Here is a 57671-nt window from a genome sequence, read left to right as displayed (position 1 = left end):
ATCGCCTGTGCGTCCTCGGTATCGCCCGCCATCACGGTGCGGGCCGGGGTCAGCCGCAGTGCGACCGGCACCCCGACCGTCTCATGCGCGGCGCGGGCGACTTCCTGGCCGCCCCTGTAGGCGATCGCCTCGATCCGGCCCGGCGCGTACGGCACGGTCCATTCATTGCCCATCAGACGGTCGACCGCCGCCTCGCCCACCGTCTTGCCGTTCAGGCGCAGGACGACGCGCTCGGCATTGGACAGGACCATGACCTTGATTGGCTTGCCCTCGCGCCCCGGCCAGCTCCAATGCGGCGCGATGGCGACCACCGGCTGGTCGTCGACCCAGGCGGCGCGGTGGATGTCGAAGGCGGTCTTGGGGAAGCCGCACAGATCCATGATGCCGAAGAAGCTGGCGATGGTCGGCCATTCATAAGGCGTCGGCTCGCCATGATAGTCGAAGCCGGTCCATACGAAGCCGCCCGCAACGAACGGCCGATCCGCGATCGCCTTCCACGCCGCCCGGTGGGTCGCGCCCCAGCTTGCTGCCTCATCATCATAGCTGGAGGCGATATGCCGCGCCGGATCGCTTTCGAACGCCCCGCGCGTCATGAAGGCGCTGGTGTCCTCGGAACTCGTCATCGGCTTGGTCGGGTTCAGTCGGTGATAGCGGTCGTAATCACCCTGATAATAGTTGAACCCGGTCACATCGACGACCTGTGCGACATTGACCGGATCGAAAAAGGCCCCGTTCATCGCCGCCGTCACCGGGCGGCTGTCGTCCAGCGCGCGGACCCAATGCGCCATGCGCTTGACCATCTCGACGCCCGAGGGCGTGCCCTGCATCGGCTCTTCGTTGAAGACCGACCACAGGATGACGCTCGGGTGGTTGCGGTCGCGGCGCACCAGCCATTCCAGCTGCGCGCGATATTCGGGCGCCGGATTGAACTGCCGGTTCTCGTCCATGACGACCAGACCCAGCCGGTCGCACCAGTCGAGCAATTCCGGCGTCGGCGCATTATGGCTGGACCGCACCGCGTTGCAGCCCATCGCCTTCAACCGCTCGAGCCGCCAGCCGATCAATGCATCGGGGATGGCCGTGCCGACGCCCGCATGATCCTGATGCAGGCAAACGCCCTTCAGCTTGACGGCCTTGTCGTTCAGGAAAAAGCCCTGGGCCGCGTCGAACCGGATGGTCCGGAAACCCACGGCCACGCGCCGCTCGTCCGCCACCTGCCCCTCGCGCAGCAGCCGCACCTGGACCGTGTAGAGCGTCGGCCGCTCGATCGACCAGAGCATGGGATCGGTGACGCGAAGGTCGAGGGTGGCGCTTGCCTCTTCCAGCGACGGGACGCTCGCCGTCACCTGTCCTTGCGCAACGACCTTGCCCTGCGGGTCGAGCAGCCGCGCCTCGACCGTGACGGCGCTGTCGACAGGCGCGATGCTGGTCAACGTGGCGGTGACGGGGATGTGCCAGCAATCGGCCGCTTTGCGCGGATCGCAGTGCACGCCGTCAGTCGCGATCGACACGGGCGCGTAATCGGCCAGCCAGACATGGCGGTAGAGGCCAGCGCCTTCATACCACCAGCCCTCCATAGCCTCGGCATCGACGCGCACCGCGACGATATTGGGCTCGTCGCCAAACCGCGCGAACGGCGTCAGGTCGATACGGATGGCGTTATAGCCGGAGAAATTATGGGCCACGACGCTGCCATTGACCCAGATGGTCGCAAAGGTCGCGACGCCGCCGAACTCCAGCTCGATCCGCCGCCCCTGAAGCGCCGGGTCCAGCCGGAAGCTGCGCCGATACCAGCCGATGCCGCGCGGCCTATAGCCTTGCGCGACATTGGCGGTCTTCACAAAGGGCTGGAAGGAAGCCCAGTCATGCGGCAGGTCGACGGCCTGCCAGTCGCTGTCGTCATAATCGACGGCCGCCGCGCCGCGCGCATTCCCGGCCTTGACCGAGATATAGGTCGCATTGTGGCTGTCGAGCGGGGCGGGTTCGATATCGCCCTCATGGAACAGCCAGCCGCGATCCATCAGCACGCGCGCGGCATCCTGCACCGGCAGGGCGGCGGGAAGCGCGTTCGTCGGAGCGGGCATGGGGAGTGCGCCCGCGCCATCCGCCGGGCTGCCCTTGGCGGCAAAGGCCCGGACAGGCGCGATGCCGCCCGCCAGCCCCACCACGGCACTGCCCAGCAGTAGGTCGCGGCGCGCGACCGTCATGCCGCGACCGGCTCCGCCGCCGCGATCCGCGCTTCGACCGGCTTAAGCGCGGCGTCGAGCACGACCCAATCGGCGCGCAGGCCGGGTGCCAGCGCCCCGCGCTCATGGGACAGCCCCAGGAACGCCGCCGGGTTGGTCGCGGCCAGCACCGCCGCCTGATCGACCGTGATACGCAGCTGCTCGACCGCATTGGCGACCGCCGCACCCATGTCGAGGTCCGAGCCCGCGAGCGTGCCGTCGACATTGACGCACTTGCCGCCCGACACCGAGATGGGGCGGCCGTGCAGCACGAAGTCCTTCTCCACCGCACCGACCGACGACATGGCATCGGTGACCAGCATCAGCTTGTCGAAAGGCCGCGCCTTCAGCGCCAGACGCAGCATCGGCGCCGAGACGTGGAAGCCGTCGATGATCAGCCCGGAATAGGGACGCGGATCGTCGAGCGTCGCGCCCGCCAGACCCGGCACCCGCTGCTGCATCGCAGGCATCGCGTTATAGAGGTGCGTGATGCCCGACAGGCCGACATCGAACGCCGCCATCGCCTGTTCATAGCTGGCTTCGCTATGACCGGCACTGACCAACACGCCCGCCGCGACCAGTCGCTTGATCGTGTCCAGCGGCACCCGCTCGGGCGCGATAGTCAGCATGACCTTGCCCTTGCGCGGGCGCGTCAGGACGGCGACCATGTCATCGTCCAGATCGCGGAAACGCACCGGATCGTGGATGCCCTTGCGCGCCGGATTCAGCACCGGCCCCTCGACATGGATGCCGACGATGCCGGGCACCTTCGCCTCGATCGCCTCGTCGATCGCATCGAGCGCGCGGGCAATCTTGTCGGGCGTTTCGCTGACCAGGGTCGGCAGCATCGCGGTGGTGCCATAGACGGCATGCGCCGCCGCCATGGTCGCGATGCCGTCCACATCCAGCCGATCGTTGAACAGCACGCCGCCGCCGCCATTGACCTGCGTGTCGATGTAGCCGGGGACGACCCAGCCGCCGTTCAGGTCGATCGTGTCAGTGGAACCCTCCACCGCGCCGATCGACGCGATTCGGTCGCCGTCCACGACGATCTCCGCACCCGGCAAAACGCCGCCCGGGGTCGCGACATGGCCGTTGACGAAACGGAAGCGGGTCATAGCGTGCGGGTCACTTTCTGCAGATGCGGCGGCGAGTCAGGGTCCATGCCACGGGCGAGCGCCAGCGCCTCGACCATGCGGTAGAAGCTGGCGAGCATCGAAATCGGCTCGAGCGCGGGGTGGCCCGCGACCATCGGCAGGCTACCCGCCTGCCCCGCCACGAACGGCTTGGCGCCGCGCGCGGCGAACTGGTCGGCGACCGCCTTCACATCCTCGCCCGCCACGTCGGAGGTAGCGAAGCCCAGCACCGAATAGCCGGGCTCGACGATGCGCATCGGACCGTGGCGCACTTCGGCGGCGCTGAACGGCTCGGCCTGGATCGAACAGGTTTCCTTGAGCTTCAGCGCGGCTTCCTGCGCCACGCCGTAACCGTAACCGCGACCCAGCACGAACATTTGGCTGACCTCACGAAGCCCCTCGACCGCCGAGGACCAGTCGAGGCCCAGCGCCTGTTCGACCTGGCCGGGCAGATCGTTAAGGGCGCCCTCCAGCGCCTCGTCTCCCGCCCAGACGGCGGCGAGCTGCGCCAACCCCGCCAGCGCGGTCAGGCAAGACTTGGTGGCGGCAACCGCCTTTTCGGGCCCCGCCGACAGCGGCAGGAAGGTGTCGGCACCGGTCGCCAGCGGCGACTCCTCGTCGTTCACGAGCGCGACGATATGTGCGCCGCCCGCGCGATAGGCTTCGACCGTCGCGAGCAGATCCGGGCTGCGCCCCGACTGCGAGATGGCGATGACCAGGGCGCCAGCCACCTTCATCGGCGTCTCGAAGATCGACGCGACCGAGGGCGCCGCCGAGGACACCGGCACGCCGGTCTTCGTCTCCAGGATATATTTGCCATAGGTCGCGGCATGATCCGACGACCCACGGGCGATGGTGATGATCACCGGCGGCGGGGCGGCACGCAGCCGCTCGGCCAGCGCCCGGACGGTCGGCGCATTGCGCGCGAGCAGCCGGGCGATCGCCGCCGGCGCCTCTCCCGCTTCCGCTCCCATCAGGGTGCCGGTTCCCGCTTTACCGGCGGTCATCACATCAGACATCAGTTAACTCCGCGACGAAATCATAGGCATCGCCGCGATAGAAGGACTGGGTATATTCCACCGCCCGTCCATCGCGTAGAAATCCGCGCCGTTCGATCAACAGGCCCGCATGGCCCGGATCGACGTTCAGCATCCGCGCGTGCTCCGCCCCGAACGGCACCGCGCGCAGGCGCTGCAGCGCGCGCACCGGCCGGTTGCCCGCGCGTTCCAGCGCGGCATAGAGCGAGCGGTCGACCGCCTCGATCGCGGGCAGCGCAAACCCGGCGATGGTCGAAATCTCGACCGCCATCGGCACGTCGTCGGCATAGCGCACACGCTGGAAACGATAGACCGGCGCGCCCGGCGACAGGCCCAGCGACAGTGCCTCTTCGGGCGTGACGGTGCCCGGTGCTCGGCTGACCCACTGGCTGCTTGGCGTGCGACCACGCGCAATCATGTCTTCCGAAAAGGACGACAGCTTGGAAAAGCTCTTCTCGACCCGCCCGGCGACGAAGGTGCCCGCACCGCGACGGCGAGTCAGCAAGCCCTCTTCGACCAGGCCGCCGATCGCCTTGCGCACCGTAATGCGCGACACGTCATATTCGATCGCCAGGTCGCGCTCGGCGGGAATCGCATCGTCTTCGGCCAGCACATTGTTGGTGATCGCATCGCGCAGCAACTGCTGAAGCTGGAGGTATAACGGCGCGGGATTGCCTTTCCGAAAGGAACCCACCTGCGCCGAGAATGTCATGGCCGCGCCATCCCCCTTTGCTCTGGCGTCGCTCATGCCACACCCCGCTTGATCCATAAGCCTAACCCAGCAAAACCAACGCGGCAATAGGTATTATATTTGGCATACATTGGGTTTTATTCCTCTCCGATTGCCTGCCGTATCGCAGCGATTTTTTCGACGCTCGTTCGCCGCCTTGGCCCCGTTGCGAAGCCCATATCGCCGATGCGGGGATCCCCCCACTCTTCGCGTATGCTGGCCGAGGCATGGACCGCATCGACACCGGTCCGTGCGATCAGCGACGCGACATTGTCCGCCGAAACGCCCGACCCCGCGATGATCGACAGCCGTCCACGCGCCGCGCCAACCATCCCGGCAATGACCGGCGCGCCCTGCTCTGCGGTCAACGCTCCGCCCGAGGTCAGGATATGGTCGTAACCCATCCCCGCCACTGCCTCGACCGCCGCGACCGGATCGGCGACCAGATCGACCGCGCGGTGGAGCACGATTGCGACATCCTTCGCCACATCACGCCAGCGCGCCAGCAGGTCTAGATCGAGTTGACGGTCATCCGCCATCGCGCCGACCACGATGCCCGCGACGCCATGCGCGATCATCCGGCGGATTTCCTCCGTGGCCAGGGCGACATCCGCCACGTCATAACGGAAATCGCCGTCGCGCGGTCGGACCATCGCATGGACCGGAATACCCGACGCCACCGCATGGGCGACCAACGCCTCGGACGGCGTGAGCCCACCCAGGCCCAGCGCCCCGCACAGTTCGATCCGGTCCGCCCCGGCCGCCACGACCGCATCAACCCCGGCGGCATCGTCGACACAGATTTCCAGCAACGGCGGCCTTGGCCGGGCCGGTGGTATCGCCATCCTCAGCACCCCCTGAATATCGTGCGAGCCAGTCCTCCGCCCCGCCGCAAAGGACTTCTCCAGTGCGGCATTTAAGCATCACCCATGGCAATATGCCAGCCAAATGGTCCCATGAACCAAAAGTCATATATTTCCAGTTTACGAACCAATGTCATTTTGGTTACAAGTTGGTAGCTGAAGAATACGTATAAGAATCTTTCGCGGGAGGACCCCACCCTGTCTTCCCCATGCAAAACGACAGACAGGCGCGGGGTGGCGCGATATGATTTTGGGGGGATTTCAGCATGTTGAGCTTTCGCGGCATGATCCTGACGGCGACCGCACTCGCCGGCATCCAGGGAACCGCCTTCGCCCAGACGGCCACGACGTCGACCGACGCGCCGTCGCAGACTGCTCCCGGCAGTGACCAGTCCGATGCCAGCGGCGACGTCGTCGTCACCGGCATTCGCGGCAGCCTGCGCAACGCCATCAACGTCAAGCGCGAGGCCAACGCCGTCGTCGATGTGATCACCGCCGAGGACGTGGGCAAATTCCCCGACCGCAACGTCGCGGAATCGCTGTCGCACATCCCGGGCGTCAGCATCGACCGCCGCTTCGGCGAAGGCGAGAAGGTCGCGATCCTCGGCACCGACCCGGCGCTGAACCGCATGCTGCTCGACGGCCATGCGTTGGCCTCGGCCGACTGGGGCGGCAACGACAACGACCCCTCCAGCCGCACCTTCAACTATTCGCTGCTCGCGCCCGAGCTGGTCGACCGTCTCGAAGTTTATAAGTCGCCGGAACCCCGCATCGAGGAAGGCAGCCTGGGCGGCACGGTCATCGTGCGCACCCGCCGTCCCCTCGACCTGAAGCCCAACTCGGTCTTCGCCTCGGGCGGCTATTCGTACAATGACCGTTCGGAAAAGGGCAACATCCGCGGGTCGGGCCTGTACAGCTGGCACAACGAAGCCGACAATTTCGGTTTCCTGGTCGCGGCGACCTATGACAAGCAGAAGCTGACCCGCGCGGGCGTCGAATTCTTCGGCTATCAGAGCGGCGCGGACTTCTTCCAGAAGAACGCCGACGGCTCTGTCCGTCGCGACGCGTCGGGCCAGGGCATCCTGCAGAACCCGAACGCCACCGTCACCGGCGGCACGAAGGAAGACCTGATCAACGCGGTCGCCCCCTTCGGCATCAACTATGCCTATTTCCAGCAGACTCGCGAGCGCGCCAGCGTGTCGGGCACGATCCAGTATCGCCCGGCCCCCAACCTGACGCTGACCCTGAACGGGCTGCATATCGACGGCAACTACAACAACTACAGCCAGTCGATGTACACCATCCCGGTCGCCTGGACCGGCAACGTGCTGCAGACCGCCAATGTCAGCAACGGCGTGGTGAACTCGGCCAGCTTCGGCGCCGCGACCAACCAGTCGTCGCAGCTCGACACGCTGGTCCGCAAGTCGAAGCTGAAGACCGACAACCTCAACTTCTTCGCCGACTGGGAAGGTGATGACGGATCGAAGGTCAGCTTCGCGGGCGGCTGGTCGCGTGCGACCGGCGGTCGCAACCCCGAATATCTGTTCAACGTGCAGACCAAGCTGCCGTTCAGCTATGCGTTCGGGCCGAAGTCGGCGACGGTCAACTATGTCGGCGATCCGACCAACCCCGCCAACTATTTCACCAACCCGAACAACAACCCCGCCACGATCGAGGGCCGGCCGGTCCTGATCAACGGACAGCAGTTGAACGGCGCGCAGATCGGCGGCCTGGACTATAGCGTCACCACCGACCGCGACATCTTCGGCGGCTATGACGCGACCATCCCGGTCGAGTTCGGCCCCTTCACCCAGATCCTGCTGGGCAGCCGCGTAACCGATCACGTCAACCGGCTCAACGCGCGTGGCATCAACACCTACATGACCACGTCGATGACCGCGAACCAGTTCGGCGTGCCGACGCTGGTCACCCCGGGTGGCGTGTTCGACGGCACCGGCGGTTCGGGCAATGCGACCCAGTATCTGAACCTGCCCGACCAGGCGGTGATCGACATCCTGTCCAAGGCGATCAACAGCCCGCTGGTCAATAAGGTCGGTGCCTCGACCCGCGTGCGCGAAACCGTCATGGCCTCGTACATCCAGGCGAATTTCGACCAGGGCGGCCTGCGCGGCAACATCGGTGGTCGTCTGGTCTATACCCGCGACGAGTCCAGCTATGCCGTGACGCAGAGCAACCTCGTCAATCCGGTGCCGGTGCCCACCACCACCACCACCGATTACCTGAAGTTCCTGCCCAGCGTGAACATCGCCTATTCGATCAGCCCCAAGGTGCTGGTGCGCGGCGCGGTGGCGCGGGTGATCTCGCGTCCGCGTTACGAGGATCTGGCGGCGTCGCTGTCGCTCAACAACGTCACCCTCGACGGCGGCGGCGGCAACCCGAACCTGAAGCCGTATGAATCGACCAACTACGAACTGACCGCGGAATGGTATCCGCGCGCCGGCTCGCTGGTCGCGGTCGAGCTGTTCCGTCGTGACATCTCGAACTACATCATCAACACCCGCACCAACGCCGTGTATTTCAACACGCTGGCGGGCGCGCTGACCACCTACAATGTCAACCAGCCGATCAACGGCGGCAAGGCGAAGGTGAATGGCGCGCTGATTTCGGGTCAGACCGAAATCTGGGGCGGCTTCGGCATCCAGGCGAACTATTCGTACCAGGACAGCTCGACCTCGTCGGTCGACACGACCGGCGCGGCGCTGAACCTGCCGTATCTGTCGCGTCACACGGTCAACGTGATCCCCTATTTCGAAAGCGGGATCTTCCAGGCGCGCCTGAGCTACAACTACCGCTCCAGCTATTTCCGCACGATCGGCCGTCTTGGCTCGCGCGAAATGGTGGCGCCGTACAGCCAGCTCGATTTCTCGGCGGGTGTGAACCTGACCAAGGAGATTACGCTGTCGGTCAACGCGCAGAACCTGCTCGACGAGACCTATTACCAGTATAACGCGACGCCCGACCGTCCGACCGCCTTCTACAAGAACGGCCGGACCTATGCGGCCTCGGTCGCGGTGCGTTTCTAAGCCATCCTCCCTCCGGGCTCCCTCTCCCATCGCGGATGAGGGACCGGATACCTTTCGACCCGCCGATCCTTTGGGATCGGCGGGTTTTTCTTTGGGCGGCACATGCGCTGACTTTAACGAGTCATTAAACTGCTTTGTCTCTGTCACCGATTTGCGACGCGCGCGTAACAGATGACAGGCATGACACGCATAACGCCAAGCGTGGGGTTATGCCGATGCCGATCACCAGCATTCCGATCGATGGTTCGTTGCACGAAGATGCCGCCATCCTCGACTTCATCCCCCGCGCGCCCGTAACGCCCGAACCGGAGGGCAACGAACGGCGTCGCTACCGCACCATCTGGATCTCCGACGTCCATCTCGGCACGCGCGGCTGCAATGCCGAGATGCTGATCGACTTTCTGGATCACGTCGACAGCGAGACCATGTATCTGGTTGGCGACATGATCGACGGCTGGCGGCTGAAGAAGAAATTCTACTGGCCCGCCGCGCACAACGACGTGGTGTGGCGGCTGCTGAAACGCGCCAAGCGCGGCACCCGTGTCGTCTATATCCCCGGCAATCACGACGAGATCTTCCGCCAGTTCACCGGCATGGATTTCGGCGGCATCGCCATCTGTCGCAAGGCGATCCACGAAACGGCGGACGGCCGCCGCCTGCTGATCCTGCACGGCGACGAGTTCGACGCGATCACGCTGGCGCATCGCTGGCTCGCCCATGTCGGCGACTTCGCCTATACCGCGCTGATGGAAGTGAACCGCTGGGTGAACATCGTCCGGCGGTGGATGAAGCGCCCTTACTGGTCGCTGTCCAAGCACGCCAAGGCCAAGGTCAAGAACGCGGTCGCCTTCATCTCGCATTTCGAGGAAGTCGTTGCCCATGCGGCGGGCGCGCGCGGCGTCGACGGCGTGGTGTGCGGCCATATCCACACCGCGGAAATTCGCGAGATCGGCGGCGTTACCTATTATAATGACGGCGACTGGGTGGAGGGCTGCACCGCGCTGGTCGAGCATTTCGACGGCACGATGGAAATCCTGCACTGGGGCGACGAGATGGAAGCGCGGCGTCAGCGTCCGGTCCCGGCCGTGGCCGCCCCGGCGACCATCGCTGCCTGAGGCACGAAGGGGGCCAAGACGGATGCGGATCGCGATCGTTACCGACGCCTGGTCACCCCAGGTCAATGGCGTGGTCCGTACCCTGCAATCGGTCTCGGCCGAGCTGCGCGCGATGGGGCATGAGCTGACGATCATCTCGCCCGATCTCTACGCCTCGGTGCCCTGCCCCACCTATCCCGAAATCCGCCTGGCGCTGCCGCGTCCGGGCCTGGTCGGGCGCACGCTGGCAGAGTTCCGGGCAGAGGCGGTGCATATCGCGACCGAGGGGCCGCTGGGCCTGCTCGCGCGGCGCTGGTGCCTATCGCACGGGCTGCCCTTCACCACCGCCTATCACACCCAGTTCCCGGAATATGTCGCGGCGCGGATCAAGGCGGTGAACCCGGAATTCGTCTGGCGTTACGTCCGCTGGTTCCACGCCCCCTCCGCCGCGATCCTGGCTTCGACGCCCAGCGTGGCACAAGCACTCGCCGCGCATGGCCTGCCGCAGAGCCGCCATTGGGGGCGCGGCGTCGATATCGCCCTGTTCCGCGCCGACGGCCCTCGCGACGCGTCCGTCCGCAGCCTGGCCAGTCCCGTACAGCTTTATGCGGGCCGCGTGGCAGTGGAGAAGAACATCGCCGCCTTCCTCGCCACCGACCTCCCCGGATCGAAGGTTGTGGTCGGCGATGGCCCGGCCCGCGCCGCGCTGGCGGCGGAGTATCCGCATGTCCATTTCCTGGGCGCGAAGTTCGGCGAGGATCTGGCCGCCATCTACCGCGCGGCGGATGTCTTCGTCTTCCCCAGCCGCACCGATACTTTCGGGCTCGTGATGATCGAGGCACTGGCCTGCGGCACCCCGGTCGCCGCGCTGCCGGTGCAGGGTCCGCTTGATGTGTTGAATCCGCAGGTCGGGGTCATGGACGACGCGCTCGACCGTGCGATTGCTGGCGCGCTGACCCTCGATCGCGAGACGTGCGCGCATTTCGGGCAAGGCTTTACCTGGCGTGCGAGTGCGGAACAGTTCCTGTCGGCACTGGCTCCGATAGACCAGGGGATGCGCGCGGCCGCGTAAATTCTCCCAGATACCTAAGGGGCAGGGCGAAGCGCCGACGGGGGCTTCAGAGGCTGTCCCTTGCCGCACGCCCCCTCCACCATGCTGCGCATGGTCCCCCTCCCCGTACCGGGGAGGATTGGTTTGCCGCCATCAACCCGTAAAACCCGTTTAACGGGTTGAACCACCCTTACCCCGCATGGCATTCATAGGCTTCGCGCGAATCGCCTTGGCGGTTCGCTGATCCTTCGGCCGTGCCGCACGCCGCCATGGTCGCTCCAACCGCTGCACCCGAAAGGTCCCCGATTGGACGTCGTCACGCTCAGCCTGTTCCTCATGTTCGCCGTCGTGTTGAGCGGGGTCCTGTCCCGCCTGCTGCCCTCCGCCCTGCCCCGACCGCTGGTCCAGATCGCGCTGGGCGCGGTGATCGGCGGGATCGCGCAGGTGCGGGTCGAGCTGAACCCCGAGATATTCTTCCTGCTGTTCGTGCCACCGCTGCTGTTCCTCGACGGCTGGCGCATTCCCAAGGACGAGCTGTTCCGCGACGCGGGCGCGGTGCTGGGACTGGCGCTGGGCCTCGTCTTTCTGACGGTGCTCGGCATGGGGCTGTTCATCCACTGGATGATCCCGGCCATCCCCTATGCGGTGGCCTTTGCGCTGGCGGCCGTCGTCTCGCCGACCGACCCGATCGCGGTGTCCGCCATTGCGCAAAAGGCCCCCATCCCGAAGCGGATGATGCACATCCTGGAGGGGGAGTCGCTGCTCAACGACGCCTCCGGTCTGGTGTGCCTGCGCTTCGCGGTTGCCGCCGCGCTGACCGGCACCTTCTCGCTGGCCGATGCGGGGCTGACCTTTTTGTGGATGGCGATCTCCGGCGTCGGGCTGGGTGTCGGCATCGCCTGGGGCACGGTGACCGCCAAAAACCGCTTCTCGCGCCATTTCGGCGACGACAGCGGATCGAACATTCTGGTCAGCCTGCTGATCCCCTTTGCGGCCTATCTGGTCGCCGAGCATGTCGAGAGTTCGGGCGTGCTTGCCTCGGCGGCGGCGGGGATCGCCATGTCCTTCACCAATGTCTCGTCGGGGGTGCGCGCCGCCATCCGCATCCGGCGGCAAGCGGTGTGGGACATGCTGCAATTCACGCTGAACGGCATCATCTTCGTGCTGCTGGGCGAGCAGTTGCCGCAGGTGTTCGCGGGCGCGCGCGCCACGGTGATGCTGACCGGGCATGACAGTCTCTGGTGGCTGGGCCTCTATGTCCTGGCGATCGTCGCCGGGCTGGCCGCGTTGCGCTTCGCCTGGACCTGGGTCGCGCTGCGCTTCACGCTGTTCCGCCAGCGGCACCTGCCCAATCCGACCAGCCCGCCGCGCCGGATCATCACCGCCATGTCGGTGGCGGGCGCGCGCGGCGCAATCACGCTGGCGGGTGCGCTGACCCTGCCGCTGACGCTGACCAACGGCACGCCCTTTCCGGCGCGCGATCTGGTCATCTTCCTGGCCTGCGGCGTCATTCTGTCCTCGCTGGTCATCGCCAGCCTGACCCTGCCGCTGCTGCTGCGGGGCCTTGCCCTGCCCAGCGAGGATGCGGCGAGCGAACTGGACCGCACCCGCCTGGCCGCCGCCAAGGCCGCCATCGCCGAGCTGGAGCGACTTCAGCATGAAATGGCCGAGGGGCGCGACGATGCCGACCAATATGTCGACATCGCCGCGCGCCTGATGGACACCTATCGCACCCGGATCGACACGCTGGAGGGCGATGCCGATCCCGATGCCCGCCGGTTCGAGGAGGTGGAACGCAAGATGCGCCTCGCCGCCATCCGCGCCGAACGGCGGGTGGTGTTCGAGCTGCTGAACGCGCGGGCGATCGGCTCCGAAACCGCGCAGAAGCTCGGCCGCGAGCTGGATCTGGTCGACACCCGCCTGTCCGCGCAGAACTGACCCTCGCGCCATCTTTGCGCTTGCGCAGGCCTGCAAATTATCGTGTCTCGCAGGCCGGGGTTCGCGACAAACGGGGGGTGGAATGCACGCACAGGCCGGGAATCATTGCCTGAATTGCGGAACGGCGCTGGTCGGCGATTACTGCCATGCCTGTGGTCAATCGACCCATATCCACCGCACGCTGGGCGCGTGGTGGCATGATTTCAGCCATGGCGTGCTGCATATCGAGGGGCAGGTCTGGCGGACCATGGCGATGCTGGTCACCCGCCCCGGCGAACTGACCCGCCGCTACATCGCGGGCGAGCGGCGGCGTTTCCTGTCGCCGCTGGCGCTGTATCTGTTCAGCGTCTTCCTGCTCTATGTCGCCTATTCGGTGCTGGGCGGCTTTGCGACCTTCCACGCGCCCGACACCAAGCAGGCCGTCGCGCAAATCCACACCAAGGCCGAGAAGACCGAACAGCGCATCGCCGCCATCGACCGGAAGCGCGTCGAGGAACTGGCCGCACGCCACAACGTCGCCGCGCTCGACCGCGAACGCGCGCAACTCGTCGACCGCCGGCAGGAGCTGGAGATGGCCAGCATGGCGCTCGGTGGCGGAGCGACCGCGGCCGAAGGACATGGCGGCGAGCATGAGACGCAGATCATCACCGGCTGGAAGGCGCTGGACGAAAAGATCGACCATGCCATTCGCGATCCCGATTTCCTGATCTTCAAGATGGAAGCCAATGGCTATAAATTCTCCTGGGCGCTGATCCTGCTGTCCATGCCGTTCATGGGGTTGATCTTCCTTTGGAAACGCGGGGTCGCCATGTTCGACCATGCGGTGTTCGTCACCTATTCGCTCAGCTTCGTCAGCCTGTTGATGGTGGTGATGATCCTGTGGGTGAAGCTGGCACATCTGCCGGGTGAGGCGCTGTGGCTGCTCGCCTTTCCCGCCCATCTCTTCCTGCAATTGCGCGGAGCTTACGGCCTAGGTCCGCTGCTCGGGCTGTTGATGACGCTGGTCGTGACGGTAATGGCCGGGGCGGTGCTGCTGATCTGGATCACAGGGTTGCTGGCACTCGGCATGGCCCATTGACGCTTCAATCGATGGCAGCGGGTCGCCGATAGCCCCGACCCCCAGAAAATGGGTGGACGCCCCCGCCTCGCGCCGCCATGATACCAAAACATATCATGAGAATACCGGCACACGACAAGCCGGTGGATGACGGGGGTGCCGGATGGCGAGGAAAGGCCTGATGCAAGGGGGGATGCGTCCCCTGGCGCACGCGCGTCCCCGCCGCGTGGCCCGCTTTGTCCGATACCATGTCATCGCATCCTGCGCTGCGGACCTGTGGGGCCCGTCCATGATGCCGCTTTCGGGGAAATCGCTGTGAAACATCGCCTCGGCCTGATCCTGGCCGCGCTCGCCCTGCCCTTCCCCGCCCTGGCCGCCCCGAAGACGGTGGCGACGCTCGACCGCTGGCAGGTGCGGATCGACCCGAAGGATACCGCCGCGGCCAGCGCACATCCGCAGGCGGCGAACTGGCTGGCCGCGACCGTGCCGGGCAGTGTGCAGCAGGATCTGATCGCCGCCAACATCGTGCCCGATCCCTATAAGGCCGCAAGCGAGGCCCCGATCCAATGGGCGGGCCTGACCGGGTGGCAGTATCGCACCAATCTGGAGGTCACGCCGGAGATGCTGCGCCGCGATCACCTGGACTTGGTGTTCGACGGGCTCGACACCTTCGCGACCGTCACGGTCAACGGGCAGCGCCTGTTGTCGGCGGACAATGCGCATCGTCGCTGGCGCGCGGATGCCAAGCCGCTGCTGAAGGCGGGCGCGAACGAGATCGTCGTCACCTTCGCCTCGCCGATTAAGATGCTCCAGCCGATGGTGCTGGCCGAAAAGCATCCGCTGCCCGGCGAATATGACTCGCCTTATGGTGACGAGCCGAAGGGCGTTCAGACCTCGCCCTATATCCGCAAGCCGAAATACCAATATGGCTGGGACTGGGCACCTCGTATCGTCGATATCGGTATCTGGCGTCCCGCCCGCCTGGAGGCATGGGATGCCGCGCGGATCGACAATCTCCGCATCGAGCAAGAGGCGTTGACCGATGCCGAGGCGCGCATCCTCGCCCGTGCCTCGGTCGTCGCGGACCGCGCGCAGACGGGGCGGATGGACGTGACCGTCACCGGCCCCGACGGCAAGCGCATCCGGGTGCGCCGCGACGTCGCGCTCCAGCCGGGCGAGAATGACGTGGTCGTCCCCGTCGCGATCACCAAACCGCAGCGCTGGCAGCCGGTCGGCTTCGGCGCGCATCCGCTCTACACCGTGAACGCCGCGCTCGCCGGGGCCGATGCGGTCGAGAAGCGCACCGGCCTGCGCACCGTCGAGCTGGTCCGCAAGGACGGCAGCTTCGGGCTGAAGATCAACGGCAACGTCATCTTCGCCAAGGGCAGCAACGTCATCCCCTTCGACGCCTTCCCCGCGCGCGTCGCCGCCGCCACCGAGCGCGCACTGCTGGAAAAGGCGGTTGCTGCGAACATGAACATCGTCCGCATCTGGGGCGGTGGCTATTATCCCGAGGACCGCTTCTACGACGCCGCCGACGAACTGGGCCTGATGGTCTGGCAGGACTTCATGTTCGGCGGCGCAGTCACGCCCCCCGACGCCAAGTTCCGCGAGAATGTCCGGGTCGAGGCCGAGGAGCAGGTCGCGCGCCTGCAATCGCATCCCTCGCTGGTCATCTGGGCGGGCAACAATGAAGTGCTGTCGGGCTGGGAAAACTGGTCGGATCGCAAGGCGTTCAAAAAGGCGGTCGGCCCCGATGAGCAGGAGCGGATCGGCACCGGCATGGCCGTGCTGTTCGACCGCGTTCTGCGCGATGCGGTCGTCAAATATTCGCCCGGCATCCCTTATTGGCCGGGCTCGCCCTCGACCGATTATGAGGGGCCGACCGACACCGACAAGGATGGCGACCGCCATTTCTGGGACGTCTGGTCCGGCTCCAAGCCGGTCGAGCGCTATACCGACAACTGCCCGCGCTTCATGTCCGAATATGGCTTCCAGGCCTTTCCCGATCTGTCGACCATCGCGACCTTCGCCGACCCGGCGGACTTCCGCATCGACAGTCCGGTGATGAAGGCGCACCAGAAGTTCCTGAGCGGCGAAGGCAATGACCGCATCACCTTCTACCTGAAGCAGAATTTGCGTGACCCGCGCGACTTCGCCGATCTGGTCTATCTGTCCCAGGCGATGCAGGCGCGCGCCATCGGTCTGGCCGCACGGCACCACCGCGCCTGCCGCCCGGTGACGCTGGGTTCGCTCTACTGGCAGCTCAACGACAGCTGGCCCGCCATCAGCTGGTCGAGCATCGACTGGACCGGGCATGACAAGATGCTCCAGCACGAGGTCCGCCGCTTCTTCGCGCCCCAGACCATCGTCGCGGAGACCAAGCCCGGCGCGACGCGGATCGCTCTGGTGTCCGACGCCACGACGCCAAAGCCGCTCGGCTGGCGCGTCACCGGCTATGGCATGGACGGTCGCAAGCTGGGTTCGCAAAGCGGCAGCGTGACCATGGCCGCCGCCTCGGCCAGCGATGTCGCGATGATCCCCGATGCGACACTGTTCGCGGGTGCCGTGCCGGAGAGCAGCTATGCCGTGGCCGAGCTGTTCGATGGCGAAAAGGTGATCGCCCGCCAGATCGTCGAGCGGAAGGTGCCGCGCGATATGCTCTACCCCGCGCCGGGCATCACTGCGCGCTGGGCGGGCAAGCAGCTGACGCTGACCGCGCGCAACCTCGCGCGGCAGGTGCAGGTCAATTTCGGCACCACCGCCGCCGAACCGTCCGACGACGGCTTCGACCTGTTGCCTGGCGAGAGCATCACGCTCACCATCCAGAGCGACGCGGACGCCGCCACCCTGGCGCGCGAGCTCAAAATCTACACCCTCGGTCCGAAGGACGCCCAGTGATCCCGTTCCTCCTCCTCGCCGCCGCCGGTCAGGCCGCCACCCCCGCCCTTCCCCCCGAGGCGCAGAAGCTGACCGTCGCGCAAAAGGCGGCGCAGCTGGTCAACGAAGCCCCTGCCGAACCCGCGCTGAACCTGCCCGCCTATGACTGGTGGAGCGAGGGGCTGCACGGCATCGCGCGCAACGGGCCGTCGACCGTGTTCCCGCAGGCGATGGGCATGGCCGCGACCTGGGACACGGCGCTGATCCAGAAGGTCGGCGATGTCGTCGCCACCGAGGCACGGGCGAAGTTCAACTCGCAGCCGCTGAACACCGATCGCGGGCTGTATCAGGGGCTGACCATCTGGTCGCCCAACATCAACATCTTCCGCGATCCGCGCTGGGGCCGGGGCCAGGAAACCTATGGCGAGGACCCCTTTCTCACCAGCCGGATCGGCATCGCCTTCGTGCGCGGTCTGCAAGGGCCGGACCTGAAGCATCCCAAGGTCATTGCGACCGTCAAGCATATGGCGGTCCATTCCGGCCCCGAGGGCGGGCGTGACAGCTTCGACGTGATGGTGTCCCCACGCGATCTGGAGGCGACCTACCTCCCCGCTTTCCGCGCGACCGTGACCGAGGGCAAGGCGCTGTCGCTGATGTGCGCGTACAATGCGATCCATGGCACGCCGGTCTGCGCCAATCCGATGCTGCTGACCCAGCGGCTGCGCACCGACTGGGGTTTCAACGGGCTGGTCGTGTCGGACTGCGACGCGGTCGGCAATATCTGGATGTTCCACCATGCCCAGCCGGATGCGCCCGCAGCGGCGGCGGCGGCTTTGCGCGCGGGCACCGACCTGAACTGCGGCAAGGCCTATCTATCGCTGCCCCAGGCGGTGGAGCGCGGCCTGATTACCGAGGGCGAGATCGACACCGCGCTGGCGCGCGCGCTGGCGGTGCGGCGGATGCTGACCGTGGACAGCCCCTGGAACCGGATCAAGGCGAGCGAAGTCGGCACCCCCGCCCACCGCGCGCTGGCGCTGGAGACGGCGCGCAAGGGCATCATCCTGCTCGACAATCCGAACGACATGTTGCCGCTGAAGGACAAAAAGGTCGCCGTGTTCGGCGCCGACGCCGATGATCTGGGCGTGCTGGAGGGCAATTATCACGGCACCGCGATCAACCCCGTCACCCCGCTCGACGGCATCCGCGCGAAGTTCGGCCGCGATGTTCGTTATGCGCAGGGCTCGGTGCTGGCCGAGGGGGCGTTCGTCGGCGTGCCCGAGACTGCGCTGTCGGCGAACGGCAAGACCGGCCTGACGGTCGAGACGATGGGTGCGAACGGCCAGTGGTCGGTCGCGGGTCAGGATCGCCGCATCGACTTCAACTATACCAAGACCGCGCCCTTCCAGCGCCGCTGGACCGGCACGCTGACCCCGCCGGGGCCGGGCCAGTACAAGCTCCGTCTCGACGGCCCCGCCTGCTGGCACGCCTGCCCCGCGCATGACGCGGTGAAGCTCTATATCGACGACCAGCTGGTTGTGGACGATGTGATCGGCGGCAAGAAACTGGAGACCATGATCGACGGTTCGGCCCCGCGTCTTATCCGGGTCGAGATCGACCATAAGGGCGGTGACGAAGGCCTGCGCCTGCAATGGCTGCCACCCGCCGAGGCGCTGACCGCCGAGGCACTGAAGGTCGCCGGGACCGCCGATGTGCTGATCGCGGTCGTCGGCCTTTCGCCGGATCTGGAGGGCGAGGCGCTGGGCGTCTCGGTCCCCGGTTTCGCAGGCGGCGACCGGACCGAGGTCGTCCTGCCCGAGCCGCAGCGCAAGCTGCTCGCCGCGCTCCAGGCGACCGGCAAGCCGGTGGTCGCGGTCGTCATGTCGGGTTCGGCGGTGTCGCTGGGCGACTTCAAGCCCGCCGCGACGCTGGCGGCCTTCTATCCGGGCACCGAGGGCGGCACCGCGCTGGCCGAGATCCTCAGCGGTGACGTGAACCCGTCGGGCCGCCTGCCCGTCACCATCTATCAGTCGACCGCCGACCTGCCCGCCTTTGCCGATTACGGCATGAAGGAGCGGACCTATCGCTACTTCACCGGCAAGCCCGCCTGGGGTTTCGGCCATGGCCTGAGCTACACCAAGTTCGACTATGGCCAACCGGTCGTCACCGCCAGCGTCGCGGTGGGCCAGCCGGTCGATGTCGCGGTGCAGCTGCGCAATATCGGCCAGCGGGCGGGCGAAGAGGTGACGCAGGCCTATCTGGTCCCGCCCGCGACCGACGAGAAGCTGGTGCTGACCGACCCTGTGCTGCAACGCCAGCTGGTCGGCTTCACCCGCGTCGCGCTCAAGCCCGGTCAGGCGGGCACGGCGCGCTTCACCATCGATCCGCGCCTGATGAGCCAGGTCTGGCGCGACGGCACCCGCCGCATCCTGCCGGGCACCTACAAGCTCTATATCGGCGGTGGTCAGCCGGGCGACGGCGCAGGCCAGTGGACCCAGTTCACCGTGACCGGCACCGCGCAGGATCTGCCCAAATGACCCCGAACCGTCGTGAACTGATCGTCGGAGGTGCGGCGCTCGCCGCCGCCCCGGCCTTCGCCACCGCGCCCGCCTTCCCCAGCAAGCGTCCGGCCGTCGCCGACCGCCGCTTTGTATCGAAGGCCGTCGAGGCGGAGATCACCCGCATCTCGAAGATGATCGCCGATCCCGAACTCCGCTGGATGTTCGGCAACTGCTATCCCAACACGCTCGACACCACGGTGCTGTCGCTGGCGCCAGTGAACGGCAAGGCGGATGCCTTCGTCATTACCGGCGACATCCCCTGCCTGTGGCTGCGGGATTCGGCGGCGCAGCTGCGGCCCTATCTGCATCTGGTGAAGCGCGATCCGGCGCTGGGGCGGCTGTTCCGCGGGCTGATCGGGCGGCAGGCGCGGTCGATCCTGATCGACCCTTACGCCAATGCCTTCATGCAGGACCCGACCGCCAGGACGAACCTCAGCTGGGCGTTGAAGGACGATACCGAGATGAAGCCCGGCGTCGCCGAGCGGAAGTGGGAGATCGACTCGCTCTGCTACGCGATCCGGCTGGCGCATGATTATTGGCGCGAGACGGGTGATACGACGCCGTTCGACGCCGAGTGGAAAGCCTCGGCGCGGGCCATCGTGAAGACGTTCCGTGAGCAGCAGCGGAAAGAAGGCCCTGGCCCCTATCGCTTCCGCCGCTCCGCACCCGAGCCGACCGAGACGCTCTATCGCGGCTATGGCCTGCCGACGCGTCCCAACGGCATGATCCATTCGGGCTTCCGCCCCTCGGACGATGCCTGTCTTTACGGCCAGTTCGTCCCCGCCAATCTGTTCGCGATGACGACGCTGCGCGAACTGGCCGCGCTGTCGAACGCGGTCGGCGAGCCCGCGCTGGCACAGGACGCTACCACGCTGGCCGCCGAGGTCGAGGCTGCGCTCAGGCAGTTCGGCACGATGACCCTGCCGAGCGGCGAGCGCGTCTGGGCCTATGAGGTCGATGGCTATGGCAATGCCGTCTTCATGGACGACGCCAATGTGCCGTCGCTGTCGGGCATGGCTTATCTCCGCTGTGTCGATGTGGCCGATCCGCTGTGGCAGCGCACCGTTGCGGCGTGCTGGAGCAAGGCCAATCCCTGGTATTTCGAGGGTCAGGCGCTGACCGGTATCGGCGGTCCGCATACCGGGCCGGGCCAGGTCTGGCCGATGTCGGTCATCACCCGCGCGCTGACCTCGACCGAACCTGCGATGCTGCGGTCGAGCCTGTCGATGATCCGTGGGTCGCATGGCGGTACGGGCTTCATTCACGAAGGGGTCGATATCGACGATCCCGCCAAGTTCACACGCGACTGGTTCGCCTGGGCCAATGGCCTGTTCGGCGAGCTGGTCGTCCATGTCGCGGCCACCCGGCCGGAAGTTTTGCGGGAGACGTTCGCATGATTTTGACCCGCCGCTCGCTCCTCGCCGGGACCGCGCTTGCCAGCCTGCCGATCGGAGGCCTCAGTGCCGCCGTACCGATGCCGGTCGCCCGTCCCAATCTGTTCGTCGGGACGGGCGGTGACGGCCATACCTATCCCGGTGCGGTCCTGCCCTTCGGCATGGTGCAGTTGAGCCCCGACACCGATGTCGAGCGCTGGGACACCTGTTCGGGTTATCATCACGGCGACGGCTCGATCATGGGGTTCAGCCATACCCATCTGTCGGGCACCGGCATCGGCGACATGCTGGACGTGCTGGTCGTGCCGACGCGCGGCGAGCTGAAGCTGGTGGCGGGGCCGCTTGCCAACCCCGATAAAGGCTATCGCCAGCGTTACTCGGACGAACAGGCTGAGCCGGGTTATTACCGGGTGAAGCTCGAATCCGGCGTGCTCGCCGAACTGACCGTGACCGAGCGGACGGGCTGGCACCGCTATACCTATCCCAAGGGGCCGGGTCATGTGCTGGTCGACCTGTCGCACCTCGTCCTCGACAAGAGCGACGCCAAGCCGCTCATCACCGATGCCGAACTGACCATCGAGCCCGACGGCACGATCACCGGCACCCGCCGCGTGTTCCGCTGGGCCAAGGGGCGGCGCATCTTCTTTGCGATGCAGCTGTCGAAGAAGCCCTCGCGCATCCAGCTTTACGGCGACGGCGACACGCCTGCGAACGGCACCGCCGTCAAGGGCAACCGCCTGAAGGCCGCCCTGTTCTTCGACGAACTGGGCGATGCGCCGCTGCTGATCCGCTGCGGCATCTCGGCCGTGGATGTCGCGGGCGCCAAGGCGAACCTGGCCGCCGAAGCGAAGCACTGGGACTTCGACCGCACCCGCCGGGCGGCCATGACCCGCTGGGCCGAGGCGCTGGGCGGTGTCCGCGTCGAGGGCGGAACGCTGGACCAACAGGCGATCATGGCCTCCGCCAATTACCACACGCTCGTCGCGCCGACGCTCTTCTCCGACGTGAACGGCCGCTATGTTGGGCTCGACGGAAAGGTGCACACCGCCCCCGCCGGGCAGTTCGCCTATAGCACCTTCTCCACCTGGGACACGTACCGGGCGCTGCACCCCTGGCTGATCCTGACCCAGCCCGCCCAAGCCAAGAAGCTGATCGACGACATCATCCGCCAGACGCAGCAAAGCGCCTATGGCCCGCCGGTGTGGACGCTGCAGGGCAAGGAGACGGGGATCATGATCGGCTGGCACGGCACGCCGATCATGGCCGAGGCGATGGTGAAGGGCATTCCCGCCGACTATGCCGCCGCCTGGCCGGGCATCGCCAAGCGCAGCTTCGACTTCACCGCGCCCGACATGGACAATAGCAAGGGCCGCGACCTCTACGACGCCAAGGGCTATGTCCCCGCGGACATCTGGTTCGAGAGTGTCAGCCGGACCCAGGAATATGCCTATGACGACTGGGCCGCGTCGCACATCGCGCGCCGGGTTGGCCAGACGGCGCAGGCCGACCGGCTGCTCAAGCGCTCGGGCAACTGGCGAAACGTCATCGACCCCTCGATCAATTTCGCCCGCCCCCGGTTCAGCAACGGCAGCTGGTGGAAGGATTACGACCCCGTCCAGCTCGGCCATATGCCCAAGCCCTGGTGGCGCGACTATACCGAGGCGAATGGCTGGCAGGCGACGTTCCTCAATCAGCACGACGTTTACGGCCTGATCCGCCACATGGGCGGCGATGCGAAGTTCGAGGCGAAGCTGGATGAGCTGTTCAGTGCACCCTCGACCCTGCCCAAAAACGCGCCGCCGGACATTTCGGGCCTGGTCGGCCAATATGCGCACGGCAATGAGCCGGACCAGCATGCGGCCTATCTCTACGCCTATGTCGGCGCGCCGTGGAAGACGCAGCGCATGGTCCGCCGCCTGCTGACCGAGATGTACAAGAACGCGCCCGACGGCATCATCGGCAATGACGATTGCGGCCAGATGAGCGCCTGGTTCCTGTTCTCCGCGCTCGGCTTCTATCCGGTCGATCCGGTCAGCGGTGCCTATGTCTTCGGCGGACCGCTGTTCGACAGGGCGCAGCTAACGGTCGGGGGCAACAAGACGCTGGTCGTCGAGGCGAAGGGCAACGGCCCGGAAACGCCCTATATCCAGTCGGTGACCTGGAACGGCCGCCCCTGGACCAAGAGCTGGATCGACCATGCCACCCTGTCCAAGGGCGGCACCCTGTCCTTCACCATGGGCTCCAAGCCGAACCCCGCCTTTGGCCGCGATCCCAAGGACCGTCCGCCGTCCTTCGACCACCTGCCCGCCTGATCCCTCCCGGAGCCGAATTGAAGATGACCGATTTCTCCCGCCGCGCCGTCCTCGCCTCCGGGCTGGTCGCCTCCGCCGCGCCCGCCTTCGCGCAAAAGGGGGCGGCTGCGCCTGCTCCCTACGGCGCGGTCCCCTCGGCGCGGCAGTGGCGCTGGCATCAGCGCGAGCAGTACGCCTTCATCCACTTCGCGATGAACACCTTCACCGACAAGGAATGGGGTTATGGCGACGAAGACCCCAAGATGTTCAATCCGAGCGATTTCAGCGCGGACCAGATCGTCGGGGCGGCCAAGGCGGGGAACCTGAAGGGCATCATCCTCACCGCCAAGCATCATGACGGCTTCTGCCTCTGGCCGACCAAGCTGACCGAGCATTGCATCCGCAACTCGCCCTATAAGAACGGCCAGGGCGATATCGTCCGCGAAATGTCGGACGCCTGCAAGCGCGCCGGGCTGGCCTTCGGCATCTATCTCTCGCCCTGGGACCGCAATCGCGCCGATTATGGCCGCCCCTCCTATGTCGAATATTTCCGCAAACAGGTGGTCGAACTCTGCACCGGTTACGGCGAGCTGTTCGAATTCTGGTTCGACGGGGCCAATGGCGGCGACGGCTATTATGGCGGCGCGCGCGAGACGCGACAGATCGACGCGCCCAAATATTATAACTGGCCCTCGATCATCGCGCTGGTTCACCAGCATCAGCCCATGGCCTGCACCTTCGATCCGCTGGGCGCGGATATCCGCTGGGTCGGCAATGAGGACGGGATCGCGGGCGACCCCTGCTGGCCGACCATGCCCAACCATCCTTATGTCCAGTCGGAGGGTAATTCGGGCGTGCGCGGCGGCGCACTGTGGTGGCCTGCCGAGACCAACACCTCGATCCGGCCCGGCTGGTTCTATCATGCGGACGAGGACTCGAAAGTCCGCTCGCCGGAAAACCTGGTCGGCTATTTCGACACGTCGGTGGCGCGCGGCACCAACATGAACCTGAACCTGCCGCCCGACCGGCGCGGGCGCATTCCCGATCAGGACGTGAAGATTCTGAAGAGCTTCGGCGATGCGATCCGCGCCAGCTTCGCGACCGATTTGGCGCAGGGCGCGGTGGCCAGCGCCAGCCATGTGCGCGGCAAGGGCTATGAAGCCGCGAAGGTGCTGGACGGCCAGCGCGACACCTATTGGTCCGCGCCGGACGGCGTGACCACGCCCAGCCTGACGCTCGACCTGCCGCCGGGACGCCGTTTCGACCTGATCCGCATCCGCGAATATCTGCCGCTCGGCGTGCGCGTCACGCGCTTCGCGGTCGATGCGGAAGTGAACGGCCGGTGGCAGCAGCTGGCCGAACATGAGTGCATCAGCGCGCAGCGGATCATCCGCCTGCCCCAGCCGATCACCGCACGCCGCGTCCGCCTGCGCATCGTCGACGCGCCGGTCTGCCCCGCGATCAGCGAGGTTTCGCTGTTCCAGAGCGTCGCGCCGGTCCCCGTCCCCGCCATCGTGTCGAGCGACCCGACCGTGCTGGCGACGACCGACTGGACGATCGTTTCCGCCACCGCGCCGGGGGCCGAGAAGCTGCTCGACAATGACGCCAAGACCATCTGGGTGCAGCCCGCGCCGACGCCCGGCAAGCCTGCCAGCGTCACGGTCGATATGGGCCAGATGCGCGACGTCGCGGGCTTCAGCCTGACCCCCTCGCGCCAGGTCATGATCGACGCCGCCCCGCCGCGCGGCTACGTCGCGGAGACGAGCGTCGACGGCAAGAGCTGGACCCCGGCGGGCGCGGGTGAGTTCTCTAACATCGCCTATGCGCTCTCCACCCAGCGCCTGCCCTTCACCAGCGTCCGGCCCGTCCGCTATCTGCGGTTGACCTTTGCGGAGATGTCCAAGCCTGCGGCCAAGCTGGCCATTGCGGGGATCGGCGGCTTCACCAAGCGGTAAATCCCTCTCCCGTCGCGGCACAAAAAATCGCCGCGACGGGGGTGGCATTCGATCTTTGTGCGTTGCAACATAATGCACCGCAGAAGGAGCTATGCCATGGCCGACCGTCTCGAACCCCCGTCACCGTCCCGCCCCCGCGTCGCGCTGGCGCTGCAAGGCGGCGGCGCGCACGGGGCCTATGGCTGGGGCGTCATCGAGCGCTTGCTGGAGGAGGATATCGAGCTGGTCGGCGTCAGCGGGGCCAGCGCCGGGGCGATCAACGGTGCCGCCTTGGTCGCTGGCTATGCCGCCGAGGGGCCTGCGGGGGCCCGCGCAACGCTGGAACGGCTGTGGCGGCACGTCGCCGACGCCTCGCCGCTCGCGCCGCTGGACGTCGGATCGCTGGGGGGCCCCTTTTTCGAGCCGCTGCTCCGCCGCTCGCTGGATATCGCCAAGCTCTCCAGCCGCTATGTCGCGCCCTTCCTGCCGAACGTGCGCGACATGAGCGCGCTGCGCCAGGCGGTGGAGAGCAGCATCGACCTGGACCTGCTCGCCCGCCAGACGCAAGTGCCGCTGCACGTCTCGGCCACCCATGTCATGAGCGGCTCGGCGCGGCTGTTCACCGGTCCGGCCGTGACGCTGGACGCGCTGATGGCTTCGGCCTGCCTTCCCGAACTGTTCGCGGCGGTGGAGATCGACGGCGAGGAATATTGGGACGGCGGCTTCGCCGCCAATCCCGCGCTGGAGCCACTCTTGGCCGATGCGATCGGCGCGACCGACATGCTGATCGTCCAGCTGACGCCCTTCACCGTCGAGGATGTCGGAGGCTCGGTGGGCGAGGTGATGCGCCGGGTCAGCGACATCAGCTTCAACGCCTGCCTGCGCCGCGACCTGCGCGCCCTGTCGGAAATTCAGGATATCGCGCGCGCCGAGTCCTCGCGCGATGCGCGGATGCGGGCGATTGCGCGGGTCAATCTGCACCTGCTCTCACCGCCGCCCGAACTCGCCGGGCGGTCGGGGACCAGCAAGGTCGATACCCGTTGGTCGGTGCTTCAGGACCTGCGCGAGAAGGGCCATGCGCAGGCGGAGCATTGGCTGGCCGCGCATCGTGACATGCTAGGCCGCGCCTCTTCGTTCGCCGGACTGCCCGAGAAAGAGTGGCGCGACGGCCACGCGCTCAAAAGTCCGCGCTGAACCGCAAAGCGAAGGTTCTCGGCCGCACTGGAGTCGAGACGTTACGCCGCCCCAGCAGGAAGGGATTGCCATAGGCGAAGCGGTTGCCCCGCTCGTCGAGCAGATTGTCGAGCGTCGCCGCCAGCGTGTAGCGGCCATGCCGCGCGGTCAGCCCCAGATCGGCCAGGCCATAGCCGCCCTGCCGCACGTCGAGCATATCACCCACGCCCAGCACCGAAGGGCCGACAAAGGCCGCCTCCGCCTTCGCCGAAAGCAGCCATTGCGCGCCGATAGGAATGTCGCGCACCACGCCCAGCCGCGCCGAGACGCTGGGCGTTTCCGGCAGGCGGCGGTTGTTCGCCCGGCTGAGCGCCGCGGTCCTTCCCAGGACTTCGTTATCGGTCATGAACAGCGCACCGGTCAGGTGCCAGTTCCGCTGCGGCACCCAGTCCGCCCAGCCCTCCAACGCCGATATACGCGCATCGCCGATATTGCTGGTCACAGGCTGTCCGCCGCGATTGATCAGGTCGGCCTGGATCGCGGTCCACTTCGCGCGCGACAGGCTGAGCGAGGCCGACAGGCCCGTGTCCGTCCGGCGCAGATGGCGCAGCCCGACCTCGGTCATCTGGATCGAATCGGACTCGAAATTGGCGACCCGCCCGATGCCCGCCGCGACGGCCAGACCACCGGTGCGGAAGCCCGACTGGTAGCGACCGAAGAGCGTCCAATTGCCGCCCAGCAGCCAGGACACGCCCAGGGTCGGATCGACCCGTACGGTCGAGCGCCCCCGCACGAAGTTGCTCGAACGCGGCCGGATCGAGGGTTCGCCATCGACCCGCGCCGCCGTCACGCGTCCACCCAGCGTCAGCCAGAGCCGGTGGGTCAAGGGGTGCGTCGCCTCGGCAAAAATCGCGCCGCTGCGGGTGACGTTGGTCACGCCGATCACCGGCCGCACGCCTTGGCGGACGGTTAGCGACCGGCCCATGACCGACTGGTCCGAAACCACGTTGAGCCCGATCACCCAGGAGCCGCCGCCGGGCAGTCGCCGTGACAGGCGGCTCTCGTGCGAGAACAGAGTCTTGCGGCCATCGAGCTGATAGCTGAGCTGCGCGCCCAGGGTGCTGGCATCGAACTGCTCGAACGATGTGCCATGGACATAGCCGGTGGCGGAGACGAATTGCAGGCCACTGGCCCAGTTCTTGGACAGCAGCAGCCGCCCAAAGGCCATGTCGCTCCACGACGGCTGAGGAATCGCGGCACGGCTGGCGAGCACATCCTCGCTCATCACATATTGCGCGTCGCGCGCGACGATCGACTGGCTGCCGCCACCGACCTCGGCGCGCCAGCCGTCACCGACCTCCCAGCGCAGGGTGCCGCGCAAACCGCCGGTCAGCACCCGATTGATGTCGCGTGCATGGGTGCGGACATTGTCGATATAGCCGCCATCGACTCCGTGATAACCGACCAGCCGCACGCCCAGCGTGCCGGGCACCAGCACCTTGTTCGCCACGGCGGCCACATCGGTGCTGGGCGACCCGCCCTGGGTCAGGCCACCGCCCCATTCCAGGCGTCCACCATCGCGATCGAGCGACACCGGGTTGGAGGTCAGTCGGATGATCCCGCCGATCGCACCCGACCCGTGGAGCGCGCCCTGCGGTCCCTCGGCGATCTCGACCTCGCCGATGTCATACAGCTTCAGCCCCGGATCGGGACCGGCAAAGGCGATCTGCACATCGTCGAGATAGAGGCTGGCGGTCGACTCGGTCGCGCCGTTGAAGCTGCTGTCGGCGATGCCGCGAATGAACAGCTTGTTGCGCCCCGGCCCCAGCGCCGTCGTCTGGAGAATGGGCGTATGCGCCGCCACGTCGCTGAGGTCGACCGAGCCGCCAGGTACGGTCACACCGCGCCCGACCACCGATACGCTGCCCGGATAGCGCGCCAGTTCGGTACCCTGTTTGCTGGCGGTGACGATGATGTCCTGCGCATTGCCCGAGGGCGGCGGCGGGGCGGCCGGGCGCGGCGCGGCGCGTGATATCCTTACGGGTCGAGGCAAGGGTGTGATGCGAAAGCTCGTCGCATCGATCGCGATGGCGCGGTATCCGGTGCCGCGCAGCAACTGTGTCAAGGCGCGGGCGGGCGGTGCCGTGGTGGACAGCGCGCGGGTGCGGACCCGGCCCAGTCCGCCATCGGTCGCCACGACGGTGACCCCACCCTGCCGCGCCAGTTCGCGCAGCGCCATGTCGAGCGTGGTAGGAGCAAGGGCGATGCGGCGCGGTGATACGGCCGCCCGACCTTGGGCCAGTCCAGCGGCAGGCGCGATGAGGGAAAGGGTCAGCAGAACGGGCGCGACCCACCGGCCGCGTTCAACGATCCTCGTTCGACGCCCGCAAAATCCAGTCCCCACCGCTCTGGCGCCACCCCGCTCCGATCAGTTTCGCGAGACGCGGAACGTCCTTGTCGGCATCGCCCGTCATCCGCACGACGCCGGTGACAGGGCGATCGACCAATGGCCCCTCCACCGCGATGCGCATGCCATAGGCGGATTGCAATCGAGCGGCAATCGTCCCCACAGTCTCGCCGTCCAGATCGAGCAGCCCCTCACGCCAGCCCCCAACCATCGCCGGATCGACCGTGACGCGGTTGAGCCGATGACCGCCTTCGTCCAGCCGAATGCCCTGCCCGGCGGTCAGCGCGATGCGCTCGCCCAGCGGCGCCAGCGACACGGCCCCCTCGGCGACCGACACGTCCAGCCGATCCCCCTGTCGCCGGACGTCGAACACGGTGCCCATGTCGCGGATGGCGACATCGCCCGCCTGCAGCTCGAACGGCGCAGACGGATCGTGGCGAACACGGAACAGCGCCTGCCCCTGCTCCAACGTCGCGCTCCGCGTGTCATGGCTGTCGTAACGCAGGCGCGAACCACCCGACAATTCGATCCGGGTGCCGTCGTTCAGCGCGATCTGTCGTGTCTCGCCCGGCCGGGTCTGTTCGATGCGAATGTCGGCCCGCGAGCGCAACGCGACCGGCCCGGCGACCAGCGCGACCGCCGCCGCGACGCCGCCCATCAGCCACCAGCGCCCCCAGCCCGCATTGTCATTCGCGGCCACGGGTTCGGGCACGACATCGGCCATGTGTTCCGGTGGGGTCAGCTGCGCATCGGCCATGGCGACCGCATCATAGGCGCGCGCATGGGCCGGGCTGTCCTCCAGCCACGTCGCAAAGGCATCCCATTCGGCCGCGCTCATGTCGCGTTGCCGGATGTGCCAATCGATCGCCTGTTCCTCCAGCGTCACGCGCCTTCGCTCCCTTCATCGTCATGACGACGCCGACACAGCCGATCCGCACCCCCGGCTTCACGATTTTCCTGCAAAAATTGATAGGCGCGGCGCAGCAGCTTCTCGACCGCGCTCACCGTGATCCCCATCCGCTCGGCGATGACGCGTTGCGGCTGCTCCTCGAAGCGGAACAGGGTGAAGGCCTCGCGCATCCGGTCGGGCATCTCGGCGATCAGCCGGTGCGCGCGGGCCAGTTCGCTGCGGCCCAGCGCCACGCGTTCGGGATCGGCATATTCGCCCGATTGCGGCTGCACCTCTTCCCAGGCCCCGTCGCGCGCGCCTCGCCTAGCGGCGGCGATACGGCGATCGGTCGCCAAATTGGTCGCCATGCGACAGAGAAAGGGAATGGGCTGATCAATCTGGCTCGCGTCCAGATCGCCCACGCGCAACCACAGGTCCTGCAGCGCATCCTCGGCATCCTCGACCGAGCCGAGCCGGGCGGCCAGCAGGCGACGCAGCAACGGCCGCGCCTCCATGAACCGGCCCTCCAGACCCCCGCTACCCAATCACTCGCCCTCGCGTCAGGCGGCGAAGGCCAGCCCCTTTTGCGCCGCCATGTCAGACACCGAAACCGCGCGCAAGACATCCGCCTCGTCCCGCCGCGCCGCCGCGATCGCATCGCCCGCACGCCCCCCCGCTCCCGGATGGCACATCACCAGATGAAAGGGCCCGGCCCTGTCGAAGAAACGCGGTAGAGCTTCAGAAAAGCGGCCGTCAAAGCCGTAATGCCCGGCAAAACCCTGGTTGCAGCGCAGCCCCACCGCCTCCGCCGCGCGGGTCAGACCGCGCGAATGATAAGCGCTGCCGATCGCCTTGCCGCGCCACGGTCGGCCCAGCAACGCGCTCACCCGATCCTCGCAGGTGCGCAGCCACGCCCCCGGTGCACGGCGGCGGGTGATCTCCAGCACGATGGGGCGGATACCGGGCAGCGCATGGGAATGCTGATGCCCGTCGACGAACGCGGGCGGGCGGCCCATCGCATCCTCGAACCGCTCGAACTGCGCCTCCACCTCGCGCCGGATCTCGCCCGCGTCGAGCTGCCCGCGCGCCGCCATGCGGGTCAGCGGGTCGATGCCGGGCATCACGCCATCTTGCGTAAAGCCGTTGGGATGGATCGGCGCTTCCTCGGTCAGCGTCAGATGCAGGCCGATCTGCGCCGTATCGGGCATGTCGCGCAGCATCGCACTGTCGTCCTTCCAGTTCGGACGAAGGGTCATGCAGCTTGTCGCGTTCAGTTTTCCCGAGCGGAGCAGCTCGGCGATGACCAGACTGTCTTCGGTGGAAAAGGCGAAATCGTCAGCGCAGAGAATAAGCTGGTTCACCCACGACTCCCGCCAGATGCTGATAGGCCGTCTCGCGCATCCGCTCGGTCGTCAGACGCCGGGCCTTCAGCCGCCGCGCCAGAAAATCGTAGAAGAACCAATCCCCCGCGAACGGCGCCGCCACGCTGTAGACCAGCCGCTCGGTCAGCGTCCAGCGGATCGACTCGCGGTCGCGCTCGCGGTCCGAGGGCACGCACCAGAAACCGTCGGCATAGGTCATGCGGCCATGGCGCATCACGCGGTGGATGACCTCATGATCCTCCAGCACATAGTTCCAGTGACGCGGGTCGAAGCCGCCCGCCGCCTTCAGCGCCTCGGTCCGAAACGCCTGGCCCGCGCCGCCCGCATGGCACTGGCGCGGCAGGAACCGCGCAGCCAGACGGATGGCGGCGGACTCGCGGCGACGTTGATCCTCGCCGTCCCCCGGCGCGATGAAATAAGCCCCCGCCACGACGCAGCCGGGCTTTTCCAGCAGCGCTTGCGCCTGCGCCAGATACTCGTCCGGATAATAGGTGTCGGCGTCGCAGGTCGCGACGAAGCGGGTGTGGACGTGATCGAGCCCCAGCCGCAGCGCGTTGATCTTACCCGGCAATCCCTGATGCAGCAGGATATGGTCGAGGCCCAGCCGCTCGCAGGCCTCGGTCGCGACGCGCACGCTGGCGTCCAGCGAGCCATTGTCGACCAGCACCAGCCGGAACCGCACCGTCTGTGCCGCCAGCCCCGCCAGCGTCGCGGCCAGATGCGTTTCTTCGTTGAAGAAGGGCACTATCACGGTCCAGCACGGCGCGACATAGGCGCTCGCCGGATCGGTCTTCCCCGCCTCGGCACAGGCTTTGGCATTGCGCCAGGCCGCACCTTCCGCATCGAGCAGCATTACCGTTCCCCGCCCACTGGACTCTCCACAACCCCCGTTGCCGAACCCCCCGGAATGGCGGTGCCAAATCGCCCGATCCCGGAGGTTCCATGGCTAGGACGCCGCCGCCCGCACCCAACCGGACATCACGGTAAAAATTTTTTAACGAGCCATGGAACCGTGCCGATTTCCTTTGCGGAGGGGGATCGGTCGATGGCACGGGGGCGCGCGTGACGGACATGACACCCGCCCGCCCTGCCTCGCCGTTTCGCCGATGGTCATGGCCGATCCCGGACCGGCCGATGGCCGTTGCCCTGATGCTGCTCGCCTTTACGGTGCTGACCCGGATGCGCGACTTCGGCAATCCGGTCGCGCATGTCGACGAGCAATATTATCTGCTGGTCGGCGACCGCCTGCTGCACGGCGCGCGCCTCTATATCGACTTATGGGATCGCAAGCCGCCCGGGCTGTTCCTGCTGTTCGCCGGGTTTCGCCTGCTGCCGGGTGACGACTTCCTCGCCTATCAGCTGGTCGGCACCGCCTGCACCGCCGCCACAGCCTGGCTGATCTGGTTCGCCGCGCGGCGCATGGCGCTCGTCCCGCCCGCCGGACTGGCGGCGGGCGTGGCCTATATCCTCTGGCTGCCGCTGCTCAGCGGGGGGAGCGGCCAGTCGCCGGTCTTCTATAATCTGGCGATGATGGCCGCCGCCGTCCTGACGCTGGAGCTGCCCCGCTGGACCGAGCGGCGCGCGGTGGGGCCGATCATCCTCAGCGGCACGGTGGCATGCCTGCTGGCGGGCATCGCGATCCAGATCAAATATACCCCGCTGGTCGAGGGCGCGTTCTTCGGCCTGGCGCATCTCTGGTATCTCTGGCGCGCGCGGGCACGGGTCGGCGCGATCCTGCTGGCGGCGCTCGCTTGGATGGCGATGGGCCTACTGCCGACGTTGCTCGTCATCGGCTATTTCTGGATGAGCGCACCGGCGGCCTTCGATGCCTTCTGGTTCGCCAATTTTACCTCGATCACGCTGCGGCGCGGTTATCCGGCGGCCAAAATCATCGGGCGGCTGGCCGGGATCGGCGGGCAGTTGCTACCGCTGATCGCCTGCGCGGTCTTCGCCTGGGCCAAGGGGCCGAAGCGCGAGGGCCTGACCCTAACCCGCATCTGGCTGGCCTTCGCGCTGGTCGCCTTTGCCATGATCGGGGCCTTTTTCGACCATTACGCTTTGCCGCTGGTCGCCCCACTGGCGCTCGCCGCCGCGCCCGCCTTTGCGATGCGCCGCCGGGCGGTGGTCGCGGTCTTCGTAATCGGTGCGGGACTATTCGTCTTTCACGCGGCGACCAACGACCCGAGCGAGGGCGACGGTATCCGCCGCATGGCGCGGGTGATGGCGGCGGTCGACGGGCGCGAATGCCCGTACGTCTTTGCGGGCGATTCCAGCCTCTATCACCTGTCGGGCGGGTGCGTGCCGACCCCTTACGCCTTTCCCTCCTCGCTCGCCTATGAGGCCGAGCGTGGGGCGATCGGCGTCGACGAGGCGGCCGAGGTCGCCCGCATCCTGGCCCGCCGTCCGCCCGCCATCGTCACGCTGGACGATCCCTTCTCGCCCTGGAACGAGGCCACGCAAGGCCAGATGCGTCGCGCACTGGCCAGCGACTATCGCTTGGTCCTGTCGGTCCCGCGCGAGGGGCGGCATGAGTTGCTCTATGTCCGGCGCGATCTGGCCGTTCCGCCTGTGAAATAAAAGCACGGTCGCGGTTGTTTTAGCATCCCCTGCGCCCCATCTGCGCCGCCGAACCGTGATGGAGCGACAAGCCATGAGTGACGACGCCTATACTCCCCCCGCCATCTGGACCTGGGACAAGGACAATGGCGGCCAGTTCGCCTCCATCAACCGGCCGATCGCCGGGCCGACCCATGACAAGGACCTGCCGGTCGGCCAGCATCCGTTCCAGCTCTATTCGATGGGCACGCCCAATGGCGTGAAGGTCACCATCCTGCTCGAAGAGCTGCTGGCGGCAGGACACAAGGACGCCGAATATGATGCCTGGCTGATCCGCATTGCGGACGGCGATCAGTTCGGCAGCGGCTTCGTCGCGGTCAATCCCAACTCCAAGATCCCGGCGCTGGTCGACCACCGGGGCAGCGAGCCGCTCGCCATCTTCGAGTCCGGTGCGATCATGACCCATCTGGCCGAGAGCTTCGGCGCATTCCTGCCGACCGAGCCCGCCGCCCGCGCGCGCGTGATGTCGTGGCTGTTCTGGCAGATGGGCAGCGCGCCCTTCCTGGGCGGCGGCTTCGGCCATTTCTACAATTATGCGCCGGTGAAGATCGAATACGCCATCAACCGCTATGCCATGGAGGCCAAGCGCCAACTGGACGTGCTCGATCGCCAGCTGGCCCAGAATGCCTATGTTGCGGGCGAGGAATACAGCATCGCCGACATGGCGATCTGGCCCTGGTATGGGCAGCTGGTGCTGGGCCGCCTCTATAATGCCGCCGAGTTCCTGCAGGTGCAGGACTACACCCACGTCCTGCGCTGGGCGCGCGAGCTGGACGAGCGTCCGGCGGTGAAGCGTGGACGGATGGTCAACCGGACCTTCGGCGATCCTGCCGAGCAGCTGCCCGAGCGGCACGACGCCAGCGACTTCGCGCTGCGTACGGCCGACAAGCTCTGATCCATCGATCCTCCCCGAGCCGGGGAGGATTTGATGACGCCCCGATGTCATCTACCGCGAGAGGGTTGATCCCCGCCGCGGTATGGGCCTTAGTCGCCGCCATGCTCCCCCGCTTCCTCCTGTCCCGCCCGGTCATGGCGCTCGCGCTGGCCGCCGCCACCCTGGTCGAGAGCCCGCTTTGCGCCGCCGACCCCGCCCCGTTCGACCTGCCGGGGCCTTCGCTGCGCATTGCGGTGACGCGCGGCGACCGGACACTGCCCATCGCCGAGGTTCCCAATCTCGCCACCGGCGACAAGCTGGTGATCGAGGCGGACCTGCCCAACGACCAGCGCGCCCGCTACATCCTGTTCTCGGCCTTTCTCAGCGGCGCGACCAACCCGCCGCCCAAGAACTGGGTGCAGTCGGCCGAGACCTGGAAGCCCAAGGACAAGGATCGTCGCCTGACCCTGACCGTGCCCAAGGGCGCGCGGCAGATGGCGCTGTTCCTGGTGCCCGAGACCGGCGGCGCGTCGGGCACCATCGTCGATGCGGTGCGCGACCGGCCCGGTGAGTTCGTCCGTGCGGTGCAGGACCTGAACCAGGCCTCGCTCGACCGCTCGCGGCTGAACGCCTTCGTCGCGGCGATCCGCGCGCAAGAGAACAGCCATCCCGAATTCCTGCGTACCCTGGCCCCGGCTCTGTCGAACAGCCTGGCGATCAAGCTGAACCCCGATTGCCTGGCGCGGGTGATCGAGCTGCAGGCGGCCTGTCTGCTCGAAAATCGCGACTCGCTGGTGCTGGCGGATATTCACAGCAGTTCGATGACCGATACGCTGGTCGGCGCACCGACCGACCTGGCGCTCCAGCTCAGCTACACGCGCGAAGCGGGGCTGGGCTATTACAGCCCCTATATCGGCGTCATCCGCGACATCGCCCGCGTATTCGGCGCCTTCGGCAATCCGCAATTCGGCTATCTGCCTACCCTCGCCACGCGCGATGGCGAAAAGCTGTCGCTGCTGCTCAACGCCGCGCCGTCCTTCGCCAAGCCCAAATCGGTGCTGGTCGCCGCCATGCCCGCGATCGACGCGCCCAGCCCGCCGCGCCTGCGCGTGACCGCCGATGCGCCGCTGTGCGGAGCCAGGCCGGGCCTGGTCCTGCCCGTCGAGGGCGCGCCGCTGATCTATTCGACCGGTTTTGCGCGCAACATGATGGTGTCGATCAAAGGCCCAGACGGCAAGACCATCGACCTGCCCGTCCGCGCGCGCGCCGATCGCGGCGGCTATGTCCTGACCGAACCACTGCCCGCGGGTGTGCTGTCGGGCAAGGTTTCGGCCAAGCTACATGGCCAATGGGGCTTCGACAGTTTCGAGGGGCCGAGCTTCACGCTGCAATTCCCCGGCGGCGGCGACTGGCGTGCGGTCGATGCGGGGCAGAGCTTGGTGGTCGGGCGCGACAACAGCGTTGCGTTGAACGGACCGGCGGCGGCCTGCGTCACCGGTGTCACGATGCGGATGGGCGGCGGCGCGCCGCAGCCTGTGCCCTTCACCCTGCGCGGTGCGGACGGCATCACGGCTACCCTGCCGCTAAAGGGTGCGCGGGCGGGCGAGATCACGCTGGAAATCCAGCAGGTCGGCGATGCCGCCCCCCGCACCACGACCCTGCGCGCCTATTCGCCCGCCAGCCGGATCGACACGGTGACGCTGGCCAAGGGCGACCGCTTCGTCACGCTGACCGGGCAGCGGCTGGACGAGATTGCCGGGGTCGAGATCGGCGATGTCCGCCTCTCCCCTGGTGACCTGACCCGAGATGGCGATACCGACCGGCTGCTTGCGACCGCCGCCGACAATCGCGTGCCTGACGGGACGAGCGCCCGGATCAGACTGACCGACGGACGCAGCCTGTCGGTGCCGATCACCGCCGCCCCGCCGCGCCCGTCCGCCACGCTGATCGCGCGCAGCCTGTCGCCCAAAAGCGGTGCGGCCGCCGTCGCGCTGGCGACACGGGACGAGACGGTGCTGCCCGACAATGCCCGTCTGACCTTCTCGGTCCGCGCGGCCGATGGCACGCGGCTGGCCCCGACCGACGCGATCGAGGTCGCGACCGCCGACGGCAGTGCCACCGTTACCCTAGAGGGCGGGCGCGATGTCCGGCTGTCGTCGCCCGAGATCGCGGTGGCGACGCTCGATCCCGCCAGGCTGGGCCCGGCGGCGGCGGGCGGGTTGCGCTACCGGATCGTGCGCGGGAGCATCAAGGGCGACTGGAGCCCGCTTGCGACGCTGGTCCGCTTGCCCCGGATCGACGGCGGCGGATGCGAGGCGGGCGGATGCTGGATCGAGGGACGCGACCTGTTCCTGATCGACCGGGTGGCCGCGACGGCCGATATGGCGGGCGCGGTCAGCGTCCCGGCAGGCTTCACCGCCGCGCGGCTGACCGTGCCCGAACCCAAGGACGGGATGCTCTATCTGGCGCTGCGCGATGCGCCGGGGGTGGTGTTCACCATGGCAGAGAAGCGCTAGGCCGTCCTCATCCCAGGCAGAAACAGCGCCTCAATCCGCCGAACCGGCGATCGTGGCGCGCCCGCCATCCTCCTCGCTCCGCTCCAGTTCGCGGCGCAGGGCGCGCATGTCCTCGCGGAAACCGATCAGCCGCTCGACGCTCATGCCCGACCGCGCCGTGATCTCCTCGCCCAGGCAGCCGCACTGGTCGCGCAGCGCCGATCCCGCCGGTGTCAGCCTGACCCGGACCTGACGCTCGTCCTGCGGATCGCGCTCGCGCGCGACCAAGCCACTGGCCTCCAGCCGCTTGACCAGTGGCGTCACCGTGCTGGACTCCAGCCCCAGACGCTGGGCGATGGCGCCGATCGTCCGGCCATCCTCCTCCCACAGCACCAGCATCGCCAGATATTGCGGATAGGTCAGGCCCAACTCGTCCAGCATGGGCTTGTAGGTGCGCTGCATCGCCATGTTCGCCGCATAGAGCGCAAAACACAGCTGTTCATCGAGCGGCCAAGGGGCCGACATCCGGTATCTCCCGTTACAGGGAAAAACATATCGCGATAAAAGAAGCGCTGGACAAGAGCCATCGGACCTCCCATAAATGTATCACGATAAACATTATCGGAGAAACGATGTGACGATCGATGTAAAATACGAAACCCAGGCGCGTGCCACCGGTGGTCGAGACGGCCATGCGCGCACGGCGGACGGGACGCTGGACGTCACCTTGTCGACCCCTAAGGAACTCGGCGGCGCAGGCGGTGACGGCACCAACCCGGAACAGCTGTTCGCGGCGGGTTACTCGGCCTGCTTCATCGGCGCGCTGAAGGTCGCGGGCCAGCAGCTGAAGGTGAAGATTCCCGATGACGTCGCCGTGTCGGCCAAGGTCGGCATCGGTCCGCGCGCGGCGGGTGGTTTCGGCATCACCACCGCCCTGACCGTCGAATTGCCGGGCATCGATCGCGCCGAGGCCGAAAAGCTGGTCGAGGCGGCGCATCAGATCTGCCCCTACTCGAACGCGACGCGCGGCAATGTGGATGTCGGCCTGACGCTGGCCTGACCTCCCTCCGTACTCCCTGAGCCTTCCCGGCGCGGTCTGATCTCCCTGAAGACCGCGCCGTTTTTGTGTCAGGCGGAGTCGCGCAGAATCAGGCCCGGCGGCATCTCCAGCCCGGGTGCGGCTCGTCCTTCGATCCGCTCGAACAGGGCGGCGACCATCGCCTTGGCCCCTGCCTCCAGATCCTGTCGGATCGTCGTCAGCCGGGGGATAGCCCGCTCGGCCAATGGCAGGTCGTCAAAGCCCGTGACCGCGACATCGCCCGGCACCGACCGACCGCTGGCGGCCAGCTCCGCCATCGTCGCCAGCGCGATCATGTCGGAGGCCGCTACGATGCCGTCGATTGCCTGCCCCTCCCCCTGCAAGCGCGCCAGATTGGCGGCGATCTGATCGGGCATCAGTTCGGGCGCGAGCGCCACGTCGAGTTGCTGCGGTGGCTTCAGCCCGGCATCGGTCATCGCGTCGCACAGCCCCGCATGGCGCTGTGCCAGTTCCAGCGTACGGATCTCACCCATGAAGGCGATGCGCCGCCGCCCGGTCGCGATCAGATGCTCGCCCGCCATGCGCCCACCTAGCCGGTTGTCGACGCCCACCGCGCAATGATGCTGGCCGGGCAACGTGCTGCCCCAAACGACCAGCGGCAAGTAGGTCTCGGCCACCGCATCGATCACCGCCAACTGGTCCGACTGACCGATCAGCAGCACGCCGTCGACCATGCCCGACCGGGTGATCCGCGACAGCCAGTCGTCGTCGTCGGGAATGATGCGCGACAGCATCACGTCATGGTCGCGCGCCGCCAGTTCGTCGGCCAGATGACCGAGCAGCGTCATGAAGAAAGGGTCGGACAGCCGCTGCCGCCGCTCATGGCCCAGCGGTATGGCGACGCCGATCACGCCGGTCCGCTGCGCGCGCAGGCGGCGGGCCATCTGGTTGATCTGGAAATTATGCTCGGCGGCCAGCGCCTCGATCCGCGCCCGCGTCTCGGCATTGACGACGCTCTTGCCCGCCAGCGCGCGGCTGACGGTGCCGGGCGACACGCCCGCCAGCCGGGCAATGTCCTTCAGGGTGCGGGCGGGTGGGGACGCATCGGTCATGGCCAGCCTCCTGAAACGAAAATGAGGCGGATGCCAAGTGGCACCCGCCCCAAGGGGAGTGGATCAGAAGCGGTAGCGGACCGAGGCCGTCACCGTGCGCCCGTAAAGCGCGGTATTGTTGAACACGCCCTGCGTCGACGACAGGACCGGGAAGATGCCGCCGCCGCCACGGAAGCCCAGCTTGTCGAAGATGTTGTTGGCGTTCAGGCCCAGCTCCAGCTTGTCCATCGGCCGCACGGTGATGAAGCCGTTGAAGAAGGTCGACCCCTTGATCGTGTAGAGGTTGAAGTCGTCCGACTTGGTGCTGGTCTGGCCGTTCATGCTGACGCCGAACGCGATCGGGCCGGCGTCATAGGACGGCGACACCACGAACAGGAAGTCGGGCAGGCCGCCGGGCTTCTTGCCGACCAGCCCCGGCGTCGCGCTGCTGGTGATCTTCGAGTTCGCATAGGTCGCGTCGACCGCCAGATGGAAGTCACCATAGGTCACGCGGCTGGTGAACTCGATACCGTAGGAGCGATAGCCGTTCGAGATGTTCGGATTGTTGTTCGGCGCCGGGTTGTTGATCCGGGTGAAGTCGTAGTTGTTCTCGGTCAGGGTCGAGTGGAAACCGGTGACTTCGACCGAATAGGACGCGCCGCCCAGACCGCCGCGCTGCTTCAGGCCGATTTCCTGCTGGTTGAGGAAGTTGACCGAGGTCGCCTGCCCCTGCGCATTCAGCGAACCGTCCGCGTTGAAGTTGCCCGACAGGACACGACGGTCGGCGTTGAAGCGACCGCCACGGCTGGCGCGGGCAAAGACGCTGGTCTTGCTGTCAAAGGCATAAAGCGCACCCACCGACCAGCTGACATAGCCATCGGTATAGTTGATCTTCTCCGCCGTCGGGCTGAGCACCAGCGACGGAATCAGCGCCGAGCCCAGTGCGTCCGCCACGCGGGTCGTCGGACCTGCGACGCCGCCCTGCGCGGTGCCTTCGCCATGCACGCTGTCATAGCGGATCGAAGCGTCGAGGTTCAGCCCACCGACCTCGTAACCGGCCTGCAGGAAGGGCGCGACATCGGTATAGGTCAGGTCGACGCGGCGCGCGCAGCAGCTGCCCCAATTGTCGTTGAACCCGGCCTGACCCGCCGCGGTCAGCTGCGTACCGGTGGTCGAGAACAGGTCAAGCGGCGCGGCGTTATTCCCGTTCAGCTCGCTATACTGGCGGTTGACATGCCAGTCCTGGACGATGTTCTGCCGCATCACGAACAGACCGGCGGTCAGTCGCGCCTTGCCCGGCCCGACATCGAACTTGCCGTTCAGTGTCAGGTTGTTGGCGAAATTGTCCATGTTCTTCATGAACACGTTGATGTTCGGGTTGTTGTTCACATAGGGACCGGTGAACAGCTGCCCCAGCTTCGGCCCCGCCGCATAGCGGACCGAGCCCACCGTCTGGCCGTTGACGGTCGAACCGATCAACCCGCCCGTCCCGGTCAGCGTCTGGACGTTGATGAACTGGGTGGTGAAATTCCCGCTGATCCACTGATAGCGCATCGTATCGTCGAGCGAGATGTTGTCGTTAAAATCATAATGGATCTGGCCGCTGATGCCGGTGACGCGCGGGTGGATACCCTGCACCTCGGCCGTCTTCACGCCGCCATTGTCATAGTCCAGATACTGGAAGTTACGGTTGTAGATCGTATAGGCCGAACCCGACCGCCCGTCGAAATTGGGCAGCGGCGTGAAGCCGGTCACCTTGTTGCCGTCCAGCGTGGCCAGCGTCGGGGTGGTGGTGTTGGTCGGCGCCTGTTCGTCCAGCCGCTTGAAATACAGGCGGATGAAGCCGCGATTGTCGGGCAGATCCTTGGTGATGTTCGCCTTGATCTGATAGCCGCGCAGGATGTTGAAATTCTCGTTGGTGTAGCCGCCGCCGTCGCGCGCATAGCCGCCGACATGGAAACGAGTCGTCTCGTCGATCGGGCCGCCATAGTCGAAGTCGACGCGGTGCTCGCGGAAGCCCAGGCCGTTGGAATAGGCAATCTGGCCGCCCTTCACGTCACCGGTCTTGCTGATGAAGTTGATGACCGCGCCCGGCGCCTGGCTGGCGAAGGTCGAGGCCGAACCGCCGCGCACCGCCTCGACCGTCTTGATGTTCTGGTCGAAGCGCAGCCAATAGTCGTTGTTGCCGAAGTTGATGTCACCGAACAGGACGTCGGGCAGGCCGTCTTCCTGCAGCGAGACATATTCCGAACCGCCGGTCGACACCGGGATGCCGCGCACGCCGATATTGGCGTTGCCGCCCGGACCCGCCGTATCGCTGGGCTGGAGACCGGGGATGTTGCGCAGGATTTCGGCGGTCGAGCGAGGGGTGAAGTTCTGGATCGCCTCCTGGCTGACCTGCGACACCGAGATCGAGCTGCGGAAACGCGACCGCTCGCCGCTGGTCGCGGTGACGACGATGTCTTCGCTGGACGCACCGGCATCGGGGGTGGCCCCTTCCTGGGTGGCCGGGGTCGGAGCCTGGGCCGTCTGTGCAAAGGCCGGTGCACTCACCAGCGCCATCGCCAAGGCCGCCATCGATCCGCAGGAACGCAGAACGTTCGTCGTCATAACCCTCTCCTGATTCGCCCCGGTGTCCGGGATGTCGTGCATCCTGGATAACACACGCGCAATCGTTTGCAACGGATCATTGCAAACCATTGCAAAGAAATTTACCTATCTGTGATCGAGAAAGCACAGCGGCGCGCGTGCCGCCGACCGGCTAAGAGAGTGGAGGGCCATAAGCGCCCTAAGGAGAGATGGCGATGACGACCCCTTCCCCCGATGCGATCCGGTCGGTCGTGATCGTCGGCGGCGGCACGGCAGGCTGGATGGCGGCGGCCGCCTTCGCCCGCCTTCTCAACAACGGCTATACGCAAGTCACGCTGGTCGAATCCGAGGAGATCGGCACCGTCGGCGTCGGCGAGGCGACGATCCCGCCGATCATCACCTTCAACCAGATGCTGGGGCTGGACGAGAACGACTTCCTCGCCAAGACGGCGGGCACGTTCAAGCTGGGCATCGAATTCGTCGACTGGGGCGACAAGGGCGAACGCTATTTCCACCCGTTCGGTCGCCATGGCCAGGATCTGCAGGGCGTGCATTTCCACCAGCTATGGTTGCGCGAGCGCAGCCGCCGCGCGCTGCCGGACATCGCCGAATGGTCGATGAGCGCGATGGCGGCGCGTTCGGGCAAGTTCGGGCGCGCCAAGCCGGACGCCCGCTCGCCGATCCGCGAGTTGTTCTACGCCTTTCATTTCGATGCCTCGCTCTATGCCCGCTACCTGCGCGGCTATGCCGAACGCGGCGGGGTGACGCGGATCGAGGGGCGGATCGACGCGGTGAACCTGCGGCCCGAGGACGGCTATGTCGAGGCGGTGACACTGGCCGACGGGCGGCGGATCGAGGGCGACCTGTTCATCGACTGCTCGGGCTTTCGTGGTCTGCTGATCGAAGAGGCGCTGGAAACCGGCTATGACAGCTATGCCCAGTGGCTGCCCTGCGACCGCGCGGTCGCGGCCCCTTGCGCCCTGCCCAACCCGGCCGAGCCCGATCCCTTCACCCGCGCCACCGCGCGCGAGGCGGGGTGGCAGTGGCGCATTCCGCTCCAGCACCGGATGGGCAATGGTCTGGTCTATTGCAGCGAGTATCTGGAGGCGGACGCCGCCGAGGCACAGCTGCTCGCCAGCCTGGAGGGCGAGTTGCTGGGCGATCCCCGGCACCTGCGCTTCACCGCCGGGCGTCGACGCGAGAGCTGGAACCGCAACGTCGTGGCGCTCGGCCTGTCGAGCGGGTTCCTCGAGCCGCTGGAGTCGACCAGCATCCATCTGGTCCAGGCGGCGATCCAGCGACTGATTGCGCTGTTCCCCGACAAGCGCTTCGATCCTGCCGAGCGGACCGAATTCAACCGCCAGATGCGCGACCTGTATGAGGATGTGCGCGACTTCATCATCCTGCACTATAAGGCGACGCGGCGCAGCGACACGCCCTTCTGGGACCGCGTCCGCACCATGGACGTGCCCGACAGCCTGGCGCGCAAGATGGCGCTGTGGTCGGGCAAGGGGCGGCTGTTCCGCGAAGGCTATGACCTGTTCAGCAACCCCAGCTGGGTTGCCGTATCGCTGGGCCAGGGGATCGTGCCGCAAAGCTGGGAGCCCGCCGCCGATGCGCTGGACGAGGATCTGGTCGCGCAGGCACTGGAGCAGTTGCGGGTGGGTTATGCCGACACCGCCGCACGGATGCCCAGCCATGGCGACTTCCTGCGGATGACCGCGCCCTCACCGCTCGCCCCCGCGCTGGCACCGGGCCGCCTGGCCGATGGCGGGTTCGATTTCGCGCGCACGCCGAGCGGCGGCGGCAAGGCCCCGCTGTTGTGAAGCGTATCGTCCTCCCCCTCCTGGCCCTGGCCGGCATCGGCGCCACCGACGCGCCGGGTCCACATCTCAACCAGATCGGTTTCCGCCCCGACACCGCCAAGCGCGCGATCCTGGCGGCCAGCGGCACGCGGCCCCTGCCCTGGGAGGTGCTGGACGAAGCGGGGCAGATCGTCGCCCGTGGCCAGACCACACCGTTCGGCGCGGATGCCGCGTCGGGCGACAGGGTGCATCAGATCGACTTCGGCTCCTTCGCCACGCCCGGCCGCTATCGCCTGCGCGTCGACGGGCGGACCAGCCACGACTTCATGATCGGCACGGACGTATACCGTCCGCTCGCCCGCGCCTCGCTCAACTTCTTCTACCAGCAGCGCGCCGGGATCGCGATCGACGCACGCTATGCCGGGGGGACGCAATGGTCGCGCGCGGCGGGTCATACGAAGGAGGTCGTGACCTGCTTCAAGGGCACCGATCTGGCAGGCACGATCTGGCCGGGCTGCCCCTATCAGCTCGACGTGACCGGCGGCTGGTATGATGCGGGCGACCAGGGCAAATATGTCGTCAATGGCGGCATCGCGCTGTGGATGCTGCAAAATCTCTATGAGGTCGATGCGGGCTCGCTCCCCTTCCCCGACGGCTCGGCCGCGCTGCCCGAGGCGGGGAACGGCATCAACGACCTACTGGACGAAACGCGCTGGGAAATGCGGTTCCTGCTGTCTATGCAGGTGCCGGAGGGACAGATGCTGGCGCTGCCGGTTGGGCGACAGGGGCGCGGGCCGTATAGGCTAACGCCAGTCGATGCCGGGGGCATGGCGCATCATAAGGTCGCCGACCGCAACTGGACTCGATTGCCCACCGCGCCCGCCGACGATCATGAGGAGCGGCTGCTCTATCCGCCCAGCACCGCCGCGACGCTGAACCTCGCCGCGACCGCCGCGCAATGTTCGCGTATCTGGCGGGGCGTCGACAATGCCTTCGCCAAACGCTGTCTGGCGGCGGCGGGCAAGGCCTATCAGGCAGCGCTGCGCAACCCGGATATCTATGCTGCACAAGCCTTTACCGGCAGCGGCGGCTATGGCGACAATGATCTGTCGGACGAACTCTACTGGGCGACCGCCGAGCTCTACGCCGCGACCGGCATGCCCGAGCTGGCCGAGGCGCTGCACAAGATGCCGCTCCATGCCGCCCCGCTGTCGGGCGAGCCCGGATGGGGCTCGACCGCTGCGCTGGGCACGATCACATTGGCCACCGCGCCCGGCGTCGCGCCGTCCGAACGGGCGGCGGCGCGGGCCAAGCTGGTCGCGCTGGCCGACCGCTTCCTCGCCGAGGAAGCCCAGTCCGGCTATCACATTCCCTATGCCTCGACCGCCTATCACTGGGGATCGAACAGCGCCATTCTGGGCCGGGGCATGATCCTGGCGCTGGCCGCGCGGTTCACGGGACAGGCGCGCTACCGCGACGGCGCGGTCGATGCGATGGACTATGTGCTTGGGCGCAATCCGCTCGACCGGAGCTATGTCAGCGGCTTCGGCTGGAACCCGATGCGTAACCCGCACCATCGTTTCTGGGCGCACCAGTTCGACGCGAAGATGCCCGGCCCGCCGCCCGGCGTGCTGAGCGGCGGCGCGAACAGCACTGTTTTCCCCGAGGCGTCGGCCTCGCTGCAAGGGCATTGCGTGGCCATGCGCTGCTGGATCGACGATGCTCGCGCCTATGCGCATAACGAGGTCGCGATCAACTGGAACGCGCCGCTCGTCTGGCTGGCCAGCGACCTGGCCGCACCGGCCCGTTGAATTCCCACCATTCTCAAGATCTTCGGAGAGGATTAATTATGGATCGTCGTAATTTCATGAAGACCGGCATGGCGATGGGCGGTGCCGCGCTCGCCACCGGCGGCGGCACGCTGGCCGCCACGCGCGCGGCCGCCGCCACGGCGTCGGACCTGAGCTTTCCCAAGGACTTCCTGTGGGGATGCGCCACCGCCTCGTACCAGATCGAAGGTGCCGTGAAGGAGGACGGGCGCGGCCTGACCAACTGGGACGTGTTCTCCCACACGCCGGGCAAGATCGCCAATGGCGACAATGGCGACGTCGCCTGCGACAGCTATCACCGCTATAACGAGGACATCGCGCTCCTGAAGAATCTGGGCGTGAAGGCGTATCGCATGTCGATCGCCTGGTCGCGCATCTTCCCGGAGGGGCGCGGCAAGTTCAACCAGAAGGGCCTCGACTATTATAACCGCGTGATCGACGGGCTGCTGGCGGCGGGCATCCAGCCCAACGTCACCATGTTCCACTGGGACCTGCCCCAGGCGCTGCCCGGCGGCTGGCAGAATCGCGACACAGCCAAGGCCTTCGCCGACTATGCGGGCTTCATGGCGGGCAAGCTGTCCGATCGCGTCCACCGCTTCATGACGGTCAACGAACTGCGGTGCTTCACCGACCTTGGCCATATGGTCGGCATCCATGCGCCGGGCCTGAAGCTGCCCCAGGGTCAGGTCAACCAAGTCCGCCACCATGGCTGTCTGGCGCACGGGCTGGGCGTGCAGGCTATCCGCGCCAACGCCAAGGCGGGCACCGAAGTCGGCATCGCCGACAATGCCAGCATCTTCGTCCCCGTCATCGAGACGCCCGAGCATATCGAGGCGACCAAGAAGGCGATGCGCGAAGAGAACGCGATGTTCCTGACCGCCGTGATGGAGGGCAAATATACCGACGCCTATCTGAAGAGCGCCGGGGCCGATGCGCCCAAGGTGCAGGCGGGCGACATGGCGGCGATCGGCGCCCCGCTCGATTTCGTCGCGCTGAATATCTACACGCCGACCTTCGTCAAGGCGAACCCGGAGGACCCGCGCGGCTATACCCCGCTACCGCATTTGGACCATTCGCCGCGCATGGCCTCGCCCTGGCTCTATGTCGGGCCCGAGGCCGCCTATTGGGGCGTGCGCGCGGTCAGCGAGATGTGGAACCCCAAGGCGATCTACATCTCGGAGAACGGCACCTCGGCCGACGACAAGCTGAACGACAAGGGGCTGGTCGATGACGGCGACCGGATTATGTATCTGCGCAACTATCTGGGCCAGTTCCGCCGCGCCGCCGTCGAAGGCTATCCGCTCAAGGGCTATTTCCTGTGGAGCCTGATGGACAATTTCGAATGGGCCGACGGCTATGGCCTACGCTTCGGCCTGCACCATGTCGACTATGCGACCCAGAAGCGCACGCCCAAGTTGAGCGCGCAGTGGTATAAGGAACTGATCCGCCGCAACGCGCTGGTCTGATCCTGCCCATAGCGAAGAACGAACCCCGTCGGTCGAAGGGTCGGCGGGGTTTTTCCTGTGCGGTCGCGGCCCCCAAGAAAAGGGCAAGAACGGCGATCTGCCATCCTTGCCCTGAAAGTTTCCCTTGGAGAATTGGAGGGCGGGCCGAAGCCCGCCCGATCGGGTCAGAAGCGGAAGCGCAGACCTGCGCCGTAATAGCGGCCTTCGTCCCTCACGTCGCGCGGATAGGACAAGCCATTGTCATAGGCACGATAGTTATTGAAGGGCTTCGCCAGAATATTGGCGACGTCGAAAGCGACCGTGATTTCCTTGGTGATGTTGTAGTTGAAGCCAAAGTCGAGCCGCTGGATGCGCGTCACGCCCTCGCCATTGTAGAAACCGGCGGCGTTGATGAAATTACTGTTCAGATACGCATCGCGATTGTTGAACGACAGGCGGGTCGACACATCGCCCTTCTCATAGAAGAGTGCGATATTGTAGGTCCACTTCGACAGGCCGGGGATCGGCACGAACGGCGGCGCGGTGGTGCCGCCGGTCGAGGCGAACAGATTGGCCGGGTATTGCTGCTTCCCCTCCAGATAGGTGACGTTCGCCTGCACGCCGATACCGCTCCACAGCCCCGGCAGAAAATCGAAGAAGGTCTGGCCACCGACTTCGATACCCTTGATACGGCCCTTACCCGCATTTTCCGGTCGGCTGATTTCGATCAGGCCATAAAAGGGATCGATGGTGCGATTGACATAATTTCCGATGAACCCGTCGAGATCGCGGTAGAACACGGCGGCCGTCAGCGAGGCGGTCGGCGAGAAATAATATTCGACCGTCGCATCATAATTATTCGAGATCAGCGGTCGCAGATCCGGATTACCGCCGCCACCATACGCGTTGGGCCGGGTGTTCAGACCCGCCGGGAAGCGCGGGTCGAGCGGCTGGTCGGGCACGACCTGCTGCGTGTTCTGGGTGATGTTCAGGGCCGGGTTCAGCTGGCCGAACTGAGGCTTGGTCCGCGTCTTGGTGACACCGAAGCGAATCTGCAGCTTGTCGTTGGGCCGAATGCGCAGCGAGAAGTTGGGCAGGATATCCACATAGTTGGCGCGCGTGCGACGCACTTCGCTGCGGCGAACATTGTCGAACAGCACCGTCGAGATACCGCTATATTCACCCACCGTATTGACGACGCGAGTGCCGATCATACCGTCGAAGCGCACCGAGCCGATGTTGAACTCGTACTTCGCCTGCCCGTAAAAGGCATAGGTCTGTTCGGTCGCATAGAAGGCGGCCAGCGGATCGAGCTGAACCTCGGGCGTCGAGAAACGGTTCAGCGCGTCGCGATAGCCCTGATCGGCCGGATTGCCCGCGACCAGACGCTGCAGCGCGTCAAAGGCATATTGGCGAAGCTGCGGCGCATTGCCCGCGATCCCGTCACGCGACGGCATCAGCCAGCTGGTGAAGCCCTGGTTGCCGCGGAACGCGTTCTGAGTCAGCGCCAGGTCGCCGACCGGCACCTGCGCCAGCGGGATACCCAACGGCTCGGTATAGGCATAGCGATTGCCGCGCTTCAGCGACGCATCGCGATCGGTCCAGCGGATACCGAATTGCAGCTTGGGCAGCAGCGACAGATCGGTTTCTAGGTCCAGGTCGGTGCGCCACTGCCACCCCTTGCCCTGTACGCGGTAGGTCGCCTCGAAATAACCGCGCCAGAGATAATTGGCCGGGTTGGTATTGTCGAAGCCGGGTAGGTCGAACGACACGCCATCCTTGACGAAGAAATTGACGTTCGCGACCGGCGCCTTGGTGAAGGCCGTGTCGAAGCTCCACTCGTCCGAGCCATATTGCGAGAAGGTATAGGCGAGATCGGTCGACAGATGCGCACGACCGATATCCCATTTGGCGCCACCCGCCGCCTGATACGTATCCGTGTAACCCTTTACGGTGCTGCGATACGCTTCGGGACGATAGCCGCCGGTCTTGGTCAGGCTCTCGACCTGAAGCGGCTCGTTCGGGCGCAGCACGACATTGCTCAGCGTCGGATTGTTGTCGAGCAGCGGAACGCGGAACCAGTCGTTCGCAACTTCGCCGCGATAGCTCTGGTAGAGGAAGTCGTAATAGAGTTCGAGATTGTGGGCCGGACGCCACTGGACACTGGCGTTGACCGCCGGACGCCAGCGCTTGCCGCTGTCATTGTAGACGCCGACGGCGGTCGGAATCTGGAAGTCGCGACCCACCGAGGCTGGCAGGATCGTCGTCCCGGTCGTCGGCTTGTTCGTATTGCCCTCGCCCCAGCGGACCGCGTTGCGATACTGCGCCTGGGTATAGACGGCGTTGATCAGCCAGCCGACCTCACCGATGGGGGTATCGGCGCGCTGGCTGAGAAGCAGGTTGCCCAGCGGGTCGAACTTCTTCGACTGGTCGTTATAGGTGCCACGAACGCCGCCCGCGATCGTGAAGCCCTTTTCGAAATCGAAAGGCCGACGCGAACGCACGTTGATGAGGCCCGCCAGACCCGGCTCCAGCAGGTCGGCCGTGCCCGACTTGTAAACCTCGAGACCAGCCAGCGCGCCTGCCGGGAAATCCTGAAGCGCCACGCCCCGGCCCTCGGCAGTGAAGATGTCGCGACCGTTGAAGGTCGTCGCCACGTCCGGGAGACCACGGACCAGCACCTGCGTCACTTCGTCGCTGTACCGGCTGACCTGAATACCGGTCACGCGTGCCAGCGACTCGGCCGCCGTATTGTCGGGCAGCTTGCCGATATCCTGCGCCACGATCGCGTCGAGGATCGCGTCCGAGTTGCGCTTGATCGACTGGGCGCTGCCCAGGCTGGCGCGGAAGCCGGTCACGACGATGTCGCGCGGATCGACCTCCGCCTGGGGCAGGCCAGTGGTCGAGGCCTGGACCGGGCTGCGGTCCGGAACTTCGGCGATATCCTGCCGGATTCCGGCTTTTGTCTGCGCTTCGGTCTGGCTGGTGGTGTCGTCGGCTTGGTTCTGCTGTCCCGGTGCAGCGGCCTGCGCCATGGCGGGCGTGGCGAGCAACGCGAACGGCGCAACCGACAGCAACAAGGCATGATGCTTCATCAGGAATCCCCTCAAACTGGCCCGAGCTTTCGGTGCCCACGGGATTATTTGTCTGACTATCATCCCTTTGGTCAAGACTAGCATGACAAAATAATGAAGCGAACGTCACGCCGTGGATTCTAGGCCACACCTCAGAAATCCGCAGAAGCCCGAGCGTTAGCGCCAACATGGAATTTTACGCAGCGTAATCAGATAGTAGGCAGAGCCGCTTTGGCATGAGGCCCGACTTTCTCTTGTCTGCTTATTGCTAATGAGACGGCACCGAGCCGATTTTGCAGTTGACTCGGATGACGAGGCTTCTTCCGCTAGCGCGTCTCCCGCTCTACCAGCGGCCAGCCTGCCGCGTCCCAGTGCAGCGGTTCGATGCGCAGCGTGGGGGCGCCCCCCGCCTCCGAATCGTACGCATGGTGGACCAGATAATCCCGCCCATCACGGTCCCGGAGCACGGCGGCATGGCCAGGCCCACGGAAGCGGTCGCGCCCCTCGGCATCGGCCCGAAGCAGCACCGTGCCGCCGCCATCGCGCATCGCGCGGCCGGCACGGTCGACATAGGGCCCCTCAATCGAACGCGCTCGACCTACGCGAAGGTGATAGCTGCTTTTCACGCCCCGGCAGCAATAGTCGAACGAGACGATCAGCCAGTACCAGCCGCCATGATCGATGATGAACGGTGCCTCGATTGCGTCCTCTCGCTCGGTCGTCGCACGCCGGGCGATCATCGTCGGCTTGGCGCCGTCGGCGGGCTTTCCGCTGCGCGGATCGAGCCGGACCAACTGGATACCGCCCCAGAAACTGCCAAAGGTCAGCCATTGACCGCCTTGTCGATCCTGCACGAAATTGGGATCGATCGCATTGAAATCATCCCCCGTGCGCGATGCGATGACCAGCCCCTCGTCGCGCCACCCGTAATGCGGGCTACCGGGGTCGAGCGTGGCCGCCGTCGCCAACCCGATGACCGAGCGCTGCTGGCCGAAGCTGGAAATCGAGTAATAGAGGCGATAGCGGCCGCCGACCCAAGATATGTCGGGTGCCCACATCTCCCGCGCCGCCGGAATGATCGTTTGCGCCCATCCGGGTATTGCCGCCAGCGGCGATGGCAACGGCGTCCAGTGCCGCAAATCGCGTGACATGCGGGCGACGAGCGGTCGTCGGTCACCCTGCCCGGTCGCATAGGCGTAATAGCGATCGCCCTGGCGGATCAGAACCGGATCATGCGCGGGCACGATATCGCCCGACAACCGAAGCGACGGCGACCGAGCGCTCGGCGCCGATCGCAGCGCCTGCATCCCGACCAGCATCGTTCCCGCCACCAACAGCAGACGCAGGACCTTCAGGCTGTGCGATCGCCCCAGATGGCGCATCGTCGGCAAATCCCCCTTGATGACCGACGCACGGCTGGCGTGATCTTATAGAAGCTGCGAACTATAGTCGGACATTTCAACACGCAAGCACGCTTTGCGCACTCCTCCCCTCTCCGCCTCTTGTCGAGCGGGGAGGGACACGGCATCAAGCCGCCATGCGGATCGCCATCATCGATACCAGCAGCACGCGCGCGGCAATCATCTCCGACGGCCTGCGCGATGCCGGGCTGACCGATCTGGTGGTGATCGACCCCAGTGGCCCGCTTGCCGCCCAGGTCGAGCGAGCCGCGCCCGAGGTCGTACTGATCAATCTGGAAAATCCCAGCCGCGACGTGCTGGAGGATTTCTTCGCCATGTCGCGCGCACTCGACCGGCCGATCGCGATGTTCGTCGACCAGTCCGAACCCGAGTCGACGATGGCGGCGGTCGACGCGGGCGTCTCGGCCTATGTCGTCGATGGCCTCGCAAAGCAGCGGATCAAGCCGATCCTGGATCTGGCCGTCCGGCGCTTTCAGGCTTTTTCCAGACTTCAGACGGAATTGGCCGAGGCGAAGACGGCGCTCGCCGACCGGCAGGTGATCGACCGGGCCAAGGCGATCCTGATGCGCCGCCGCGGGGTGGACGAGCCCAACGCCTATGCCTTGCTGCGCAGCCACGCCATGACCACCAACCGTCGTATCGCCGAAGTGGCCGAAGCGATCGTGACCAGCGAGCAGTTGATGGGAGACCTGCCATGAGCCTTGAGCGCTTCCGCATCGGTTTCCTGCCGCTGGTGGACGCCGCGCTGCCGATCCTGGCGCATGAATTGGGCTTTGCCGAGACCGAAGGTGTCGTCATCGAACTGGTGCGCGACGTCACCTGGGCGGCGGTGCGCGATCGGCTGCTTTATGGGCATACCGATGCCGCGCATCTGGTCGCACCACTCGCCATCGCCACCGCGCTGGGCCGGGATCGTCCGGCGGTGCCGATGGCGGTGCCCTTCGTCCTGGGGCTGAACGGCAATGCGATCACCGTCTCGACCGCGCTGGGTGAGGCGCTGGCGCTCGACGAGACGCTGGGTGATCCGGTGGCGATCGGAGAAAGCCTTCGCTGCGTGGCGGGGGAACGGCGTGCGGCCGGTCGCCGCTTGCGCTTCGGCGTCGTGCATCGCCATTCGAGCCATAATTACATGCTCCGCTATTGGCTGGCGGGAGTCGGCATCCGTCCCGAGAGCGATATCGAGATCGTCGTGACCAGCCCGCCCTTCGCCGCCGACGCCCTGGCCGCCGGAGAGGTGGACGGCATCTGCGTCGGCGAACCGTGGAATTCGATCGCCGTCGATCGTGGCGTGGGTCGCATCGCCCTGGCCACCGCGCAAATCTGGCGGCGCGGGGTGGAGAAGGTGCTGGCGATGCGTGCCGACCGGGCGGAGGAGCGGCGCGATGGCGTTCTGCGGCTGATCCGTGCGCTGCATGCCGCAGCGGCGCATTTCATCGATCCCGAGACGGTCGAGCAAAGCGCCGCAATCCTGTCGCGCGCGCATTATCTCGATGCACCGGTCGATGCGATCCTGCGCGCGATCACCGATCGCATCCGCGTGGTGCCCGGCGGCGAGCCGGTCCATTATCCCGACTTCATGTTCCAGTATCGCGAGGCGGCGAACTTTCCGTGGCGCAGCCAGGCGGGCTGGCTTTATGCGCAGATGGTGCGTTGGGAAGGCCTGTCCTTCTCGCCTGAAGACGCCGCGACCGCGCAGGGCGTGTTTCGCCCAGACCTGTACCGCGCCGCGCTCGCGGGTTCGGGCGCCCCCCTGCCCGGCGCCAGCTCCAAGCTGGAGGGCGCATTGGTCGAGCCGATCGGGGCGGGATCGACGCAAGGGCGATTGGTGCTGGGCAGCGACCGGTTCTTCGACGGGCGGGCCTTCGATCCCGACGATATTCCCGGATATCTGGCGAGACTGCCTTAAAATTCCTTCCCGTGGTGGGAAGGATGATTTTGCTGCATTTGCGAAAGCCTCTTGCGTACGGCCAGCGAATCAGGCAACTTTCGATTCGTCCGGCAATGGCGTCGGGCACGAGATAGCAGCGAATGCCGCTCCAACGGCGGGGTGGCACGCTGGCGGAGGCGGGCCCGGCCCGTTCCCCGCTTGGAGGCAATGAAGCCGCCAGGATGCGACCCGTAAAGGGCCCCGCGTCCTGGCGGCTTTTTTCGTTTTGGGCTCGGGAGCCCACGGAGGCGGCACGATGGCAACGGCGTTCTGGGACGACACCAAAAGCGAGACGGCGGCAGAGGACAGCGGTTTCTGGTCGAGCGGCCATACGCCGACACTGATCGCGGCATTCCTCTATTTCGACCTGGCCTTCATGGTCTGGGTCCTGCTGGGCCCCCTCGCCCCGCAGATCGCGACCAGCCTGGCGCTGACGCCCGCGCAAAAGGGCGTGATGGTCGCGGTGCCGACATTGGCAGGCGCGATCCTGCGCGTGGTCAATGGGTTGCTGGTCGATCGGATCGGTCCGAAGCGCGCGGGCGCGATCAGCCAGATTATCGTGATCGCGGGCCTTTTCTCGGCCTGGATGCTGGGCGTAAGCAGCTTCGGCGGCACGCTGGCGCTGGGTGTCATCCTGGGCTTCGCAGGGGCGAGCTTCGCGATCGCGCTGCCGCTCGCCAGCCGCTGGTATCCGCCCGAGCATCAGGGCAAGGCGATGGGGCTCGCCGGCATGGGCAATTCGGGCACGGTGCTGGCAGCACTGTTCGCACCGGCGCTGGCCAAGCTGTTCGGCTGGAACGCCGTCCTCGGCCTGGCCTGCCTGCCGCTGACCCTCGTCTTCTTCGCCTATGTGGTGATGGCCAAGGACGCACCCGGCGCGCCGAGCCCACGCCGTCTGGTCGAGTATCTCGCGCCGCTGAAACAGGCCGATGCGTGGTGGTTGATGGGCTTCTATGCCGTCACGTTCGGCGGGTTCGTCGGCCTCGCCGCCAGCCTGCCCATCTATTTCACCGACCGCTTCGGGCTGACGCCGGTCCAGGCGGGTTACGCCACCGCCGCGTGCGTCTTTGCCGGGTCGCTGGTACGACCAATGGGCGGGGCGCTGGCCGATGCGGTCGGCGGGGTAAAGGCATTGATGGCCGTGTTCGCCGCCGCCGCGGTCACGCTGACGGGCGTGGCGATGGTCGACGGGTTCGCTGCCTCGCTGGCGCTGTTCGTCCTCTCCATGCTGGCACTGGGCGTCGGCAACGGCTCGGTGTTCCAGCTGGTGCCGCAGCGCTTCGCGGCCGAGATCGGCGTGATGACTGGGCTGGTCGGCATGGCAGGCGGGATCGGCGGCTTCTACCTCGCCTCGTCGCTCGGTTTAGCCAAGCAGTGGACGGGCAGCTTTTCGGGCGGGTTCCTGATCTTCGCCGCGCTGGCCCTGGTCGCGCTGGCGGGCCTGATGCTGGTGAAGACCCGCTGGCGCCGCAGCTGGGGCGCAGCCGAGGGCGTGCGGATCTGATGCTTTTCCTCTTCGACGGATCGAACCGATGAAACATGAAGTCGTCACACCTGCGAAGGTCGATAACCGCGAGCATCTCATCGTGGTCGGCAACGGCATGGCCGGATGCCGCGCGGTAGAGGAACTGCTGGCCCGCGATCCCGCCGGTTACCGCATCACCATCTTTGGTGCCGAACCGCTGGTGAACTACAACCGGATCATGCTGTCGCCGGTGCTGGCAGGCGAGAAGACGTTCGACGAGATCGTCATCAACGGCCTCGACTGGTACGCGGATAACGGCATCACCCTGGTCAGCGGCGATCCCGTCACCGCAATCGACCGGGCGGCGCGGACGGTCACGGCGAAAAGCGGCACGGTGTTGGACTATGACCGGCTGCTGATCGCGACCGGCTCCGACCCGTTCATCATCCCGGTGCCCGGCCACGACCTGCCCGGCGTCATCAGCTTTCGCGACATGAAGGATGTCGAGCATATGCTCGCCGCCGCCGAGCGAGGCGGCAGCGCGGTGGTGATCGGCGGCGGCCTGCTCGGGCTGGAGGCGGCGCATGGCCTGTCGCTTCGGGGCATGAGCGTCACCGTCCTCCACCTGATGCCCACGCTGATGGAGCGGCAGCTCGACGAGGCGGCGGGCTGGCTGCTGAAACAGGCGCTGGAGGCGCGTGGCCAGACCGTGCTGACCGGCGCCGACACCGCCGAGATCGTCGGCGACGGCAAGGTGGAGGCGATCCGCCTGAAGGACGGGCGCGAAATAGCCGCGGATCTGGTGGTGATGGCGGTCGGCATCCGCCCCTCGGTCGCGCTGGCCCGCGCCGCCGGGCTGGAGGTCGGGCGCGGGATCAAGGTGGACGACCATATGGTCACCTCCGACCCGCGCATCCTGGCGGTCGGCGAGTGTGTCGAGCATGACGGACAGGTGTACGGCCTGGTCGCGCCGCTCTGGGACATGTGCCGCAGCCTCGCCGATGCGCTGACCGGCGCGCCTTCCGGCTACCGCCCCACCGCCACCGCGACCAAGCTGAAGGTCGCCGGGCTCGACGTTTTCTCGGCGGGCGATTTCGGCGGCGGCGACGGTGCGGAGGACATCGTGCTGCGCGATGCCAGCCGCGGCATCTACAAGCGCGTCGTGGTCAGGGAAGACCGCATCGTCGGCGCTGTGCTGTACGGCGACACCGCCGACGGCAACTGGTATTTCGATCTGCTCAAAAAGGGCGAGAGCGTCGGCGACATTCGCGACGCGTTGATCTTCGGCCAGGCCTTCGCCTCGGGAGGGGGGCAGGCGGACCCTAAGGCGGCCGTTGCGGCGCTTTCCGACGATGCGGAAATTTGCGGCTGCAACGGCGTGACCAAGGGCAAGGTCTTCGCGTGCATCGACGGGGGCGCGCACAGCCTGGACGCGGTGCGGTCGGGTTGCAAGGCGTCGGCCAGCTGCGGCTCGTGCACCGGCATCGTCGAGAGCCTGCTCGCCCTTCGCTTGGGCGGCGAGGTCGAGGCGGGGCCCAAGACGATGTGCAAATGCACCAGCTTCGGCCATGACGATGTCCGCCGCGAGATCGTCGCGCAGGACATGAAGTCGATCCCCGAGGTGATGCAGAAGCTACACTGGTCGACGCCGGACGGCTGTTCCTCCTGCCGCCCCGCGCTCAACTATTATCTGCTCTGCGCGCTGCCCGGCGAATATCAGGACGACCAGCAGAGCCGCTTCGTCAACGAACGCATGCACGCCAACATCCAGAAGGACGGCACCTATTCGGTCGTGCCGCGCATGTGGGGCGGGATCACCAGTCCCAAGGAACTTCGCGCGATCGCCGATGTGGTCGAGAAGTTCAACGCGCCGATGGTCAAGGTCACCGGCGGCCAGCGGCTCGACATCTTCGGCATCAAGAAGGAGGATCTGCCTGCCGTCTGGGCCGATCTGAACGCGGCCGGGATGGTCAGCGGCCATGCTTATGGCAAGTCGCTTCGCACCGTGAAGACCTGTGTCGGCTCCGAATGGTGCCGCTTCGGCACGCAGGATTCGACCGGGCTGGGCGTCAAGCTGGAGCGGGCGACCTGGGGCTCGTGGATGCCGCACAAGTTCAAGATCGCGGTGTCGGGCTGCCCGCGCAACTGTGCCGAGGCGACCATCAAGGACTTCGGCGTAGTCTGCGTCGATTCTGGCTATGAACTCCATGTCGGCGGCAATGGCGGGATCAAGGTCCGCGCCACCGACCTGCTCTGCAAGGTCGCGACGGAAGCGGAGGCGATGGAGATGTGCGCCGCCTTCATCCAGCTCTACCGTGAGGAAGCGCGCTATCTGGAGCGGACCGCGCCGTGGATCGAGCGGGTTGGCCTTTCCTATATCCAGTCGCGCCTGCTGCCCGATGCCGAGGAGCGGGCCGAGTTGGCGCAGCGCTTCTTCCTCTCGCAGCAATTCTCGCAAGAAGACCCCTGGGCCGAACGCGTCGCCGGGGCCGAACGCGAAATCCATGCGCCGATGGCGCGCTTCCAGCCGGTGGGGGAAATGGCATGATTGGCGAGTGGCTCGATATCGGCTGGGTCGAGGAAATTCCCTTGCGCGGCAGCCGCACCGTGCAGGTCGAGGGCGGTAACGACATCGCCGTCTTCCGCACCGGCGAGAATAGCGTCTTCGCGCTGCTCGACCGCTGCCCGCACAAGCATGGGCGGCTGAGCCAGGGCATCGTCCATGGCGGCGCGGTGGCGTGCCCGCTGCACAACTGGCGAATATCGCTCAGCACCGGCGAGGCGCTGGACGAGGACAAGGGATGTACACCGACCGTGCCGGTGAAAATCAGTGGCGGGCGGGTCCTGATCTGCCGCGCCTCGACGCTAAAGGCAGCGGCGTGAAGGCGATGCGACTTTCTCCCCTCCCCTTCAGGGGA

The 57671-nt window shown here is 66.5% G+C and carries 38 protein-coding genes (1 of these 38 running past the window's edge); 23 read left to right on the top strand and 15 right to left on the bottom strand.

The window, feature by feature from the left end; all coding sequences use genetic code 11:
• The 5 genes from galA to SB4_RS02545 all read right to left on the bottom strand — a co-directional run.
• A protein-coding gene (galA, locus tag SB4_RS02565; RefSeq protein WP_058751297.1) for a beta-galactosidase GalA crosses the window boundary here: on the bottom strand, positions 1–2207 show its 5' portion. Its footprint begins 697 nt before the window's first position; only the first 2207 of its 2904 coding nucleotides appear in the window; it begins with the start codon at positions 2205–2207; its stop codon lies off the left edge, out of view.
• Positions 2204–3343 (bottom strand): N-acetylglucosamine-6-phosphate deacetylase, encoded by a 1140-nt coding sequence (nagA, locus tag SB4_RS02560; RefSeq protein ID WP_058751296.1) that lies wholly within the window; start codon positions 3341–3343, stop codon positions 2204–2206. The genes galA and nagA overlap by 4 nt, the downstream gene beginning before the upstream one ends.
• Positions 3340–4380, bottom strand: a complete 1041-nt coding sequence (locus SB4_RS02555; protein WP_241488451.1) for an SIS domain-containing protein — start codon at positions 4378–4380, stop codon at positions 3340–3342. The genes nagA and SB4_RS02555 overlap by 4 nt, the downstream gene beginning before the upstream one ends.
• The gene (locus SB4_RS02550) at positions 4373–5110 is read right to left on the bottom strand and encodes a GntR family transcriptional regulator (protein ID WP_058733329.1); all 738 of its coding nucleotides are present in this window, start codon (positions 5108–5110) and stop codon (positions 4373–4375) included. The genes SB4_RS02555 and SB4_RS02550 overlap by 8 nt, the downstream gene beginning before the upstream one ends.
• A 116-nt stretch (positions 5111–5226) precedes the next feature.
• A complete protein-coding gene (locus tag SB4_RS02545) occupies positions 5227–5973 on the bottom strand; it encodes a copper homeostasis protein CutC (protein ID WP_058751294.1) in 747 nt (248 codons plus the stop codon).
• Between the two features lie 284 nt (positions 5974–6257).
• Here SB4_RS02545 and SB4_RS02540 point away from each other — a divergent pair, with 284 nt between their 5' ends.
• From SB4_RS02540 to SB4_RS02490, 11 genes are all read left to right on the top strand, one after another.
• Complete coding sequence (locus SB4_RS02540; protein WP_058751293.1) at positions 6258–9035, top strand: TonB-dependent receptor; 2778 nt, start codon at positions 6258–6260, stop codon at positions 9033–9035.
• A gap of 215 nt (positions 9036–9250) precedes the next feature.
• Positions 9251–10150, top strand: coding sequence for a UDP-2,3-diacylglucosamine diphosphatase (locus SB4_RS02535; RefSeq protein WP_153003003.1), 900 nt, complete (start codon positions 9251–9253; stop codon positions 10148–10150).
• 22 nt (positions 10151–10172) lie between these two features.
• Positions 10173–11201 carry a glycosyltransferase family 4 protein gene (locus SB4_RS02530; protein ID WP_058751292.1) on the top strand — a complete coding sequence of 343 codons (1029 nt, stop codon included), beginning with the start codon at positions 10173–10175 and terminating at the stop codon, positions 11199–11201.
• A gap of 285 nt (positions 11202–11486) precedes the next feature.
• A complete protein-coding gene (locus SB4_RS02525) occupies positions 11487–13118 on the top strand; it encodes a Na+/H+ antiporter (protein WP_058751291.1) in 1632 nt (543 codons plus the stop codon).
• 82 nt (positions 13119–13200) lie between these two features.
• Positions 13201–14196: a DUF3667 domain-containing protein gene (locus SB4_RS02520; protein WP_058751290.1), complete on the top strand. Its 996-nt coding sequence runs from the start codon at positions 13201–13203 to the stop codon at positions 14194–14196.
• Between the two features lie 294 nt (positions 14197–14490).
• Complete coding sequence (locus tag SB4_RS02515) at positions 14491–17076, top strand: beta-mannosidase (protein ID WP_058751388.1); 2586 nt, start codon at positions 14491–14493, stop codon at positions 17074–17076.
• Positions 17073–19589 (top strand): glycoside hydrolase family 3 C-terminal domain-containing protein, encoded by a 2517-nt coding sequence (locus tag SB4_RS02510; protein WP_058751289.1) that lies wholly within the window; start codon positions 17073–17075, stop codon positions 19587–19589. The genes SB4_RS02515 and SB4_RS02510 overlap by 4 nt, the downstream gene beginning before the upstream one ends.
• The gene (locus SB4_RS02505; protein ID WP_058751288.1) at positions 19586–21010 is read left to right on the top strand and encodes a glycoside hydrolase family 125 protein; all 1425 of its coding nucleotides are present in this window, start codon (positions 19586–19588) and stop codon (positions 21008–21010) included. Before SB4_RS02510 ends, SB4_RS02505 begins: the two co-directional genes overlap by 4 nt.
• Positions 21007–23319, top strand: coding sequence for a GH92 family glycosyl hydrolase (locus SB4_RS02500; RefSeq protein WP_058751287.1), 2313 nt, complete (start codon positions 21007–21009; stop codon positions 23317–23319). Before SB4_RS02505 ends, SB4_RS02500 begins: the two co-directional genes overlap by 4 nt.
• Before the next feature lie 23 nt (positions 23320–23342).
• The gene (locus SB4_RS02495; RefSeq protein WP_058751286.1) at positions 23343–25253 is read left to right on the top strand and encodes an alpha-L-fucosidase; all 1911 of its coding nucleotides are present in this window, start codon (positions 23343–23345) and stop codon (positions 25251–25253) included.
• 96 nt (positions 25254–25349) lie between these two features.
• Positions 25350–26426 carry a patatin-like phospholipase family protein gene (locus SB4_RS02490; protein ID WP_058751285.1) on the top strand — a complete coding sequence of 359 codons (1077 nt, stop codon included), beginning with the start codon at positions 25350–25352 and terminating at the stop codon, positions 26424–26426.
• Here SB4_RS02490 and SB4_RS02485 read toward each other — a convergent pair.
• From SB4_RS02485 to SB4_RS02465, 5 genes are all read right to left on the bottom strand, one after another.
• Positions 26410–28644: a TonB-dependent receptor gene (locus SB4_RS02485; protein ID WP_058751284.1), complete on the bottom strand. Its 2235-nt coding sequence runs from the start codon at positions 28642–28644 to the stop codon at positions 26410–26412. The genes SB4_RS02490 and SB4_RS02485 overlap by 17 nt on opposite strands.
• 124 nt (positions 28645–28768) lie before the next feature.
• Positions 28769–29698, bottom strand: a complete 930-nt coding sequence (locus SB4_RS02480) for a FecR family protein (protein WP_058751283.1) — start codon at positions 29696–29698, stop codon at positions 28769–28771.
• Complete coding sequence (locus SB4_RS02475; RefSeq protein ID WP_153006025.1) at positions 29695–30246, bottom strand: RNA polymerase sigma factor; 552 nt, start codon at positions 30244–30246, stop codon at positions 29695–29697. Before SB4_RS02475 ends, SB4_RS02480 begins: the two co-directional genes overlap by 4 nt.
• Positions 30247–30261: 15 nt before the next feature.
• Complete coding sequence (locus SB4_RS02470) at positions 30262–31062, bottom strand: ChbG/HpnK family deacetylase (RefSeq protein WP_058751281.1); 801 nt, start codon at positions 31060–31062, stop codon at positions 30262–30264.
• A complete protein-coding gene (locus tag SB4_RS02465; protein ID WP_082669913.1) occupies positions 31037–31936 on the bottom strand; it encodes a glycosyltransferase family 2 protein in 900 nt (299 codons plus the stop codon). Before SB4_RS02465 ends, SB4_RS02470 begins: the two co-directional genes overlap by 26 nt.
• A gap of 281 nt (positions 31937–32217) precedes the next feature.
• On the opposite strand from SB4_RS02465, the gene SB4_RS02460 reads away from it, so the two are divergent.
• From SB4_RS02460 to SB4_RS02450, 3 genes are all read left to right on the top strand, one after another.
• Positions 32218–33660 (top strand): ArnT family glycosyltransferase, encoded by a 1443-nt coding sequence (locus tag SB4_RS02460; RefSeq protein ID WP_058751280.1) that lies wholly within the window; start codon positions 32218–32220, stop codon positions 33658–33660.
• A 73-nt stretch (positions 33661–33733) separates the two neighbouring features.
• The gene (gene yghU, locus SB4_RS02455) at positions 33734–34594 is read left to right on the top strand and encodes a glutathione-dependent disulfide-bond oxidoreductase (RefSeq protein ID WP_058751279.1); all 861 of its coding nucleotides are present in this window, start codon (positions 33734–33736) and stop codon (positions 34592–34594) included.
• A gap of 101 nt (positions 34595–34695) precedes the next feature.
• Entirely contained in the window at positions 34696–37089 is a 2394-nt protein-coding gene (locus SB4_RS02450; protein WP_058751278.1) for a hypothetical protein, read from the top strand.
• 30 nt (positions 37090–37119) lie between these two features.
• On the opposite strand, the gene SB4_RS02445 is transcribed toward SB4_RS02450, so the two are convergent.
• Complete coding sequence (locus tag SB4_RS02445; RefSeq protein ID WP_058751277.1) at positions 37120–37593, bottom strand: MarR family winged helix-turn-helix transcriptional regulator; 474 nt, start codon at positions 37591–37593, stop codon at positions 37120–37122.
• 109 nt (positions 37594–37702) lie between these two features.
• On the opposite strand from SB4_RS02445, the gene SB4_RS02440 reads away from it, so the two are divergent.
• Complete coding sequence (locus tag SB4_RS02440; RefSeq protein WP_058751386.1) at positions 37703–38128, top strand: organic hydroperoxide resistance protein; 426 nt, start codon at positions 37703–37705, stop codon at positions 38126–38128.
• A 68-nt stretch (positions 38129–38196) separates the two neighbouring features.
• On the opposite strand, the gene SB4_RS02435 is transcribed toward SB4_RS02440, so the two are convergent.
• Both SB4_RS02435 and SB4_RS02430 read right to left on the bottom strand, forming a co-directional pair.
• On the bottom strand, positions 38197–39219 hold the full coding sequence (locus tag SB4_RS02435; RefSeq protein ID WP_058751276.1) for a LacI family DNA-binding transcriptional regulator: 1023 nt from the start codon (positions 39217–39219) through the stop codon (positions 38197–38199).
• Between the two features lie 63 nt (positions 39220–39282).
• Positions 39283–41808, bottom strand: a complete 2526-nt coding sequence (locus SB4_RS02430) for a TonB-dependent receptor domain-containing protein (RefSeq protein WP_058751275.1) — start codon at positions 41806–41808, stop codon at positions 39283–39285.
• A gap of 194 nt (positions 41809–42002) precedes the next feature.
• Here SB4_RS02430 and SB4_RS02425 point away from each other — a divergent pair, with 194 nt between their 5' ends.
• From SB4_RS02425 to SB4_RS02415, 3 genes are read left to right on the top strand one after another with little or no spacing between them, the layout of a single operon-like run.
• The gene (locus tag SB4_RS02425) at positions 42003–43613 is read left to right on the top strand and encodes a tryptophan halogenase family protein (RefSeq protein WP_058751385.1); all 1611 of its coding nucleotides are present in this window, start codon (positions 42003–42005) and stop codon (positions 43611–43613) included.
• Positions 43610–45403, top strand: coding sequence for a glycoside hydrolase family 9 protein (locus SB4_RS02420; RefSeq protein ID WP_058751274.1), 1794 nt, complete (start codon positions 43610–43612; stop codon positions 45401–45403). Before SB4_RS02425 ends, SB4_RS02420 begins: the two co-directional genes overlap by 4 nt.
• A gap of 38 nt (positions 45404–45441) precedes the next feature.
• Complete coding sequence (locus tag SB4_RS02415; RefSeq protein ID WP_058751273.1) at positions 45442–46887, top strand: GH1 family beta-glucosidase; 1446 nt, start codon at positions 45442–45444, stop codon at positions 46885–46887.
• 164 nt (positions 46888–47051) lie between these two features.
• Here the strand turns inward: SB4_RS02415 and SB4_RS02410 are convergent, their stop codons facing one another.
• Entirely contained in the window at positions 47052–49961 is a 2910-nt protein-coding gene (locus tag SB4_RS02410) for a TonB-dependent receptor (RefSeq protein WP_058715144.1), read from the bottom strand.
• Positions 49962–50266: 305 nt separating this feature from the next.
• Positions 50267–51322 carry an arabinan endo-1,5-alpha-L-arabinosidase gene (locus SB4_RS02405; protein ID WP_058751272.1) on the bottom strand — a complete coding sequence of 352 codons (1056 nt, stop codon included), beginning with the start codon at positions 51320–51322 and terminating at the stop codon, positions 50267–50269.
• Positions 51323–51477: 155 nt separating this feature from the next.
• Here SB4_RS02405 and SB4_RS02400 point away from each other — a divergent pair, with 155 nt between their 5' ends.
• The 5 genes from SB4_RS02400 to nirD all read left to right on the top strand — a co-directional run bounded on the left by SB4_RS02400 (position 51478) and on the right by nirD (position 57636).
• Complete coding sequence (locus tag SB4_RS02400) at positions 51478–52059, top strand: ANTAR domain-containing response regulator (RefSeq protein ID WP_058715146.1); 582 nt, start codon at positions 51478–51480, stop codon at positions 52057–52059.
• A complete protein-coding gene (locus SB4_RS02395; protein ID WP_058751271.1) occupies positions 52056–53267 on the top strand; it encodes a CmpA/NrtA family ABC transporter substrate-binding protein in 1212 nt (403 codons plus the stop codon). Before SB4_RS02400 ends, SB4_RS02395 begins: the two co-directional genes overlap by 4 nt.
• 277 nt (positions 53268–53544) lie before the next feature.
• Positions 53545–54792: a nitrate/nitrite transporter gene (locus SB4_RS02390; protein ID WP_058751270.1), complete on the top strand. Its 1248-nt coding sequence runs from the start codon at positions 53545–53547 to the stop codon at positions 54790–54792.
• A gap of 28 nt (positions 54793–54820) precedes the next feature.
• Positions 54821–57301 (top strand): nitrite reductase large subunit NirB, encoded by a 2481-nt coding sequence (gene nirB / locus SB4_RS02385; RefSeq protein WP_058751269.1) that lies wholly within the window; start codon positions 54821–54823, stop codon positions 57299–57301.
• Positions 57298–57636 carry a nitrite reductase small subunit NirD gene (nirD, locus tag SB4_RS02380; RefSeq protein ID WP_193753718.1) on the top strand — a complete coding sequence of 113 codons (339 nt, stop codon included), beginning with the start codon at positions 57298–57300 and terminating at the stop codon, positions 57634–57636. Before nirB ends, nirD begins: the two co-directional genes overlap by 4 nt.
• The last annotated feature ends 35 nt before the right edge of the window (positions 57637–57671 follow it).

Origin of the sequence: Sphingomonas sanguinis (assembly GCF_001476905.1) — a bacterium.
GTDB lineage: Bacteria > Pseudomonadota > Alphaproteobacteria > Sphingomonadales > Sphingomonadaceae > Sphingomonas > Sphingomonas sanguinis_B.
This window is presented reverse-complemented; position numbering and strand designations above follow the sequence as displayed.

Bases quoted from the DNA above. Each gene is read 5' to 3' on its own strand.
- SB4_RS02435 (WP_058751276.1), bottom strand. From the start codon at position 39,219: ATGACCGATGCGTCCCCACCCGCCCGCACCCTGAAGGACATTGCCCGG.
- SB4_RS02500 (WP_058751287.1), top strand. From the start codon at position 21,007: ATGATTTTGACCCGCCGCTCGCTCCTCGCCGGGACCGCGCTTGCCAGC.
- SB4_RS02390 (WP_058751270.1), top strand. From the start codon at position 53,545: ATGGCAACGGCGTTCTGGGACGACACCAAAAGCGAGACGGCGGCAGAG.
- SB4_RS02400 (WP_058715146.1), top strand. From the start codon at position 51,478: ATGCGGATCGCCATCATCGATACCAGCAGCACGCGCGCGGCAATCATC.
- SB4_RS02520 (WP_058751290.1), top strand. From the start codon at position 13,201: ATGCACGCACAGGCCGGGAATCATTGCCTGAATTGCGGAACGGCGCTG.
- SB4_RS02460 (WP_058751280.1), top strand. From the start codon at position 32,218: ATGGCCGTTGCCCTGATGCTGCTCGCCTTTACGGTGCTGACCCGGATG.
- SB4_RS02485 (WP_058751284.1), bottom strand. From the start codon at position 28,644: ATGGCGCTGCGCGAACTGGCGCGGCAGGGTGGGGTCACCGTCGTGGCG.
- SB4_RS02465 (WP_082669913.1), bottom strand. From the start codon at position 31,936: ATGCTGCTCGATGCGGAAGGTGCGGCCTGGCGCAATGCCAAAGCCTGT.
- SB4_RS02425 (WP_058751385.1), top strand. From the start codon at position 42,003: ATGACGACCCCTTCCCCCGATGCGATCCGGTCGGTCGTGATCGTCGGC.
- SB4_RS02445 (WP_058751277.1), bottom strand. From the start codon at position 37,593: ATGTCGGCCCCTTGGCCGCTCGATGAACAGCTGTGTTTTGCGCTCTAT.
- SB4_RS02530 (WP_058751292.1), top strand. From the start codon at position 10,173: ATGCGGATCGCGATCGTTACCGACGCCTGGTCACCCCAGGTCAATGGC.
- SB4_RS02550 (WP_058733329.1), bottom strand. From the start codon at position 5,110: ATGACATTCTCGGCGCAGGTGGGTTCCTTTCGGAAAGGCAATCCCGCG.
- SB4_RS02395 (WP_058751271.1), top strand. From the start codon at position 52,056: ATGAGCCTTGAGCGCTTCCGCATCGGTTTCCTGCCGCTGGTGGACGCC.
- SB4_RS02490 (WP_058751285.1), top strand. From the start codon at position 25,350: ATGGCCGACCGTCTCGAACCCCCGTCACCGTCCCGCCCCCGCGTCGCG.
- SB4_RS02450 (WP_058751278.1), top strand. From the start codon at position 34,696: ATGCTCCCCCGCTTCCTCCTGTCCCGCCCGGTCATGGCGCTCGCGCTG.
- SB4_RS02495 (WP_058751286.1), top strand. From the start codon at position 23,343: ATGACCGATTTCTCCCGCCGCGCCGTCCTCGCCTCCGGGCTGGTCGCC.
- SB4_RS02405 (WP_058751272.1), bottom strand. From the start codon at position 51,322: ATGCGCCATCTGGGGCGATCGCACAGCCTGAAGGTCCTGCGTCTGCTG.
- SB4_RS02555 (WP_241488451.1), bottom strand. From the start codon at position 4,380: ATGTCTGATGTGATGACCGCCGGTAAAGCGGGAACCGGCACCCTGATG.
- SB4_RS02505 (WP_058751288.1), top strand. From the start codon at position 19,586: ATGACCCCGAACCGTCGTGAACTGATCGTCGGAGGTGCGGCGCTCGCC.
- nirD (WP_193753718.1), top strand. From the start codon at position 57,298: ATGATTGGCGAGTGGCTCGATATCGGCTGGGTCGAGGAAATTCCCTTG.
- SB4_RS02545 (WP_058751294.1), bottom strand. From the start codon at position 5,973: ATGGCGATACCACCGGCCCGGCCAAGGCCGCCGTTGCTGGAAATCTGT.
- SB4_RS02540 (WP_058751293.1), top strand. From the start codon at position 6,258: ATGTTGAGCTTTCGCGGCATGATCCTGACGGCGACCGCACTCGCCGGC.
- yghU (WP_058751279.1), top strand. From the start codon at position 33,734: ATGAGTGACGACGCCTATACTCCCCCCGCCATCTGGACCTGGGACAAG.
- nirB (WP_058751269.1), top strand. From the start codon at position 54,821: ATGAAACATGAAGTCGTCACACCTGCGAAGGTCGATAACCGCGAGCAT.
- nagA (WP_058751296.1), bottom strand. From the start codon at position 3,343: ATGACCCGCTTCCGTTTCGTCAACGGCCATGTCGCGACCCCGGGCGGC.
- SB4_RS02535 (WP_153003003.1), top strand. From the start codon at position 9,251: ATGCCGATCACCAGCATTCCGATCGATGGTTCGTTGCACGAAGATGCC.
- SB4_RS02410 (WP_058715144.1), bottom strand. From the start codon at position 49,961: ATGAAGCATCATGCCTTGTTGCTGTCGGTTGCGCCGTTCGCGTTGCTC.
- SB4_RS02430 (WP_058751275.1), bottom strand. From the start codon at position 41,808: ATGACGACGAACGTTCTGCGTTCCTGCGGATCGATGGCGGCCTTGGCG.
- SB4_RS02415 (WP_058751273.1), top strand. From the start codon at position 45,442: ATGGATCGTCGTAATTTCATGAAGACCGGCATGGCGATGGGCGGTGCC.